60 protein-coding genes and 1 tRNA gene (2 of these 61 cut by a window edge) are annotated in these 54,333 nt (G+C 67.6%); 37 read left to right on the top strand and 24 right to left on the bottom strand.

All coding sequences use genetic code 11. The annotated features are described in order from the left end of the window. The 4 genes from rho to hemE form a co-directional block, all read right to left on the bottom strand. Positions 1-878 carry the 5' portion of a transcription termination factor Rho gene (gene rho, locus GTH33_RS04620; protein ID WP_163957295.1) on the bottom strand. It extends 379 nt beyond the left edge of the window, so the window shows 878 of its 1,257 coding nt (coding positions 1-878); it begins with the start codon at positions 876-878; its stop codon lies off the left edge, out of view. Positions 879-1,069: 191 nt separating this feature from the next. Next, a complete protein-coding gene (locus tag GTH33_RS17995; RefSeq protein ID WP_212592680.1) occupies positions 1,070-1,291 on the bottom strand; it encodes a hypothetical protein in 222 nt (73 codons plus the stop codon). A gap of 11 nt (positions 1,292-1,302) precedes the next feature. Continuing rightward, positions 1,303-1,749: a CopD family protein gene (locus GTH33_RS04615; RefSeq protein ID WP_163957294.1), complete on the bottom strand. Its 447-nt coding sequence runs from the start codon at positions 1,747-1,749 to the stop codon at positions 1,303-1,305. Further along, positions 1,746-2,717, bottom strand: coding sequence for a uroporphyrinogen decarboxylase (hemE, locus tag GTH33_RS04610; RefSeq protein WP_243848372.1), 972 nt, complete (start codon positions 2,715-2,717; stop codon positions 1,746-1,748). Before hemE ends, GTH33_RS04615 begins: the two co-directional genes overlap by 4 nt. A gap of 365 nt (positions 2,718-3,082) precedes the next feature. Here hemE and GTH33_RS04605 point away from each other — a divergent pair, with 365 nt between their 5' ends. From GTH33_RS04605 to GTH33_RS04555, 11 genes are all read left to right on the top strand, one after another. Then, positions 3,083-3,901, top strand: a complete 819-nt coding sequence (locus GTH33_RS04605) for a pyruvate, water dikinase regulatory protein (RefSeq protein ID WP_163957292.1) — start codon at positions 3,083-3,085, stop codon at positions 3,899-3,901. Between the two features lie 162 nt (positions 3,902-4,063). Then, a complete protein-coding gene (locus GTH33_RS04600) occupies positions 4,064-4,657 on the top strand; it encodes a Maf family protein (protein WP_163957291.1) in 594 nt (197 codons plus the stop codon). Continuing rightward, positions 4,654-5,490, top strand: coding sequence for a shikimate dehydrogenase (gene aroE, locus GTH33_RS04595; protein WP_163957290.1), 837 nt, complete (start codon positions 4,654-4,656; stop codon positions 5,488-5,490). Before GTH33_RS04600 ends, aroE begins: the two co-directional genes overlap by 4 nt. Beyond that, complete coding sequence (coaE, locus tag GTH33_RS04590; RefSeq protein WP_163957289.1) at positions 5,487-6,080, top strand: dephospho-CoA kinase; 594 nt, start codon at positions 5,487-5,489, stop codon at positions 6,078-6,080. Before aroE ends, coaE begins: the two co-directional genes overlap by 4 nt. Positions 6,081-6,087: 7 nt before the next feature. Further along, positions 6,088-6,780 carry a DNA polymerase III subunit epsilon gene (gene dnaQ / locus GTH33_RS04585; protein WP_163957288.1) on the top strand — a complete coding sequence of 231 codons (693 nt, stop codon included), beginning with the start codon at positions 6,088-6,090 and terminating at the stop codon, positions 6,778-6,780. A gap of 50 nt (positions 6,781-6,830) precedes the next feature. Beyond that, positions 6,831-7,439 carry a ribosome hibernation-promoting factor, HPF/YfiA family gene (gene hpf / locus GTH33_RS04580; protein ID WP_163957287.1) on the top strand — a complete coding sequence of 203 codons (609 nt, stop codon included), beginning with the start codon at positions 6,831-6,833 and terminating at the stop codon, positions 7,437-7,439. Positions 7,440-7,505: 66 nt separating this feature from the next. Next, positions 7,506-7,970, top strand: coding sequence for a PTS sugar transporter subunit IIA (locus GTH33_RS04575; protein ID WP_163957286.1), 465 nt, complete (start codon positions 7,506-7,508; stop codon positions 7,968-7,970). Next, a complete protein-coding gene (locus GTH33_RS04570) occupies positions 7,960-8,442 on the top strand; it encodes a PaaI family thioesterase (protein WP_163957285.1) in 483 nt (160 codons plus the stop codon). Before GTH33_RS04575 ends, GTH33_RS04570 begins: the two co-directional genes overlap by 11 nt. Positions 8,443-8,473: 31 nt before the next feature. After that, complete coding sequence (locus GTH33_RS04565) at positions 8,474-8,776, top strand: DUF1491 family protein (RefSeq protein WP_243848352.1); 303 nt, start codon at positions 8,474-8,476, stop codon at positions 8,774-8,776. Positions 8,777-8,929: 153 nt separating this feature from the next. Next, entirely contained in the window at positions 8,930-9,601 is a 672-nt protein-coding gene (locus tag GTH33_RS04560; RefSeq protein ID WP_163957283.1) for a cell wall hydrolase, read from the top strand. Between the two features lie 62 nt (positions 9,602-9,663). Then, positions 9,664-10,155 carry an MmcB family DNA repair protein gene (locus GTH33_RS04555; protein ID WP_163957282.1) on the top strand — a complete coding sequence of 164 codons (492 nt, stop codon included), beginning with the start codon at positions 9,664-9,666 and terminating at the stop codon, positions 10,153-10,155. A 13-nt stretch (positions 10,156-10,168) separates the two neighbouring features. Here the strand turns inward: GTH33_RS04555 and ribA are convergent, their stop codons facing one another. From ribA to GTH33_RS04535, 4 genes are all read right to left on the bottom strand, one after another. Beyond that, positions 10,169-11,230, bottom strand: coding sequence for a GTP cyclohydrolase II (ribA, locus tag GTH33_RS04550; RefSeq protein WP_163957281.1), 1,062 nt, complete (start codon positions 11,228-11,230; stop codon positions 10,169-10,171). Beyond that, positions 11,227-12,018 carry an exodeoxyribonuclease III gene (locus GTH33_RS04545; protein WP_208404106.1) on the bottom strand — a complete coding sequence of 264 codons (792 nt, stop codon included), beginning with the start codon at positions 12,016-12,018 and terminating at the stop codon, positions 11,227-11,229. The genes ribA and GTH33_RS04545 overlap by 4 nt, the downstream gene beginning before the upstream one ends. Before the next feature lie 450 nt (positions 12,019-12,468). Next, a complete protein-coding gene (locus tag GTH33_RS04540) occupies positions 12,469-13,086 on the bottom strand; it encodes a LolA family protein (protein WP_163957279.1) in 618 nt (205 codons plus the stop codon). A 117-nt stretch (positions 13,087-13,203) separates the two neighbouring features. Beyond that, positions 13,204-15,525: an FtsK/SpoIIIE family DNA translocase gene (locus GTH33_RS04535; RefSeq protein ID WP_163957278.1), complete on the bottom strand. Its 2,322-nt coding sequence runs from the start codon at positions 15,523-15,525 to the stop codon at positions 13,204-13,206. Between the two features lie 136 nt (positions 15,526-15,661). Here GTH33_RS04535 and GTH33_RS04530 point away from each other — a divergent pair, with 136 nt between their 5' ends. Further along, positions 15,662-16,876, top strand: coding sequence for a UbiH/UbiF/VisC/COQ6 family ubiquinone biosynthesis hydroxylase (locus tag GTH33_RS04530; protein ID WP_163957277.1), 1,215 nt, complete (start codon positions 15,662-15,664; stop codon positions 16,874-16,876). Beyond that, complete coding sequence (locus tag GTH33_RS04525; RefSeq protein WP_243848351.1) at positions 16,873-17,397, top strand: MAPEG family protein; 525 nt, start codon at positions 16,873-16,875, stop codon at positions 17,395-17,397. Before GTH33_RS04530 ends, GTH33_RS04525 begins: the two co-directional genes overlap by 4 nt. A gap of 18 nt (positions 17,398-17,415) precedes the next feature. Here GTH33_RS04525 and GTH33_RS04520 read toward each other — a convergent pair whose 3' ends face one another. From GTH33_RS04520 to GTH33_RS04505, 4 genes are all read right to left on the bottom strand, one after another. Continuing rightward, complete coding sequence (locus tag GTH33_RS04520; RefSeq protein ID WP_163957276.1) at positions 17,416-17,589, bottom strand: Trm112 family protein; 174 nt, start codon at positions 17,587-17,589, stop codon at positions 17,416-17,418. Then, on the bottom strand, positions 17,586-18,221 hold the full coding sequence (locus GTH33_RS04515) for an LON peptidase substrate-binding domain-containing protein (protein WP_163959593.1): 636 nt from the start codon (positions 18,219-18,221) through the stop codon (positions 17,586-17,588). Before GTH33_RS04515 ends, GTH33_RS04520 begins: the two co-directional genes overlap by 4 nt. Before the next feature lie 2 nt (positions 18,222-18,223). Continuing rightward, positions 18,224-19,117: a tetratricopeptide repeat protein gene (locus GTH33_RS04510; protein WP_163959592.1), complete on the bottom strand. Its 894-nt coding sequence runs from the start codon at positions 19,115-19,117 to the stop codon at positions 18,224-18,226. Positions 19,118-19,343: 226 nt separating this feature from the next. After that, positions 19,344-20,435 (bottom strand): flagellin N-terminal helical domain-containing protein, encoded by a 1,092-nt coding sequence (locus tag GTH33_RS04505; RefSeq protein ID WP_163959591.1) that lies wholly within the window; start codon positions 20,433-20,435, stop codon positions 19,344-19,346. 289 nt (positions 20,436-20,724) lie between these two features. On the opposite strand from GTH33_RS04505, the gene GTH33_RS04500 reads away from it, so the two are divergent. From GTH33_RS04500 to fliS, 18 genes are all read left to right on the top strand, one after another. After that, the gene (locus tag GTH33_RS04500) at positions 20,725-22,041 is read left to right on the top strand and encodes a sigma-54 interaction domain-containing protein (RefSeq protein WP_163957275.1); all 1,317 of its coding nucleotides are present in this window, start codon (positions 20,725-20,727) and stop codon (positions 22,039-22,041) included. Continuing rightward, positions 22,038-22,409, top strand: coding sequence for a flagellar hook-basal body complex protein FliE (gene fliE / locus GTH33_RS04495; RefSeq protein ID WP_163957274.1), 372 nt, complete (start codon positions 22,038-22,040; stop codon positions 22,407-22,409). The genes GTH33_RS04500 and fliE overlap by 4 nt, the downstream gene beginning before the upstream one ends. Before the next feature lie 3 nt (positions 22,410-22,412). Continuing rightward, a complete protein-coding gene (gene fliF / locus GTH33_RS04490) occupies positions 22,413-24,086 on the top strand; it encodes a flagellar basal-body MS-ring/collar protein FliF (RefSeq protein WP_163957273.1) in 1,674 nt (557 codons plus the stop codon). Positions 24,087-24,142: 56 nt separating this feature from the next. After that, positions 24,143-25,108: a flagellar motor switch protein FliG gene (gene fliG, locus GTH33_RS04485; RefSeq protein ID WP_208404132.1), complete on the top strand. Its 966-nt coding sequence runs from the start codon at positions 24,143-24,145 to the stop codon at positions 25,106-25,108. After that, positions 25,101-25,844 carry a FliH/SctL family protein gene (locus GTH33_RS04480; protein ID WP_163957272.1) on the top strand — a complete coding sequence of 248 codons (744 nt, stop codon included), beginning with the start codon at positions 25,101-25,103 and terminating at the stop codon, positions 25,842-25,844. Before fliG ends, GTH33_RS04480 begins: the two co-directional genes overlap by 8 nt. Beyond that, the gene (locus tag GTH33_RS04475; protein ID WP_163957271.1) at positions 25,844-27,172 is read left to right on the top strand and encodes a FliI/YscN family ATPase; all 1,329 of its coding nucleotides are present in this window, start codon (positions 25,844-25,846) and stop codon (positions 27,170-27,172) included. The genes GTH33_RS04480 and GTH33_RS04475 overlap by 1 nt, the downstream gene beginning before the upstream one ends. After that, positions 27,165-27,596 carry a hypothetical protein gene (locus GTH33_RS04470; RefSeq protein ID WP_163957270.1) on the top strand — a complete coding sequence of 144 codons (432 nt, stop codon included), beginning with the start codon at positions 27,165-27,167 and terminating at the stop codon, positions 27,594-27,596. Before GTH33_RS04475 ends, GTH33_RS04470 begins: the two co-directional genes overlap by 8 nt. Positions 27,597-27,634: 38 nt before the next feature. Beyond that, on the top strand, positions 27,635-30,976 hold the full coding sequence (locus GTH33_RS04465) for a flagellar hook-length control protein FliK (protein ID WP_163957269.1): 3,342 nt from the start codon (positions 27,635-27,637) through the stop codon (positions 30,974-30,976). A 23-nt stretch (positions 30,977-30,999) separates the two neighbouring features. After that, positions 31,000-31,617 (top strand): flagellar basal body-associated FliL family protein, encoded by a 618-nt coding sequence (locus GTH33_RS04460; protein WP_163957268.1) that lies wholly within the window; start codon positions 31,000-31,002, stop codon positions 31,615-31,617. 4 nt (positions 31,618-31,621) lie between these two features. Continuing rightward, on the top strand, positions 31,622-32,560 hold the full coding sequence (locus tag GTH33_RS04455) for a flagellar motor switch protein FliM (protein WP_163957267.1): 939 nt from the start codon (positions 31,622-31,624) through the stop codon (positions 32,558-32,560). Beyond that, entirely contained in the window at positions 32,557-32,856 is a 300-nt protein-coding gene (gene fliN, locus GTH33_RS04450) for a flagellar motor switch protein FliN (RefSeq protein ID WP_163957266.1), read from the top strand. The genes GTH33_RS04455 and fliN overlap by 4 nt, the downstream gene beginning before the upstream one ends. A 6-nt stretch (positions 32,857-32,862) precedes the next feature. Next, positions 32,863-33,120 (top strand): flagellar biosynthetic protein FliO, encoded by a 258-nt coding sequence (locus GTH33_RS04445; protein WP_163957265.1) that lies wholly within the window; start codon positions 32,863-32,865, stop codon positions 33,118-33,120. After that, positions 33,117-34,001, top strand: a complete 885-nt coding sequence (fliP, locus tag GTH33_RS04440) for a flagellar type III secretion system pore protein FliP (protein WP_163957264.1) — start codon at positions 33,117-33,119, stop codon at positions 33,999-34,001. Before GTH33_RS04445 ends, fliP begins: the two co-directional genes overlap by 4 nt. A gap of 10 nt (positions 34,002-34,011) precedes the next feature. Beyond that, positions 34,012-34,281 (top strand): flagellar biosynthesis protein FliQ, encoded by a 270-nt coding sequence (fliQ, locus tag GTH33_RS04435; RefSeq protein ID WP_037535176.1) that lies wholly within the window; start codon positions 34,012-34,014, stop codon positions 34,279-34,281. Between the two features lie 247 nt (positions 34,282-34,528). Beyond that, a complete protein-coding gene (gene fliR / locus GTH33_RS04430; RefSeq protein ID WP_163959589.1) occupies positions 34,529-35,299 on the top strand; it encodes a flagellar biosynthetic protein FliR in 771 nt (256 codons plus the stop codon). Beyond that, positions 35,299-36,438, top strand: coding sequence for a flagellar type III secretion system protein FlhB (flhB, locus tag GTH33_RS04425; protein ID WP_163957263.1), 1,140 nt, complete (start codon positions 35,299-35,301; stop codon positions 36,436-36,438). Before fliR ends, flhB begins: the two co-directional genes overlap by 1 nt. Before the next feature lie 48 nt (positions 36,439-36,486). Next, positions 36,487-37,986, top strand: a complete 1,500-nt coding sequence (gene fliD, locus GTH33_RS04420) for a flagellar filament capping protein FliD (protein ID WP_163957262.1) — start codon at positions 36,487-36,489, stop codon at positions 37,984-37,986. Next, positions 37,986-38,384 carry a flagellar export chaperone FliS gene (gene fliS / locus GTH33_RS04415; protein ID WP_163957261.1) on the top strand — a complete coding sequence of 133 codons (399 nt, stop codon included), beginning with the start codon at positions 37,986-37,988 and terminating at the stop codon, positions 38,382-38,384. The genes fliD and fliS overlap by 1 nt, the downstream gene beginning before the upstream one ends. Positions 38,385-38,411: 27 nt before the next feature. Here fliS and GTH33_RS04410 read toward each other — a convergent pair whose 3' ends face one another. The 5 genes from GTH33_RS04410 to argH are packed head-to-tail and all read right to left on the bottom strand — an operon-like array spanning position 38,412 to position 42,990. Beyond that, entirely contained in the window at positions 38,412-39,365 is a 954-nt protein-coding gene (locus GTH33_RS04410) for a zinc transporter ZntB (protein ID WP_163957260.1), read from the bottom strand. After that, positions 39,362-40,123 carry a precorrin-2 dehydrogenase/sirohydrochlorin ferrochelatase family protein gene (locus GTH33_RS04405; RefSeq protein WP_212592686.1) on the bottom strand — a complete coding sequence of 254 codons (762 nt, stop codon included), beginning with the start codon at positions 40,121-40,123 and terminating at the stop codon, positions 39,362-39,364. Before GTH33_RS04405 ends, GTH33_RS04410 begins: the two co-directional genes overlap by 4 nt. Further along, positions 40,120-41,382, bottom strand: a complete 1,263-nt coding sequence (gene lysA, locus GTH33_RS04400) for a diaminopimelate decarboxylase (protein WP_163957259.1) — start codon at positions 41,380-41,382, stop codon at positions 40,120-40,122. The genes GTH33_RS04405 and lysA overlap by 4 nt, the downstream gene beginning before the upstream one ends. 10 nt (positions 41,383-41,392) lie before the next feature. Further along, positions 41,393-41,626, bottom strand: coding sequence for a hypothetical protein (locus tag GTH33_RS04395; protein WP_163957258.1), 234 nt, complete (start codon positions 41,624-41,626; stop codon positions 41,393-41,395). Then, positions 41,623-42,990, bottom strand: a complete 1,368-nt coding sequence (argH, locus tag GTH33_RS04390; RefSeq protein WP_163959587.1) for an argininosuccinate lyase — start codon at positions 42,988-42,990, stop codon at positions 41,623-41,625. Before argH ends, GTH33_RS04395 begins: the two co-directional genes overlap by 4 nt. Before the next feature lie 16 nt (positions 42,991-43,006). On the opposite strand from argH, the gene GTH33_RS04385 reads away from it, so the two are divergent. After that, positions 43,007-43,603 (top strand): TlpA family protein disulfide reductase, encoded by a 597-nt coding sequence (locus GTH33_RS04385; RefSeq protein ID WP_163957257.1) that lies wholly within the window; start codon positions 43,007-43,009, stop codon positions 43,601-43,603. Positions 43,604-43,734: 131 nt separating this feature from the next. Here GTH33_RS04385 and GTH33_RS04380 read toward each other — a convergent pair whose 3' ends face one another. The 3 genes from GTH33_RS04380 to GTH33_RS04370 all read right to left on the bottom strand — a co-directional run bounded on the left by GTH33_RS04380 (position 43,735) and on the right by GTH33_RS04370 (position 45,229). Then, on the bottom strand, positions 43,735-44,292 hold the full coding sequence (locus GTH33_RS04380; protein ID WP_163957256.1) for a hydrolase: 558 nt from the start codon (positions 44,290-44,292) through the stop codon (positions 43,735-43,737). A 6-nt stretch (positions 44,293-44,298) separates the two neighbouring features. Continuing rightward, a complete protein-coding gene (locus GTH33_RS04375; RefSeq protein ID WP_249054996.1) occupies positions 44,299-45,138 on the bottom strand; it encodes a DUF429 domain-containing protein in 840 nt (279 codons plus the stop codon). Positions 45,139-45,155: 17 nt separating this feature from the next. After that, a tRNA-Gln gene (locus GTH33_RS04370) sits at positions 45,156-45,229 on the bottom strand. A 170-nt stretch (positions 45,230-45,399) separates the two neighbouring features. Here GTH33_RS04370 and GTH33_RS04365 point away from each other — a divergent pair. Together GTH33_RS04365 and GTH33_RS04360 are read left to right on the top strand one after the other, a co-directional pair. Beyond that, positions 45,400-46,422 (top strand): Ppx/GppA phosphatase family protein, encoded by a 1,023-nt coding sequence (locus tag GTH33_RS04365; protein WP_163957255.1) that lies wholly within the window; start codon positions 45,400-45,402, stop codon positions 46,420-46,422. Between the two features lie 13 nt (positions 46,423-46,435). Then, on the top strand, positions 46,436-47,107 hold the full coding sequence (locus GTH33_RS04360) for an RlmE family RNA methyltransferase (RefSeq protein WP_163957254.1): 672 nt from the start codon (positions 46,436-46,438) through the stop codon (positions 47,105-47,107). Between the two features lie 568 nt (positions 47,108-47,675). Here GTH33_RS04360 and rpoZ read toward each other — a convergent pair. Continuing rightward, the gene (gene rpoZ, locus GTH33_RS04355) at positions 47,676-48,020 is read right to left on the bottom strand and encodes a DNA-directed RNA polymerase subunit omega (protein WP_163957253.1); all 345 of its coding nucleotides are present in this window, start codon (positions 48,018-48,020) and stop codon (positions 47,676-47,678) included. Positions 48,021-48,154: 134 nt separating this feature from the next. On the opposite strand from rpoZ, the gene GTH33_RS04350 reads away from it, so the two are divergent. Beyond that, the gene (locus GTH33_RS04350; protein WP_163957252.1) at positions 48,155-49,327 is read left to right on the top strand and encodes a phospholipase D-like domain-containing protein; all 1,173 of its coding nucleotides are present in this window, start codon (positions 48,155-48,157) and stop codon (positions 49,325-49,327) included. 57 nt (positions 49,328-49,384) lie between these two features. On the opposite strand, the gene GTH33_RS04345 is transcribed toward GTH33_RS04350, so the two are convergent. After that, positions 49,385-49,870, bottom strand: coding sequence for a MarR family transcriptional regulator (locus GTH33_RS04345; protein WP_163957251.1), 486 nt, complete (start codon positions 49,868-49,870; stop codon positions 49,385-49,387). Positions 49,871-49,959: 89 nt separating this feature from the next. Then, positions 49,960-50,571 carry a class I SAM-dependent methyltransferase gene (locus GTH33_RS04340; RefSeq protein ID WP_163957250.1) on the bottom strand — a complete coding sequence of 204 codons (612 nt, stop codon included), beginning with the start codon at positions 50,569-50,571 and terminating at the stop codon, positions 49,960-49,962. Positions 50,572-50,751: 180 nt separating this feature from the next. Here GTH33_RS04340 and GTH33_RS04335 point away from each other — a divergent pair, with 180 nt between their 5' ends. Continuing rightward, positions 50,752-51,075, top strand: coding sequence for an antibiotic biosynthesis monooxygenase family protein (locus GTH33_RS04335; RefSeq protein WP_163957249.1), 324 nt, complete (start codon positions 50,752-50,754; stop codon positions 51,073-51,075). Further along, positions 51,072-52,361 (top strand): MFS transporter, encoded by a 1,290-nt coding sequence (locus GTH33_RS04330; protein ID WP_163957248.1) that lies wholly within the window; start codon positions 51,072-51,074, stop codon positions 52,359-52,361. Before GTH33_RS04335 ends, GTH33_RS04330 begins: the two co-directional genes overlap by 4 nt. A gap of 4 nt (positions 52,362-52,365) precedes the next feature. Here the strand turns inward: GTH33_RS04330 and GTH33_RS04325 are convergent, their stop codons facing one another. Next, positions 52,366-54,333 carry the 3' portion of a CDC48 family AAA ATPase gene (locus tag GTH33_RS04325; protein ID WP_163957247.1) on the bottom strand. It continues 324 nt past the right edge of the window, so 1,968 of the gene's 2,292 nt are visible here — the last part of the coding sequence; its start codon lies off the right edge, out of view — the gene reads right to left on this strand; its stop codon occupies positions 52,366-52,368.

Genomic DNA, 54,333 nt, shown 5'->3' with positions numbered 1-54,333 from the left:
GCGTTCGCGTCGACACCGCCGGTCAGCACCTTGCCCGACGACGGCACGACGGTGTTGTAGGCGCGGCCGAGGCGCGTGATGCTGTCAAGCAGGATCACGACGTCCTTCTTGTGCTCGACGAGGCGCTTGGCCTTTTCGATCACCATCTCGGCGACCTGGACGTGGCGCTGCGCTGGCTCGTCGAAGGTCGAGGAGACGACCTCGCCCTTCACCGAACGCTGCATGTCGGTGACTTCCTCGGGCCGCTCGTCGATGAGCAGCACGATCAGGAACACCTCGGGATGATTGTCCGAAATCGCACGGGCGATGTTCTGGAGCATCACCGTCTTGCCGACGCGGGGCGGCGCGACGATCAGCGTGCGCTGGCCCTTGCCCTGGGGGCTGACGATGTCGATCACCCGCGCCGACTTGTCCTTCTGCGTCGGATCGGCGGGATCGAGCGTCAGCTTCGATTCCGGATACAGCGGCGTGAGGTTGTCGAAATTGACGCGGTGGCGGACGGCATCGGGATCGTCGAAATTGACGCTGGTGAGTTTCACGAGCGCGAAATAGCGCTCGCCGTCCTTGGGTGCGCGGATCTCGCCTTCGACGGTGTCACCGGTGCGCAGCCCGTGCTTGCGGACCTGATTGGGCGAAATGTAGATATCGTCCGGTCCGGCCAGATAATTGGCTTCCGGGCTGCGCAGGAAGCCGAAGCCGTCCTGCAGGACCTCGATCGTGCCGAGGCCCATGATCTGGTCGCCGTTTTCGGCCTGCACCTTCAGGATCGCGAACAGCAGATCCTGCTTGCGCAGCGTCGAGGCACCCTCGACCCCCAGCTCTTCGGCCATGCTGACCAGCTCGGCGGGGGTCTTTTTCTTCAAGTCTTTAAGATGCATGGAAAAATCCGGATGCGTAGTCGGGGAGAGCCCAGGTCGGCGAAGGAACCGCAGCGACAATGGCCAGGAGGAGAAACGCGGAGCCACCGGACGGCCGCTCTACGCGTGTTCAGGACGTAAGTAGGGGAAGCCGGTTCGTCAAGTGTGCTTGGTGACGGTGCATCCCTTTCACCGACCGGGATCGATGCCGGTCAGGTGCCGTCAACCGCCGGCAACTGGGTATAAAGCCGTTGTCGGAGCGGATGCGCGTCGTCACCGAGCGGTTGCGTCAAACACTGCAGTTCGTAATCAAAGTTGTAGTACAACTCCGTCCAACAGATCACCCCCTGGGCTTTGGCCTCGCCGCGCTCGCCGACACCATGCGGTCCGCGGGGAATGCCGGTCGACCGGACCACACGCACCGGCGGACTCACGTCCGCCGAGGTCAGAATGGTTTGACGAACACCAGCACCACGATCACCGTCGCCATTAATGCCGGCACCTCGTTGATCATTCGCAGTCGACGCGCGTCCAGTCGCATCACGCCCCGGGCCAGTCGCCTGGCATAACCCACTGCCCAGCCATGATACCCCGACAGCAGCAGCACGAACAGCAGTTTGGCGTGCAGCCAGCCCTCACCCCAATGCTGCCCCACCGTCGCCAGCGTCAGCCCCAATACCCATACCGCGATCATCGCTGGGGTCAGGATGATCGACCGGATCTTGGCCTCCCGCTCGATCCAGATCGCCGCTTCGTCGCCCCGGCCGGCAACCAGCGCCTCCTGATGATAGACCAGATACCGCGGCAGCATGAACAGGCCCGCCATCCAGAAGATCACGAAGATCACGTGCGCCGCGACGATCCACAGATACGCCCCTGCCAGAACCATCATCGGCTTTCTCCCCGCACGCGCGCGACCAGGTGTTCGACATGCGCGATCGGCGTGAACTGGCCGATGCCATGCCCCAGGTTGAAGACGTGCGGGCGATCCGCGAATGCGGCCAGGACCCGGTCGATGCCCTCGTCCAGCGCCGCGCCGCCGGCGAACAGCGCCAGGGGATCGAGATTGCCCTGCACCGGCAAGCCCGCCGGCAGCACCGCATGTGCCCAGACGGGGTCGACCGTCTCGTCCAGTCCGATCGCATCGACACCGGTTTCGCGGGCATAGGCGGGCAGCTTGCCCCCTGCCCCCTTCGGAAAGCCGATGATGATGGCATCGGGGCAGCGCGCGCGCAGACCGGCGACGATCGCGGCATTCGGTGCGATGACCCAACGTTCGAACTGCGCCGGCGACAGCGATCCGGCCCAGCTGTCGAACAGCTGCACCGCCTCCACCCCCGCTTCGATCTGCCGCGCGAGATAGTCGATCGTCATCGCGACGATCGCATCGATGATCGCCTGGAACGCGCCCTCGTCCGCATAGGCGAAGCCGCGCGTTTCGTGCTGGTCCTTCGATCCCTGCCCGGCGACCATGTAGGTCGCCACCGTCCACGGCGATCCCGCAAAGCCCAGGAATGCCGTCTGTGGCGGCAGCGCGGCCGCCACCCGTTCGCAGGTACCATACACCGGTTCTAGGCGCTCAGGGACCCGTTGCAGCGCGTCCAGGGCGGCATCGACCAGCGGTGGTGACAGGCGTGGTCCTTCGCCCGGTCCGAACGTCAGCTGCTGGCCCAGCGCCCATGGCACCATGAGGATGTCGGAGAACAGGATAGCCCCGTCGAAGCCGAACCGCCGGATCGGCTGGATGGTCACTTCCGCCGCGGCATTGGGATCGGTGGCGAGCGCCAGGAAGCCGCCCTTCTCCGCCCGCAGCGCGCGATACTCGGGCAGGTATCGCCCCGCCTGACGCATGAGCCACATCGGCGGCACCGACGGTTTTGCACCACGCAAGGTCGCCAGCAGCGGCTTGTTCACAGGATCGGACAGAACCTTCTTCCTATAAAAGAATCTTGAAAGAGGATGATGAAGTGGTTGGCACGTGGATAACGGGATAACCGATTTCATGCCCTAACCACCCACAGGTTGACCGGCAAGGATCGGCGGTTCCGCGGGGATTCGGACCGTGCCGTCCCCACCATCCACAGGCTGTGGATAAATCCATGCCCTGTGTGCGCAATTGTGGACAGAATGCGGGTTGTCCACGTAGCGACGGTCGCTTGGCGAGGGTGCCGACTTGCCCTATCCGTTATGCCCATGTTGTCCACAGGTCTGCCCCGGAGTGCGCGATGATGCGGCTCCACCTTCATCTACTGTCGGACTCGACCGGCGAAACGCTGGAGAACATCGCCAAGGCGGCGCTTGCCCAATATGACGACGTCGAAACGGTGCGCCACTTCTGGCCGATGGTCCGTACCGAGGCGCATCTGGAGCGCATCCTGCAGGAGATCGCGCAGAACCCCGGTCTGGTGATTTTCACGCTGGTCAATGTCGCGACCCGCCGGATTCTCGAACAGCGTTGCCTCGCGCTGGGCCTGCCGGCGGTCGCGCCGCTCGACCCGGTCAACGATGCGCTGTCGGGATTGCTCGGCCAGCAGGCAAAGGCGCGGCCCGGTCGGCAGCACGCGCTCGACGCCGCCTATTTCGCACGCGTCGATGCGATCCAGTGGACGATCGCACATGACGACGGCATCGCGTCCGAGGATTGGGAAGAGGCCGAGATCGTCCTCGCCGGCGTTTCGCGTTCATCAAAGACGCCGACCTCCATCTACCTCGCCAATCGCGGCTGGAAGACGGCGAACATTCCGATCGTCGTGGAAAGCCCGCCGCCGCCTATTCTGTTCGGGCTGAAGAATCCGCTTGTCGTCGGCCTCACCACCAGTGCCGACCGGCTGATCCAGATCCGTCGCAACCGGTTGCTGTCGCTCAACCAGATGCCCGACACCGCCTATGTCGAGGAGGAGGCGGTGACGCGCGAGATCGCTTATGCGCGCCGCATGTTCGCCGATAACGGCTGGCCGGTGATCGACGTCACCCGCCGCTCGATCGAGGAAACCGCCGCGGCGATCATCGCGCTGGCGAACCAGCGCAAGGCCGGGGTGATCTAGGGTGTATCGACATTCAGCCTTATACTCCCCGGGGAAGCAAGCCGGTCCAAATGCCGTCGCGCTGTTGAATGTCGATCCGACCTGGAACGCCATGTCGGCGTCATCGCGGCGTTCGCCGGAATGATAATTTGACCGACACGCATTGAACGAGATCCCGAGTCCATGACCCCCCTCCTCCTCGCCTCGCAGAGTGCATCCCGCCGCGCGATGTTGACCGCCGCCGGCGTGGCGTTCGATGCCACAGCGGCGGGCGTCGACGAAGATGCCGCCAAGGCGAGCCTCTCCGGCAGCAAACCGCGCGACCTTGCCGATGCGCTCGCTGAACTGAAGGCGGTGAAGGTCGGCCTGCGTCACCCCGATCGCCTCGTCCTGGGCAGCGACAGCGTCGTCGCACTCGCCGATGGTACCTTGCTCGACAAGCCGGACAGCCGCGAACAGGCCGCCGACCATCTCGCCCGCATGTCCGGCACGCGCCACGAATTGTGGAGCGCTGCGGTGATCGTCGAGGCGGGCCGGCCGGTCTGGCGGCATGTCGAGGCGGCCAAGATGCACGTCCGTCCGCTCTCCCCCGCCTTCATCGACTGGTATCTGGACCGGGAGTGGCCGGCGATCAGCGGCTGCGTCGGCTGCTACCGGATCGAGGGGCCCGGTGCGCAACTGTTCACCCGCATCGAGGGGAGCCAATTCACCGTGCTGGGCCTGCCCCTGCTCAACGTCCTCGACTATCTGAGAATCCGTGGAGTTATTCCAACGTGACCCCTTACACACCCGCCGGAACCGGCCGGCCTTACGCCGAAGTGATCGGCGATCCGATCGCCCAATCCAAATCGCCGATCATCCACAGGTTCTGGCTCGACCAGCTCGGCCTCGATGCTGACTATCGCAAGACGCTGGTGACGCCCGACGATCTGCCCGCCTTTTTCGCGGCGCGACGCGACGATCCGGATTGGCGCGGCTGCAACATCACCATGCCGCACAAGCTTGCCGCGCTCGACCATGTCGATGACCGCGGCGACGTGCGTCACGGTATCGGCGCGATCAACACCGTCTTTCGTGCCGAGGATGATGTGGCGGTCGGGACCAATACCGATGCGGGCGGGTTCTACGCGCCGCTTGCCGGCTTCGACTTCACCGGCCAGCCGGTCACCGTCATCGGCGCAGGCGGCGCGGGGCGGGCGATCCTGTTTGCCCTGTCGCGGATGAACGTCGGCCCGGTGACGATCATGAACCGCAATACGCTGAAGGCCGGCGTGTTGTTGTCGGCGTTCGGTTTGAAGGGTCAGGCCCTGCCGCTGCAACCCGCCGCGCCGCCATCGGCGCTGCTGGTCAACGCCAGCACGCTTGGCATGGCCGGGCAGCCACCGCTCGACCTCGATCTCGGCGCGCTGGACGAGGAAGCCGTCGTCTACGATATCGTCTATTCGCCGCTCGAAACGCCGCTGCTCGCTGCCGCGCGCGCGCGCGGGCTGGAGACCGTCGACGGTCTGGAGATGCTGATCGGCCAGGCTGCGCTCGCCTTCGCCTTGTTCTTCGGGTCCGAGCCGCCACGCGACCGGGACGACATATTGCGCGACCTGCTGCTCGCATGATCCGGCTGGGGCTGACCGGCTCGATCGGCATGGGCAAATCGACGGTCGCCGCGATGTTCGCGGACGAAGGCGTGCCGGTGTTCGATGCCGATGCCACCGTGCACCGCTTGCAGGGGCCAGGCGGCCATGTGGTCGCTTCGATCGAAGCGGCCTTTCCGGGCACCTGCGGCGCAGGGGGCGTCGACCGCCCTGCCCTCGCCGCCGCGGTGCTCGGCGATGATGCGGCGATGAAGCGGCTGGAGGGCATCGTCCACCCCGCCGTGGCGGAAGAGCGCGCCGCATTCGTCCGCCGCCATGCCGATGCTCCGCTGGTCGTGTTCGACGTGCCCTTGTTGTTCGAAACCGGCGGCGATCGCGCCGTCGACCGCGTCGTGGTCGTTTCCGCCGCGGCGGAGGTGCAGCGCGCCCGTACGCTTGCCCGGCCTGGCATGACCCCGGCCAGATACGATGCGATCCTGGCGCGGCAATTGCCCGATGCCGATAAGCGCGCGCGGGCCGACTTCGTCATCCTTACGGACGTCTCGCTCGACCGGACCCGCGAAACCGTCCGCCACGTCATCGCTTGCATGGCGCCCGCCACGGGCGGATAGAGGTGGCATGCGCGAAATCGTCTTCGATACCGAAACCACCGGCCTGAGCTTCGCCGGTGGCGACCGCCTCGTCGAGATCGGCTGCGTCGAGATGGTCAATCGCGTCGAGACCGGGCGCACCTTTCACGCTTATTATCACCCCGAACGTAACATGCCGGCCGAAGCGCAGGCGGTGCACGGCATTTCCGAAGCCTTTTTGAGCGACAAACCCAAATTCGCGCAGGCTGTAGACGAGTTGCTCTCCTTCATCGGCGATGCACCGCTGGTCGCGCACAATGCCGGTTTCGATTTTTCCTTCCTCAACGGCGAACTGACGCGGTGCGGGCGCCAGATCGTGCACGTCAACCGCATGGTCGATACGCTGCAGATCGCGCGCAGCCGCCATCCCGGCGCCAAGCATACGCTCGATGCGCTATGTTCGCGGTTTGGCGTGGACCGGTCGCATCGCGTGCTGCACGGTGCCCTGCTCGACGCGCAGCTGCTGGCGCAGGTCTATGTCGAATTGCTCGGCGGGCGTCAGATCGGGCTCGGTCTGGTTAGCGATGCGCCGGTGCTAGACACTGCGCAGATCGTCGTTCGCCGGCCGGTGACGGTGCGCCCGCCGCGCACGTTCCGTCCATCCGACGCGGAACTTGCAGCGCACGCAGCATTTGTTTCCAAGTTGCAGGATCCGATCTGGGGGGTCGCGGCGTTCGAATAACGCCAACCGGGAGAAGGCCAACAGGCCAGCCCATATCAATGGAGAAGACAATGGATATCCGGATCTCTGGTCATCAGGTCGCGACCGGCGACGCGCTCAAGGATCATGTGAGCGACCGGCTTCAGGGTATCGCCACGAAGTATTTCGCCCGCGCCATTTCGGCCGAGGTGACGTTCGGCAAGGGGCCGCACGACGTCGGTTTCAAGTGCGACATCGTCGTCCACGTCATGAAGGGGCTGGTGCTGAAAGGCAGCCACCAGGCGCAGGAGGCGCACCTCGCCTTCGACGGCGCGGCCGGCAAGATCGAAACGCAATTGCGCCGCTACATGCGTCGCCTGAAGGATCGTCACGCCGGCGAAGCGGCGGCGATGCAGGAGGACATGGGGTATGACAACGCGGGCTATACGCTGTTCCAGGATTCGGCGACCGAGGAGGATGTCGGCGACGCGCCGCTCATCATCGCCGAAACGCGCGTCGACATTCCCGATGCCAGCGTGTCCGACGCGGTGATGATGCTCGATCTACGCAACACCGCGGCCTTGTTGTTCCGCAACGCGGGTACCGGCGCATACAACATGGTCTATCGCCGCGGCGATGGCACCATCGGCTGGGTCGAACCCCAGCGCCAGGCTCAGGCCCAGCAGCCCGCCGCCAACTGATCTATCTCGACCCCGCCGGACGCTGTACAGGCCCCGGCGGGGTCCCTGTTTGTATTCGAGTTAGCCATGAACGACTTCAGCGATCTGCTGCGCCCGGATTCGGTCTACAAGGACGTGGCGGTCGCCCATAAGAAGGCGCTGTTCGCGCAGCTTGCCAATGCGACCGATGCGCTCGGTTTCGACGGACGGCTGACTGCCGAGCGGCTGGCGGCACGCGAGAAGATCGGGTCAACCGGCTTCGGCGGCGGCGTCGCGATCCCGCATGCCAAACTGCCCGAGATCGACGGCGTCACCGGTGTGTTCATGCGCCTTGCCCAGCCGATCGAATTCGACGCGGTCGACGATCTGCCGGTCGATCTCGTCTTCATGCTGGTGTCGCCGGTCGATGCCGGGGCAGAACATCTGAAAGCCCTCGCCAGGGTGTCGCGGCGGCTGCGCGACCGGACGTTCCTCGCCAAGCTGCGTGGTGCCGGGTCCCCCGACGCGCTCTATGCGCTGTTCACCGCCGACGCGGCGCGCGATGCCGCCTGATCCCGCATCGCCGTCCGATCCCGCCGACGCCGGGGCGTCGGCACATTACCGCAGCCTCGAATCGCTCTATGCGGCGGCACCGATCAACCGATTGTTCGAATCCCGGCTCGAAATCGTCGCAGCGGGCGTTGCGCGTATCCATTTCCGCCTGGACGAACGACATTACCATGCGGCCGGCGCCGTCCACGGCACCAGCTACTTCAAGATGCTGGACGATGCCGCTTTCTATGCGGCCAACAGTCTCGTCACCGATCGATTCCTGCTGACCACGGCATTCAACCTGCTGCTCACCAAGCCGATGAGGGCAGGGCCGGTGGTGGCGGAGGGCCGGTGGATCAGCGGCAAGCGCCGGGTCTATGTTGCGGATGCGCGGCTGATCGATGCCGATGGAGAAGAGGCGGCGCGGGGTACCGGTACGTTCATGCGATCGCAGATTCCGCTGTCCGGCCTACCGGGCTATCGATCGGCATGACCGCACGGTGACTGCTCGACTTCCGACGCACATGCTCGTCGGCGCGCTTCTGCGCCGCGTCAACGATGCCGGCGGGATCGCCATGGTGCGCGCCAAGGGCGATGCGCAGGGCGGCGCGATCCTGTTGCTGATCGAGGATCGTTCAGGTCCTGTACGGGTTCTGGAACGCACGTTGGGTTTGGACGGGGCGGCGTCGCTGACCGTGTCGACGCCCGCTGATGACGCCGAATCCTACTGGCGCAGGCGACGCGCGCGCGACCCGGATTTGTGGGTCGTGGAACTGGACATCCCGGAAGCCGAACGGTTCGCCGCTGAAACGATCCTGTCGAATTGACTCGTGACGCCGGTGTGACGATGGCCACATCCATAGTGAAAGCGCGTTGTGCCGCGCCTGGGTGCGATCCGGGTCGGTGACGCAGTCGGGGGGATGCCCGGACGATCGGCTTGCCGATCGGGTCCGTGGTCCAACCGCATATCGAATACGTTAATGACGATTATGCAGCGCGCCGCGGCCATCGCGGTGATGACTTTTTCTCTGGCGGGCCTCATCAGCCACAGTTCGCCAGTCCGGGCGTCGGACCTCAATCGCAGTGCGATTCCGGCTCCCGTTTCGACCGTACAGATCAATAACCCGGCGACCCCGGCTTCGGTTCCAGCCCCCGCCGCGAGCGTGACGCCGCAGCCCGCGACCCAGCCGCTCCAGATGGTGCAGTCGATCCCGCTCGACGATGAGTCGCAGGACGACGAATATAACAGCCTCGCAGAAGCCGTTGCAGCGCAGGACAGCGCGCAGGTGGATACGACGCAGCGCTGCCTTGCCGGCGCGATCTATTTCGAATCCAAGGGCGAACCGCTCGCTGGCCAGCTGGCCGTCGCCAACGTCATCATCAACCGTTCCAAGTCGGGCCGTTTCCCCGCCGACGTCTGTTCGGTCGTCAAGCAGCGCGGCCAGTTCAGTTTCGTGCGCGGCGGCGAAATCCCGTCGATCGACGAAGGTCGCGCATCGTGGCGCACGGCGCTGGCCGTCGCCAAGATCGCGCTGGAAGCAGCCTGGGACAGTCCGGCACCCCGCGCGCTGTTCTTCAACACCGCCGATCGTCGTCCCGGCGGCAATTTGACCAAGATCGCCATGATCGGCAATCACGTCTTCTATCGCTGATCGCGTCATCCGGCTGACGCGGGGCTCTTGCCCCGTTCGCTGAATGTTCCTAAGCGGGGGTCATGCTTGACATGGCCCCCGCTTCGTGTGTGGACGGCGGCGATCCCGCAATCTGCGCCGCCGACGTCGCCCGCGGCGTGACGCGGATGCTGCTGCGCCACGACCTTACCACCATTCCCGAAGTTCCCCTGGAAGGTGGCCGCCGTGCCGACCTGATGGCGATCGATGTCCGCGGGCAGCTCGTCATCGTCGAGATCAAGGTGTCGCGCGCCGACCTGATGGGCGATGGCAAATGGCCCGACTACCTTGGCCATTGTGATCGTTACTTCTGGGCGGTGCCGGCCGGTTTCGACCTGTCTCCGCTGGATGGCCATGCCTTCCTGCCGGAGCGTACGGGCGTGATCGTCGCCGATCGCTACGACGCAGCGATCGTGCGCCAGGCCCATACCGTGCCGTTGCCGGCGCACGTGCGCAAACGCTGCACGCTCGCCTTCGCCCGGCGTGCCGCAAGGCGGCTGACGTTCCTTACCGATCCGGAAGCGGTGGCAACGTAGTCAGGCGATCCGCCTAAAGCTGGTGGCCGGTCCGGTCTCGCTTCGTCGCCAGATATCGTGCGTTATGCGGATTGGCCGGCAAAGCGTGCGCGACGCGCTCCACCACCCGCATGCCGGCCGCTTCGAGTCCGGCGACCTTGGCCGGGTTGTTGGTCAGCAACCGCACCTCACGCTGCCCCAACAGGTCGAGCATCCGCGCCGCGACGCCGAAATCCCGCGCATCGACCGCGAAACCGAGCCGGGTATTGGCATCGACGGTATCGAACCCCTGGTCCTGCAACGCATAGGCACGCAGCTTGTTGACCAGCCCGATGCCGCGGCCTTCCTGACGCAGGTACAACAGGATACCCCAGCCATTCGTTCGGATCGCCTGGATCGCCGCGCGCAACTGGGGACCGCAATCGCATTTCAGGCTGCCGAGCACGTCGCCGGTCAGACATTCGCTGTGCAACCGGACCAGCGGCGACGCGCCATTGGGCTGGCCGATCAGCAGCGCGATATGTTCGTCGCTGGAATCAGGAGCGCGGAAGGCGACGATCTCGGCATCTTCCGCACCGTCGACGGGCAGGCGCGCGCGCGTTGCGAGGTGAAGCGCGCGGGCGTCCTGATGCCGATCGATGCTGGCCGGCGCGATCACCACTTCCGGATCGATGCCGTCGATGAAGAAGGCGGGGAGCAGGCCGGCGATGCGCGCCAGCCGGATGGCGGCGAGGCTGGCGACGGGGCGGGTGACCGCATCGGTTCGAAACGGCCCCTTGAGCGGCGTCGCGAGATCGAACTGCGGATCGGCAAGCGCCACCGCGGTGCTGAAATCGAGCCATGGTGCGGGCTCGATCACCACCGGCGTGTCGGGATCGGCAGCGGCGATCTGGTTGGTGAGCTTCAGCGTTGCCGCCCGGCCGCTGGAGATCAGCAGCGGGCTGGCGCCGGCGTCGGCGAACGCCGCCAGCGCGCGCGGATCGGCGGTTTCGACCGCGAGAAGGGGCAGGGGGGCTTCACCAGGCGCATGGATCGCGATCGGCCAGCCGCGTCGCAACGCGTCGATCGCCCGCGCGACGTCGCGTGCCGCGTTCAAAAGGCGAACTCGGTCATGATCGGCACATGGTCCGACGGTTTCAGCCAGTTGCGGCAATGTTCGAACACCGTGTGGCCGGTCGCGGCGGCGGCCGCTTCGCGCGTCGCCCACATGTGATCGAGCCGGCGTCCGCGATCGTTCTTCGTCCAGTCGGGGGAACGATAGCTCCACCAGGTGTGAAGCCGGGCAGGGGCGGGGTGGAAGTGGCGACCGAGGTCGACCCAATCGTTCGACGCCTTCAAACGGTCCAGCGCCGAGACCTCGATCGGGGTGTGGCTGACGACCTTCAGCAGCGCCTTGTGACTCCAGACGTCGCTGGGCAGGGGGGCGATGTTGAAATCGCCGGTCAGGATCGTCGGCACCGCCAGATCCTGCGACCAGGCGATCATCCGTTCGACGAAATCGAGCTTCTGGCCGAACTTCGGATTGATCTCGCGATCCGGCACGTCGCCGCCGGCGGGAACGTAGACGTTCTCGAGCCGCATGCCATTGGGCAGGCGGACGCCGACATGGCGCGCCTCGCGATTGGCCTGCCAGTCGAACCTGTCGTCCGCGACGATCGGCACGCGGCTGAGAATCGCGACGCCGTGATGCATGCGCTGGCCGTGGATGACGATATGGTCATAGCCGAGCGCGCGAAACGTCTCGAACGGAAAGTCGGCGTCGACGACCTTGGTTTCCTGCAGACACAGGATGTCCGGTTCGACCTCGCGCAGGAACTGCTCGACGATGGCGATCCGGAAGCGGACCGAATTGATGTTCCACGAGACGATCTTCACAGGCGGCATCTAGGTCGGGCGTGGGGGCGGGCAAGGTCGGGGAGCGAGCGGCCGGTCGCCGGTCTTGCCCGCGACATGAACAACATGGGCACCTGGACGGAAACAATATCCTCCCATCGTTTCCGTTTTACAGCGACAAGCGAGAGCCGAACGCGACGAGGTGGGGTAACAGGTCGATCCCCTGTAGGACAGCGCGCGGCCGTTGGCCTTACGGATCAGGGTGTTATCGCGAGGGTCGTCCAACCCCCGGATGGAATTGGCCACGAATGCCCCCGATCCACCCACATATGGAAAGGCCCCCGCTCCGGGGGCATGGAGCGAGGGCCGACCTAGCGTTCGTCACGCAGGCGGGAAGTGGTGATGATCGTCCGGGCAACAGGGGGAAAAATCCCGAACGCTCCACATCCGCTGCATCCTTCTAGGGATGCGAACCTGTCGCGCGGATGAATGGCAGGTCGATCAGCGGATGTTTGGCCGCCGCGGGTCGTTCCATTTGAACGTTCCGTCGCTCACCGGCACGCCGAACCGCTGATTCGCCAGGCGAATCGTCGTGCGGTTGTTCTGGCTGTCGAGCGCCACCCAGCCTTGCAGCGCCAATCCTGCCGGCGCGGCCCCATCGCGAGCGAAGATCAGCGTGATCTTGCCATATTCGGGGTGCTTGGGGTCGTTCGCCTCCACCGATACGACACGGTCGTTGCCGGTCTGCACCAGTCGCGCATAGCGCGTGATGTCACGGCTGGGATCGAGGAGCACGCCGAGCGGCGAGTTCTTGATCGGCCAGCGCTGCACCTGTCGCACCGAATAATCGATGAAGGTCAGCGCGCCGCCCTCCGCCACGATCAGGATCGGCACGCCCTTTTCGTACTGGAAGCGCAGTTTGCCCGGCTTCTTCAGCGTGAAGGTACCGGTCAGCACCTTGCCGTTGCGGTCGGTCTGGGTGAAATCCGCGGTCATCGTCTCGACCGACTGGAGGTGACGCTGCACCGCGGCGAGATCGCCGGTCGCCTGCGCGGGCAGGACGGCCGGCGCGGCCAGGGCGAACGGTGCGGCGGCGAGGGCGAAGGCGTGTCGGATCATGGGGGTCCTGTGTATTTTGCGCATTGAATGCCTGCTGAACCGGGAGCGTTCCCATCTCCCTCCCTCTCCCGGCGGGAGAGGGAAATGCCGGGAGCGCAGGGTCGGAGCGGTGACGCGTTAGATCGCATGCCCCTCGGTATCGCGCAGCACCTCGCGGCGGCCGACGTGATCGGGACGACTGACGATGCCGTCCTTCTCCATTTTCTCGATCAGCCGCGCGGCCGAATTGTAGCCGATGCGCAGCTGGCGCTGCAGCCAGCTGGTCGAGGCCTTCTGCGATTCGCACACCAGCTGTATCGCGCTGCGATATTGCTGGTCCTCGGCCGAATCCTCGCCCTCCGGAGCGCCTTCCAGCGTGAAGCCGTCCTCCGGCTCTTCGGTGACCGAGCTGATATAGTCGGGCTGGCCCTGCGCACGCCAGTGATCGGCGATGCCGCGCACCTCGTCGTCGCTGACGAACGGGCCGTGGACGCGGACGATGCCCTTGCCGCCGGGCATGTAGAGCATGTCGCCCTTACCGAGCAGCTGTTCGGCGCCCTGTTCGCCCAGGATGGTGCGCGAATCGATCTTGCTGGTGACGTGGAAGCTGATCCGGGTCGGCAGGTTCGCCTTGATGACGCCGGTGATGACGTCCACCGACGGTCGCTGCGTCGCCATGATGAGGTGGATGCCCGCCGCGCGCGCCTTTTGTGCCAGGCGCTGGATCAGGAATTCCACTTCCTTGCCGGCGGTCATCATCAGGTCGGCAAGCTCGTCGACGATGACGACGATCTGCGGCAGCGGTTCGTAGTCGAGCTGCTCTTCCTCATACACCGGCTGGCCGGTTTCGGGATGATAGCCGGTCTGCACGCGTCGGCCGAGGCGCTGGCCCTTTGCTTTGGCGGCGCGCACCTTGTCGTTGAAGCCCGCCAGGCTGCGGACGCCAACCGACGACATCTGGCGGTAGCGATCCTCCATCGTCTCTACCGCCCATTTCAGCGCGCGTACCGCCTTGGCAGGATCGGTGACGACGGGCGAGAGCAGATGGGGAATGTCGTCGTACATGCTCAGTTCGAGCATCTTGGGATCGATCATGATCATCCGGCACTGGTCCGGCGTCAGCCGGTACAGCAGCGACAGGATCATGCAGTTCAGCCCGACCGACTTGCCCGACCCCGTCGTACCCGCGACCAGCAGATGCGGCATCGGCGCGAGGTCGGCGATGACGGGGTCGCCGGCGATGTTCTTGCCGAGGATGATCGGCAGCTGCGCCGCCTGATCCTCGAACGTCTGGCTGCCGACCAGTTCGTGCAACGACACGGATTCGCGCTTCGCATTCGGCAGTTCGATGCCGATGACGTTGCGGCCCGGGATCACCGCGACACGTGCCGACACCGCGCTCATGTTCCGCGCGATATCGTCGGCGAGCGCGATGACGCGGCTCGCCTTGATCCCCGGTGCGGGCTCCAGCTCGTACATCGTCACGACCGGGCCGGGGCGCACCTCGTTGATGACGCCGTGCACCTTGAAATCGTCGAGTACGTTTTCGAGCAGCCGCGCGTTCCGCTCCAGCGCCGCCTTGTCGATCGTGCCCTTGGGCACCGGTGGGGCCGGGGTCAGCAGGTCGATCGACGGCAGGGTGAAGGTGTGGCCGAGATCCAAATTCTGCTGGCGGGGTTTCGGCCTGGCGGCGGATGGGGCGAGGTTGCGGTCGGCGATGACCGGTGCGGGTCGTGGATCGGGTTCGGCCACCGCCCGCGGCTCGATGACCTTGCGGGCGAGTTGCAGCGGTTCCTCGTCCTCCTCGTCGTCGATGTCGTCATAGGCATCGGCGATGGCGTCGCCCGAACCGGCTGCGCGCAGACGCCGCAGGCGGAACCGGCGTTCGCCGAGGTCGATTTCCAGGCTCTTCGCCCAGACGATGATCCCGGTGACGCCGACGATCAGGCCGATACCGCGCGCAGCCCAGCGTTCGGCGCCGGGCTGGCCGATGAAGCTCAGCGCCCAGGCGACCAGATGCGCGACCGACAGGCCGACGACGCCGCCCCAACCGGCGGGAAGGGCGAGCACCGACGAATCGGAGACGAACGCCAGTGCCGCGGCCATCGCCGCGACGCCGATCGCCGCGTTGCGCAGCATCGCCAGCCAGCGCCCCGGTGGCTGATCGCGCCACAGCCGCACCGCGACAATCGGCGCGATCGGCAGCAACAGCGCGACCGCCGGGCCGAACAGCGTCAGCGCCAGATCGGCGAACCACGCGCCGGGCGGTCCGGCCAGGTTCTGGACAGGCCCGCCGGACGCGGTGTTCAGCGCCGCGTCGCTGGCGCGATAGCTCGCCAGCGCCAGCACCATCAGCGCCGTGAACAGGAACAGGGCGATCGCGGCGATCAACGCCCCCCCGCGCACCGCCCCCGCCTTCACCGTCTCACGCAACAAGCCTGGCTGCGCACGGCTCGCCATTGCCCGATCCCTTCAATGTCGCGAAAATTGCCGCGGAATCATCGGGCCGCGCGTGCGTTACGTCAAGGCGGCTGCGGCAGGACGTGACGGCCGGGCGTGATTGGCACCCACGCATTGCACCTGTAGGGAAGACGATATGGACACAGACGTCATCATCCTGGGCGGTGGCCTGGTCGGCGCCACCCTGGCGCTCGCGCTCGATGCGCACGGGGTCACCAGCACCGTGATCGATCCGGCCGATCCGGCGGTGATGCTGGCGCCGGGATTCGACGGGCGCGCCTCGGCGATCGCCAGCGCCACGGGCCGCATGCTCGATGCGATCGGCATCGGGGCGAAGCTGGCGGGGCAGGGGTGTGCGATCCGCCATATCCGGGTCAGCGACGGCCTTGCCCCGGGCAAGCTCGATTTCCGTCCCGACGAGGGCGATGGCGCGCTCGGGACGATGTACGAGAACAAGCTGCTGCGCCGCGCACTGTTCGAAACGGCCAGTGCGGCGCGCCACGTCGACCTGCGCATGCAGACGCGCGCGACGGACGTGGTGCGCGGTCCCGCCGGCGTCGTGGCGACGCTGGACGACGGCACCACCGTACGGGCGCCGCTGCTGATCGCGGCGGAGGGGCGCAATTCGCCCACGCGGGAGGCGGCGGGGATCACCGTGGCCCGATGGCGATATGACCATGCCGCGATCGTCGGGGCCTTCCACCACGAACACAGTCACGAGGATATCGCCTTCGAGATCTTCTATCCGTCGGGACCGTTCGCATTGTTGCCGCTGCCCGACGATGCGATCGGCCACCGCTCGGCGATCGTCTGGTCGGTCAAGGGTGCGGACGGGCCGGCGATGATGAAGCTCGGCGATCGTGCGTTCCTGGCCGAAGCGACCAAGCGGATGGGCGGCTTCCTGGGCGAACTCGGCGCACCCAGCCCGCGGGCGAGCTATCCGCTGGGGTTCCACCATGCCGCGCGGATCACGGCCGAGCGGCTGGTGCTGGTCGGTGACGCCGCGCACGGCATCCACCCGATCGCTGGGCAGGGGCTCAACCTCGGCCTGCGCGATGCGGCGACGCTGGCGGAGGTGCTGGTCGATGGCAAGCGGCTGGGGCTCGACCTGGGCGATCCGGCGCTGCTCGAACGCTATCAGCGCTGGCGCGGACTGGACACGTTCATGGTCGCCGCGGCCACCGACACGCTGACCCGCCTGTTCGGCATTCCCGGCAAGACCGCAAGCGCGGTACGGCGATTCGGCATCGGCGCGGTCGACAGGCTGCCGCCGCTCAAGGACCGCTTCATGGCCGAGGCGCGGGGCGAGAGCGGCACCCTGCCCAAGCTGTTGCAGGGATTGATGGTGTGAGCGAGCCGGTGGCGCACCAACCGCCGGGCAGGGCGCGGGACGGCGTCGCGCGCGGCATCGGCATCGGCCTGGGGCTGACGATCGCCGCGGTCGTCATCGGTTACAGCCGCGGTGCCGCGGCAACGCTGGAAAGCCGCGCCGGCACGCTGGGTATCGCCGCGCTGATCCTGGGCCTGTGGCTGGCGGCGGGAATCGGAGACGTGGCGCGGCGGCGGTTTCGATCGGATGCCGCGATCGACGGCGGTAACCGGGTCGATCCCGGCGTCGACGTCGCGAATGCGATCCTGCGCAACACGGCGGAACAGGTGCTGCTCGCCGGCATCGCCTATACGTCGCTGACCCTGCTCAGCGATCACGCGCGCGTACCGGTGGCATTGTTCGCGGCCTGCTTCTCGGCCGGGCGGCTGTTGTTCTGGACCGGCTATCGCGACGGTGCGGAGGCGCGCGCGCTGGGCTTTGCGCTGACCTTCTATCCCAGCGTCGCGGCGCTGCTGATGGCGGCGGTGGCGCTGATCGTCTGAATCGCCGGCGCCGGCGGATCAGGCGTCCATCAGTCGCCGCGCCTCTTCGGGCAGCATCACCGGTACGCCGGCGCGGATCGGATAGGCGAGGCCAGCGGCCTCCGACACCAGCTCCTGCGCGGCCTCGTCATAGCGTAGCGGTTGCCGGGTCACCGGGCAGACCAGTCGGGCAAGCAGCCAGGGGTCGATCACTGCAGCGTCACCTTGTCCTCGCCATCGTGGCGACCGAAGAACTGCATCAACTGGATGATAAGCTCTGCCCGGGTCTCGATATCGGGCGCCTCCAGCAGCGCCTGTTTCGCCGCGGTGTCGAATGGGGCGATCTGGGCGATGCCGTTGACCAGGCTTTCATCGTCCAGCCGACCGACGGCTTCCCAGTCGACCGCATAACCCTGGGCATCGGCGAAGCGGCGCGATTCGAGTTCCAGCGACGAACGCCGCCCGAGCGACAGCGCGTCGTCGGCATCGATCGGCAGCAATTCGGCCTCCACCTGGCGAAACTGCGTCGTCACATCCAGTTCGCGCAGCACGCGGAACAGCGCGACGCCCTCCAGCACCAGATTGTAGCGGCCATCGTCCAGCGCCTCGACCTCGGCGATCCGGCCGACGCAGCCGATCTCGTACAGATCCGATGCGTCACCGCCGCCGGTCGATCCCGTCGCGCCCATGGTCATCGGCTGGATCATGCCGATCCGCCGATCGCGCGCCATCGCATCGCTCACCATCGCGCGGTATCGCGGTTCGAAGATGTGCAGCGGCAGGTGCATGCCGGGGAACAGCAGCGCCCCCGGCAGCGGAAAGATCGACAGGCGGACGGGCGGCATGCTCATCCGAACAGGATCGCGGACAGGCGGCGGCGCTGTGCCGATACCCAGGGATCCTCCAGCCCGACGACTTCGAACAGCTTGAGCAACTGCTGCCGTGCCGCATCCTCGTTCCAGCCGCGATCGGCGGCGATGATGTGGAGCAGATTGTCCGCGGCGCCGTCGCGATCGCCCGCCGCCATCTGGGCGTTCGCCAAGGCGAAGCGGCGGTCGTGATCGTCGGGATTGCCGGCGACCTCGGCGGACAGGCCGGCGAAGTCCTCGACCGGCTGCGCGCTTTGCGCCAGCGCCAGCGCCGCTTTCGCCCTGTCGATACCGGCATCCTTGATGTCGGCGGGCAGGGCGTCGATCGCCGCCTGCGCATCGTCGGTCAGTCCGGCGGCGACCAGCGCACGGATCCGACCCGACAGGATCGCGGGATTGTCCGGCGCCATGTCGAACAACTGGTCGAAGATCGACAGCGCGCGTTCGGTATCGCCGCTGGCGAGCACATCTTCGCCCATCGCGATCAGCGGCTCGATCTCGGCGGCCGCTTCCGCACCCGGTGCCTCGATCGGCAATTGTTTCAGCAACTGGTCCAGGATCACGCGCAGCTGCGATTCGGTGCGCGCGCTGGTGAGGTCGGCGACCAGCTGGCCCTGGAACATCGCATAGACTGTCGGGATCGACTTGATCTGGAATTGGGCGGCGATGAACTGGTTCTTGTCGGTATCGATCTTGGCCAGCACCACACCCTTGTCGGCATAGGCGTCGGCGATCTTGTCCAGGGTCGGTCCCAGCGCCTTGCACGGCCCGCACCATTCCGCCCAGAAATCGATGATGACGAGGGACGTCATCGATGGTTCGACGACGTCGCGACGGAAATCCTCGACCGCCTGCTTTTCGGCTGGCGACATTCCTAGCGTGGCCAAGTCATGCTCCTTCGTATTCGGTTGCCGCCCATGTGGGGCAGCAGGACGCCGACGCCAAGGTTTTTGCGATTGCGGCCGCGGCCGGCATGACCCGAAACGCCGAAAACCCCGGCGGCGCTGGGCCACCGGGGTTTTGGCTTCGCTCGTCCTTGGGGGGAGAGCTCGGTCGGCGCCAACGCCCTTGGGGGCAGCGCCAGCGCCGATGACTGGATTACTGGAGGAGCTTCAGGACACCCTGCTGGCTCTGGTTCGCCTGGGCGAGCATCGCCGTCGACGCCTGGCTGAGGATCTGCGCCTTCGCGAGCGCCGTCGTCTCGGTCGAGAAGTCGGCGTCTTCGATGCGGCTCTTCGCATCCGACAGGTTGGTCGAGTTGGTGGTCAGGTTGTTGACGACCGACTGCAGGCGGTTCTGCGCGGCACCGAGGTTCGCACGAACCGTGCTGACCGTCTTCTGGAAGGTATCGACATTGCCGAGCGTAGCGGATGCCTTTGCAGCGGTGCCGACGTCGAACTGGGTGGCAATACCACTGAGCGTCTTCGTCGCGGTCGTGCCGGTCGATGCGTCCGCTTCGAAATAGTTGTCGCCGGTCTGCAGCGTCTTAACCGTCCCGATGTCGGCTTCGGTCACGGTCGCGCCGCCGAGCTTTGCGCCCTTGGCGTAGTCGTCCTTCGAAACGGTGCGCGTGTCGTTGACGTTGGTGCCCGCGGCTCCACCGCTCGCGACCACCGTCGTCAGCTTGCCTTTGGCGGTCGTATAGTTGCTGCCGACCGTCGACAGGTTGCCGATATTGATGTCGACCGTCAGGCCCGAGTCGGCGCCCGTCTGGATCGTCGTCTTGGTGCCATTGCCGGCAGTGCCAGCTGCCTTGGTCGAATCGCCTAACGTCGTGTCGAAAAGCGGAACGCCATTGAACTTGGTGTTGGCCAGCGTGTCGCTGATCTGCGACGTGAGCTGCGAAACTTCGGCCTGCAGGTTGGCCCGGTCATCCGTGCCGTAGGTGCCCGACGCCGACTGGACGCTCAGTTCGCGGATGCGCTGCAGCATGTTGCTGACCTCGCCCAGTGCGCCTTCGGCGGTCTGCGCCAGGCTGATGCCGTCGTTGGCGTTGCGGATCGCCTGGTTCATGCCGCGGACCTGCGCGTTCATGTTGGTCGAGATTGCGAGGCCGGCGGCGTCGTCCTTGGCCGAGTTGATGCGCTTGCCCGTCGACAGACGCTCCATCGAGGTCTGCAGGGCCATGTTGGCCGAGGTCGAGGCATTCGTCGCACGCAGCGAAGCGATGTTGGTGCCGATAACGGTCATGTGAGTTCTCCAATTAGCTGCGGCCTTCCCCGCCGCCCCCAGAGCGGAGGGCCGAGCCGCCAGATGGGATAACGGCCCGGCCCGCGGCGGCTTAAGCGAAAAAGTTGCACGCCGATCCGCCGGCAGATCGGGTCCGACCCAACGCGTGCCGGGGCCTCGTACGGGGGCGTCGTGCGCGCGCGTGATGCAGGCGGGCCGGCGCCCGGAAATATTTTGCCGGCCGGCAACCGTTTTAACGACGCGTTTACCCTTCTTGCCGCATTGGGAGCATGTCCTTGGGGGATACCAAATGCGTTCGATCTTTCCTTCCGCTGCCGTGTCGCAGCGCAAATACGCGCTCGTGTCGGGGCTTCGCGCCCAGGGCTTCGGCGTCGGGTCCTTCGAATCGGGCCAGCCAGGCCCCGGCGACCTGTTCCTCGTCGCCGAGGGCGAGGCGCCGCCGGCGCCGGCGCGTACCGTCATCATCGGTGACGAAGGACGCCATGTCGTCCCCTCGCGCGACGGCAATCCGGCGCGAATCGCCTTTGGCCACGAAGATGCGGCGGTCGGCAACGGCTTTGCCCGCGCGCTGGTCGCGGGTCCGGACATGCCCACCGCGGCCGATCCCGAAAGCCTCGCGCTGCTGGCGCTCGCCGAGCGAGTCGCGCAGGCCGACATCACCGTCCTGATCAACGGACCGACCGGCACCGGCAAGGAGGTGCTGGCGCGCGCGATCCACAACAACTCGCCGCGCCGCAACGGCCCGTTCATCGCGATCAACTGCGCCGCGCTGCCCGAGACGATGCTGGAAGCGCTGCTGTTCGGCCATCAGAAGGGCGCGTTCACGGGCGCATCCTCCGGCGGCGAAGGCTTTTTCCGCGCCGCGGACGGCGGCACGATCCTGCTCGACGAGATCGCCGAGATGCCGCTTCAGCTGCAGGCCAAGCTGCTCCGCGTCCTTCAGGAGCGCGAGGTGGTGCCGATCGGGGCGTCCGTGCCGCAGTCGATCGACGTCCGCGTCGTGGCCTGTGCCAACCGCGATCTGCAAGGCGAAGTCGCCGCCGGCCGGTTCCGCGCCGATCTGTACTACCGCCTGTCGGTCTTTCCACTCTCGACCAAGCCGCTGGCCGAGCGTCCGCAGGATATCCCCGCGCTCGCCGCGACGATGATCCTGCGTCACGCCGGCGCGCGCACCGTGGTGCCGTGGCCGACGGCCGAGGCTGTCGAGCAGCTGATTCGCCACGACTGGCCGGGCAACGTCCGAGAGCTGGAAAACGTGATCCAGCGTGCGCTGCTGTTCGCCGGCGGCGACACGATCGAGGCGAGCCACATCGTGTTCGACCGCCCGGTCAGCTTCACCTTCCACCGCGAACCCGCGCCGGTGACGCAGCTGTTCCCGCAAGCGCTGGCACCCGCGCTGCCGGTAGAGCCGGCGACGCTGGGCAACGTCGTGCAGATGAGCGAATTCCAGGCGATCCGCGAGATGCTGGCCGCATGCGGCGGCAGCCGGATCGAAACCGCCCGCCGCCTCGGCATCTCCGAACGGACGCTGCGCTACCGGCTCGCCAAGGCGCGCGAACAGGGTGACGACCTCGCCCGGCCGCTTAGCATGGCCGGTGCCGCATGAGCGGCGTCGGTGGTGTAGGCGGAGTCGGGGGCGGCGCGATGAGCGTCGACCGGGTGATGCAGCTGCGTTCGCAGATCCTCGAACGCAATCAGGCGCTCAGCCGCGCGAGCGCGACTGAGACGAGCGCACCGGCGGGAGCGACGAAGCCGACCAGCTTCGCCGATACGCTTCAGGATGCGCTGAAGGACGTCAACGCCGGCCAGAACAAGGCATCGGCGCTGTCCGAAAGCTACGAACGCGGTGAGACGGTCGACATCGCCAAGGTCATGCTGGCGCGCCAGCAAGCCTCGGTCGGGTTCGAGGCGACGCTGCAGGTCCGCAACAAATTGCTGTCCGCCTACAAGGACATCATGAGCATGCCGGTGTAATCGATGAGCACTGCACTCGCCACCACCTCGCCCTCGGGCCTGCCCGAGAAGTTCGCCAATCCGCTGTTGCAGATCAAGGGCGTGCTCGCCCAGCCGGCCGTGCGCCGCAGCCTGCCGATGGCGATGCTCGTCGCGCTCATCGGCGCGGCGGCGCTCGCCTGGATGACCCTGTCGACGCCGACGCAGAAGACGCTGTTCACCGGCCTGACCGACGCCGACAAACAGGCGGTAACGTCCGCGCTGACGCAGGCGAACATCACCAGCCATATCGACGACGGCACCGGTGCGCTGACCGTCGACGAGGATCAGTTCAGCAAGGCGCGGATGCTGCTGGCGGGCCAGGGCCTGCCCAAGCAGGCACCCGGCGGCTATGCGATCCTCGACCAGCTGCCGATGGGCGTCAGCCGTGCGGTGGAGGGCGAACGCCTGCGCCAGGCGCGGGAGACCGAACTCGCCCGCTCGATCGAGGATATCGACGCCGTCGCCGAGGCGCGCGTGCATCTGGCCACGCCCGAGGCGTCGGTGTTCGTGCGCGACAACGCTTCGCCCTCCGCCTCCGTGGTCGTCAAGCTGCAGGGCGGTCGCGCGCTCAGCCAGAGCCAGGTGCAGTCGATCATAAACCTGGTCGCCAGCTCGGTGCCGGGGATGAAGCCCGAGAGCGTCACCATCGTCGACCAGATGGGCGCGCTGTTGTCGAAGCCCGGTGCCGGCGGCGCCGATGCCGATGGCGACGCGCGGCTGGAGATGCAGCGCAAGACTGAGGACAAGGTGCGCCAGCAGCTGGTGCAGCTGCTGACCCCGCTGGTCGGCGCCGGCAATTTCACCGCCGAGGTGCAGGCCGACATCAACCTCGACGAGACGCAAGCGACGCGCGAGAGCTACGAAAAGCAGGGCGCACTGCGTGCCGAGACCGGCAACTGGACCGGCAACCAGGCGAATGCGCCGACGACGCCCGGCGGCATCCCCGGCGCGCTCAGCAACACGCCGCCACCTGCCAGCCAGTTGCAGGCGCCGCAGGCCGCCAACGGTGCCTCCGGTGCGCCGGCGACCGATCCGGCTCCCGTGGCCGGCGGCGCCGCGCCCAACCCCAACAAGCAGAGCGACAGCTTCCAGCGCGCCTACGACCTCGGCAAGGAGGTGTCGGTGACGCGCCAGACACCGGGATCGGTCAAGCGCCTGTCGGTCGCCGTGCTGCTGCGCGATCCGGAAAAGACGCGCCGTACCGCGATGGAGATCGGCCAGATCACCGACCTGGTGAAGAGTGCGGTCGGTTTCGACCAGACGCGTCAGGACCAGGTGACCGTGATCAGCCGCAAGTTCGCCGACGCTGCCGACGCCGCCACCGGCCCGGCCTGGTACGACAATGCCTGGCTGCCGGTGCTGGCCCGCAATGCCACCGCGATCGTCATCGCGCTGCTGGTGTTGTTGCTCGGCGTCCGGCCGCTCGCCAAGGGACTGATGAAGAAGCGCGAGGAGGCGACGCCCGCGCTGGCCGGTCCGGCCGCTGCCGACACCGCCGCGGACGGCATCACCGTGCATGAATCGGTCAGCCTCGATCGCCTCGAGGCGTCGCAGACGGTCGACGACCGGATCGGCGCGGTCCGCGGCTTCACCCGCGACAATCCCGCCCGGGCGGCGCTCGCCATCCGTGACATGATCAAGGCCGACGCCAAGTGAACGCGGTGACCGCCATTCCGCGCACCTATACCGGTGTCGAACGCGCCGCGGTGCTGATGATGCTGGTCGGCGAGGAAGAGGCCGCGGCCATCCTCCAGAAGCTCGATCCCGAAGAGGTGCGCCAGCTCGGCTCGGCGATGTTCGCGGTCGCCGACGTCTCCGAACAGGAGATGGAGGACGTGCTCGACGATTTCGTCGGCAAGGCGCGCGAGCGCACCGGCATCACCTTCGAACCGCGTCCGCGGATCGAGGCGGTGATGAATCGTGCGCTCGGGCCCGAGAAAGCGGAAAGCGTGCTGGCACGGATCACCCCTGCCGAAGCCAATTGCGAGCTGGAACTGCTCGACTGGCTCGATGCCAGCGAGATCGCGCAGATGATCGAGAAGGAGCATCCGCAGATCGCCGCAGTGATGATCGCCAACCTCGACCCCGCGGTCGGTGGCCAGGTGCTCGAACTGCTGCCCGATGCGGTGCAGCCCGACATCCTCCACCGCATCGCGCGACTGGGGCCGATCAATCCTGACGCGGTCGAGACGCTGAAGGCGGTGCTCGCCAATCGTCGCGGCAGTGGTGGCGGGCGTTCGGGCGGCAACGGCCCGACGCTGGGCGGCACGCGTGAGGCGGCGAAGATCCTGCAGGGCGCCCGCAAGGCGACCGAGCAGCGGGTGATGCCGAAACTATTCAAGATCGACAAGGACGTGGCGAAGGCGATCGAAGAGGCGATGTTCGTCTTCGACAACCTGCTCGACCTGGACGACAAGAATCTCGGTACGCTCATCCGCAACGTCGACGGCGACATCCTGGCGCGCGCCTTGAAGGGCGTCGACGAGACTGCGCGCGGCCGCTTCCTCGGCTGCATGTCGGCGCGCGCTGCCGATGGCATCCGCGACGAGATGGAGGCGCGCGGGCCGATGAAACTCGCCGAGGTGCTGGAGGCGCAGAAGGCGATGATCGGTATCGCCCGCAATCTCGCCAAGGACGGCACCATCGTGATGGGCGCGGGCGACGACGATTATGTCTGATTTCGTCGCAGGGTTCGCCGCCCGCCACGACACCGCCGCGCATCTGCTGCAGGCCGCGTTCGCACCGCCGCAGGGCTTCACCCCGCGCGAGATGTGGGCGACGCTGGAACGCGCGATGGGCGGCGACCGGGACGATACACGCCCTGCCGGACCGAAGCATTTCAGTCCCGCCGACCCGGGCGGTGAAAAGCCGACGCAGGGCTGGGATCCGCTGGACACGCAGGTCGAACCGACCGGCTTTATCGATCCGGTCGAAACCGCGCATGCCGCCGGCTATGCCGAGGGGCTGGCTGCCGCCGCGGCGGCGGCGCGGGAAAGCGGCGACCGCGACCGTGCGCTGCTGGTCGAATTGACCGCGGCGCTTGCCAATGGTCATCAGCTCGATCGCGACCGCATCGCCGGCCAGCTGCGCCAGACGGTGCTGCTGCTGGTCAACAAGCTGGTCGGCGAATGCGGCGTCACCGCCGACGTGCTGAACGGCCGGATCGAGGCCGCGGCCGAAATGCTGGCGGATGCCAGCGAATCGGCATTGCTGCGCCTGCATCCGGACGACCTGCCGCTGGTCGACGGCTCGCTGCCCAAGTCCATCTTCGCCGCCGGCGATCCTGCGCTAGCGCGCGGTAGCTTCGTCCTCGAAAGCGCGTCGACGCTGATCGAGGACGGTCCGGAATTGTGGCTCGGTCAGCTCGCCGAGGCGATCGACCGGGTGCCCGTGCCGGCGCTGGAGCCACGCTGATGCTCAACCGATTCACCGCCGACTATCTCGAGACGCTCGGCGTGGCCGATTTCCGCCCGACGCCGAAGGTTTCCGGTCGCCTCGCCTCCTACGACGGATTGCTGATGGAGGCGATCGGCCTGTCGCTGCCCGTCGGCACGGTGTGCGAGATCGGCGGCCACGGCGACGCCAAGGTCGAGGCGGAGGTGATCGGCTTTCGCAACGGTCGCACGCTGCTGATGAACCTGGGTGGCCCCGCCGCGCTGCTGCCGCGCGCGCCGGTCCGCCCCGTCGGCCCCCCGGGTGAGGCGGAAGTGGGCGACGCCCTGCTCGGCCGCGTCGTTGATGGTGCGGGCAGGCCGATCGACGGGCTGGGCCCGATCCGCGGTGCGCAGAAATGGCCGCTCGCCGGCAAGCTGCAATCGCCGCTGGATCGCGGCCGCGTGCTGCAGCCGATGGATGTCGGCGTGCGCGCGATCAACGGCCTGCTGACGATCGGCCAGGGCCAGCGCGTCGGTATCATGGCCGGATCGGGCGTCGGCAAGTCGGTGCTGCTCGGCATGATGGTCCGCGCGGCGCAGGCCGACGTGATCGTCATCGGCCTGATCGGCGAACGCAGCCGCGAAGTCGCCGATTTCCTGGAAACCAAGGTCGCCGGAGAAGCGCGCAAGCGTGCCGTCGTCGTCGCCGTGCCCGCCAATCACAGCCCCGTGCTGCGCATCCGCGGTGCGCTGCGCGCGACCGCCATCGCCGAAGCCTTTCGCAACGAAGGCAAGAAGGTGCTGCTCATCATGGACAGCCTGACCCGGGTCGCGCACGCCGGTCGCGAGATCGGCCTCGCGCTCGGTGAGCCGGCGTCGGCGCGCGGGTATCCGCCGTCCGCGATCGCGATGCTGCCCAATATGATCGAGCGTGCCGGCACCGACGTGCGCACCGGCGGATCGATCACCGCCATCTATACCGTGCTCGCCGATGGCGACGACGGCAACGATCCCGTCGTCGATTCGGCGCGGTCGATCCTCGACGGGCATATCGTGCTCAACCGGCATCTCGCCGAACGCGGCGTCTATCCGGCGATCGACATCGGCCCTTCGGTCAGCCGCGTGATGACCGACATCGCGCATCCCGACCACGTCCATGCCGCGCGTATCCTGCGCCGCCATCTCGCGACGTATGAGGAAAATCGCGATCTCGTGCTGATGGGGGCATACCGCCCCGGTGCCGATCCGGCGATCGACGCGGCGATCGCCGCGCATCCCGCGGTGATGGAATATATCAAGCAGAGCAGCGACGAGAGCGTCTCGCTCGGCGATGCCATCGCCGAATTGACCGGCGTCTTCGGTGCCTGACGCCAGGAAGCTCGCGCGCATCCACCGCGTGCGCACGTTGCAACTGGGGCTGACCCGCGCCGAAGAGGTGCGGGCGCACGAGAAGTTCGCCAGCGAGACGAACCTCGCCAATCGCATCCAGGCGCTCGCCGATGCCGTATCGCCCACCCGCGACAGCATCGCCACCGCTGCATCGCTCGGTGCGCAGGCGCATTTCCGCGAACGCCTGCACCAGTCGTCGGCTGCGGCGCAAATGCGCGTCCAGTCGGCCGAGATGTTCGTCAGCCGTGCCACCGAAGCCACCCGCTCGGCGAAGCGCGACCAGAGCGCGATCGAGAAACTGCTCGACCGCGCACGCCGTGCCGCACTCGTCAAGGAAATGCGCGCGCTGGAGGATACGCCGCCCGTATCCCCACTGAAGGCAAAACGGCACGATCCTTGCTGATCGGTACGGGACACCTTCGTTCCTGACGAGACCGCCCGATGATCAACGCCACCTTCGCCATTGCCCCGACCGCACCCGGCCAGCCGGCCAAGGGCGCGTCGCCGGTCGGCGGAGAGCTGTTCGCGCTGTCGATGATAGCGGTCGGGGCCAGTGACGGCATCGTGCCGAACGGTGCTGCCGATACGTCCGTCCGGCAAGCCCTTGCCGTCCCCGGCATTGCGTTGCCGACGCCCGCTGGTACCGATGCTGTCGATCCGGCGCTCGCCTGGTTGCCGGCGGTCGACATACCCGTTCCCGCTCCGCTCGACATCCCCCCCGCGCTGGCGAATGTCGCCAGCGATCCGGCAGCGGCATCGTCCCTCGCACAGTCCGTGCAGCGATCCCAACCGCTGTTGCGCAGCGGCGCCGCGATCGCCGCGTTGACGGCTCCGACGCTAGCCTCGGTCGCTTCGCAGGCGACCCGGCCGGAACGGACCAGCGCTGCCGCACCGGTTCCTGCGCCGATGGTCGTTACGAAGACGTGGCCGGATGCACCGGTGCTGCCAAACGACGCCGTGCAGCTGGACAATGTTATCGGGAGTGGGTCGGGCCGTGTGGCCGCTACTGGTGGGCATCGCTCGACGTCAGCGGCGCTGACGGGAGAGGGGCAGCCGGCGGTCAACGTCCATGCGCAACCTGTCGAGTCGGAGCCGCAAAGCGGCGCTGCGCCACTGGGTCGGGCCGCGTCAGGCGTAGCAGCGCCAGTGGTGCAGCGCGTACCACGCGACATGGCGCCCATGTCGATGGTTCAGGCGCCGTCGATATCGACGATCGTCGCCGCACCCCGGGCCATGTCGGATTCGAGTGCGGATCAGCATGTGCTGGCGCGCCGGGGCGATGTGGCCGCACCCGATCGAGCCGGTCCGGCGGATACCCCGCCAGCCGCAACGCGGGCACAGCGGGGCATGGCCATCGAGGCGTCGTCGACATCGACGATCGCCGCGGCACCCCGGGCTGTGACGGGCCCATTGGCGGATCAGGATACGTCGAAGCTGCCGAGTGATACGGCGGCACCCGATGTAACCGTGCCGGGTAATGCCCCGCCGGTTGCGTCCCGCGCGCAGCGGAATACGGTCCCCTCACCGATGGTCGATGTGCGGGCGGAGACAGGCGATGTCGCCAATCTGCAACCACCAGCGATCATCCCGCACCGTGACGCAAAGGCGTTGGGGTCGCCTCCCACATCACTGACGATCGAGAGCCCAATCGCGGGTGATGACGTGCAAACGGTACCCGAAACCGTGATCCAGCCGGGGATCGTGGTGGCCGGTGACCGGTCTGCGATCGCTGGCGCACCGGTACAGCCGATGATCGTTGCGCAGCCGGACGAAGCCGCTGCCCGCGATGCCAAGCTTACGATCGTGTCCGAGCGGCCCGTAGCGGCGACGTCCCGCCCGCGCCCGTCTCCGGCAACGCCGCAACCGACGGCGGGCGAAGCCTTGCCTCCGCGTGAAGGCGTCGTACCCCCGTCGCAGCCCGCGGCGAATCCACCGGTAGCGGCCATCACGCAGGGTGATGTCACGCCGGCATCCCAAGGCCCTGTTACCGCGATGCCGATCGCGCATGATGATGGGCCGACCGACGCGGCGCCGGCACGCAAGGCCGCTACCGCAGCGGCTCCTCGCCCGCATGCCGACGGTCTGCCGACGGCGGATGCGGCGCGATCAGGGTCCGCGACGGCGCTGACGGCCGATGACGGCACGGATGACGACGCGGATAGCGCACAGCCCTCGCCGCCCGTCCCACCAGCTGCCTTTGCCGCCATCCTGCCGCCGGTGCCGCAACCGATCGCTGTACCCATCGATCGCGATGTCGCGTCGCCCCCGCAATCCCGCCCGGCGGCGAGCGACGGCAGGTCGGTCGCTACGGTGGATCGAACCGCTGTGCCGGATCGGCTGGCGCCCGATGGAAACGCAGTGCGAACCCCGGTCGGGTCCGTTCCTGCGAGTGTCCGGGACGATGTCGCTGCGACAACGACGCGGGGCGAGACAAAGGACAGACGGCATGCTGCGAAGGCCGCCGGTGATAAGACGCCAGCGGAGCCTGCCGCTACCGATGCAACCGCCGGTCGGGCGCAGACTCGGGATGGCGACGCCGATCGATCGGAGCCGCCGTCGACCGATCCGGGCGCGATTGCGGCCGCGCGGCAGGGTGTTCCGCCAAACGCACAGGCATCCACGCCGGTCGGCGCGAGCAGCATCACGCCGGGTGTCGTACCATCGCGCCCCTCGAAGCGGGCAGCGCCGGCGATGCAGGCGGTCGACGGCGCACCGGCAGCGCCGCGGCAGAACGAAGGCATCGCCCCGGTAACGCCGCGGATCGAAACGCCGGTGTCGGCGCCGCGGCCCGCGGTCACCGCCGATGCCCCAGCGCGCTCGAATGCGTCCGTCGGGTCATCCTCCGCCGCTCCGGACACGCGCATGCCGTCTGCGCCCGGCACCGTCGCGCGCATCGCAGACGCCGATCCTGCCGGTACGCCGATCGTTGCCGTTGCGGCACCGGTCGGGGTCGCGGGCACGACGCTATCGCCCGACCCCGTGGCGCCGGGCCTGCCGGTGACGCCAGCCGAACCGCGCCCGACGTTCATGCGCGAGGTTGCGGGCAACGCGCGACAGACCGTCGCGCTGGCGCCGCAATCGCGCGAACCGTCGCAACCGATCGCGGGCATCACCGCCCCTGCGGCGCAGGTGTTCGGCGCTGCGATGCACGCCGCGGGCGTCATTGACGAGCGCAAGCGCATCGAGCCGTCCGACCCGTCGATCGCCGCTGCGGTCGCGGCATCGCCCGTCCGCGAGGTCGCTGCGACCGCCGACGCCGGCCAGCCGACGCTCGACATGCGGCAGGACGGCTGGCCGACGCACATGGTTGACCATATCGAGGCGCTGCGCGATGCGGCGAACGCCAACGACACGCGCATCCGGCTCGTCCCCGATGCGCTCGGCGCGATCGATATCGCCGTGAAGACGGTGGGCGATGCAATCCACGTCCGCTTCGCGGCCGAAGATGCGACGACCCGCGCGATGATCGAGGACGCGCAGCCGCGGCTGGCGGAGATCGCGCAGGAGCGGGGGTTGAAGATCGGCCAGACGATCGTCGAACCGGCGGCGGCGCAAAGCCAATCCGGTGCCGGCCAGTCCAACGCCGGCGCATCGCACCAGCAGCCCGCCAGCCAGCCGCCGGCCGGCAACGGCCAGCAACAGCCCTCCGCACAGGCGCAGGCCGGGCAGCAACAGCCCCGTCAGCAGCAACAGCAACAGGCCGCCGCCCCGCGCCAGCCTGCCGCCCCGCCGCGTGCGCCTTCCCATGACACGGATGCGGCCGGCAACGGCCGCATCGCCTGACCCATCCCCGAGGATCGACCGACATGAGCGACAAACCCGAAGACGCCGCACCCAAGAAGAAGGGCGGCAAGATGAAACTCCTGATCATGGTGCTCGCGCTGGTGGTGCTGGTGGGCGGCGGCGTCGGTGCCGGCGTCTATGCATCCAGCGCCGGCCTGATCGGCGGCGGGCATGCCGCCGCCGCCGACCATGGCCCCAAGCTGGTCCCCAAGTCCGAACAGAAGCGTCCCGCCGCCGGCGGTGAGGGCGAGGGCGGTCATGGCGGCGGCGAATCGTCCGGCAGCGGCGGCGCGCACGTGCCCTCGGGCGGGGACGGCGACAAATATGCGTCCAACTATTTCACGATGGACCCGCAATTCACCTCGAACCTCCAGGATTCGGTCCATGTGATCCAGGTCGGCATCGCCGTGTCGACGCCATACGACGACACGGTCATCGAAAATCTGAAGACCAACGACATCGCGGTCCGCTCGGCGGTGCTGATGACCCTCGGCGACACGCCCGAGGAGCAGGTGTTCACCTCCGCCGGCAAACAGCAGCTCCAGGGGCGGCTGGTGAAGGCGATCAACGCGACTTTGCAGCAAAAAGAGGGATTCGGCGGCGTTAGTAACGTCTACTTTACCAATTTCGTTGTTCAGTGAGGTCATGGTTAACGCCGAGGCAACCTCTGATCGACGGGCGCGGGATCGCGTACCGGCTGCGCATGCGGCGGGGCTGGGCGCGACGAAGCTCAATCCGTTCGGCGATCTGCACACGTTGCAGCATCTGTCCGCACGCCTCGCACGCTCGCTGCGCGGCGTGTTCGAGCCGCTGCTCCGTCGCGAGGTGCGCGCGTGGGCGGAACCCCTCGTCGTGCAACGCTTCGGCGATTATCGTTCGGAAAAGGGCGACCTGCTGACCGCATGGTTGCCGATGACGATGTCGCCCCAGGGTGCCAGCGCCCTGTGCGTGCTCGACGGCGTGTTCGTGCTCCAGCTGCTCGACCTGTTCTTCGGCGGCAACGGCACGACGCCGCTGCTGATGCCGACCGAATTCTCGCCCGCCGCCGATGCGATGGTGGGCAAGATCGGCCAGACGATCGCCGCGCCGCTGCGGACCGCGTGGGAACCGCTCGCCCGGATCGATTTTGCGCCGGGCCACGTCGAATCGAACGCCGCGATGCTGTCGACCGACGCCGACGATGCGATGATCGTCACCCGTTTCGGCATCGCCGCCGGCGACGACAAGCCGGTCTTCATGGACCTGATCTATCCGGTCACCGCGCTGAAGCCGCACGCACCGACGCTGACCGGCAAGGTGCTCGACAAGGCGGAGGCGGACCCCGCGTGGCGCACGTCGCTGACCCGCGCCGCGATGAACGTCCGCTTCCCGATCCGCTCGGTGCTCGCCGAGCCGGTGGTGCCGCTGGCGCTGCTGATGAACCTCAAGGAAGGCGATGTCATCCCGATCAGCTTCGATGCGCAGGTGCCAGTGATGGTCGGCAACGACTGTCTGGGGCGCGGCACCGTCGGCACCTCGAACGGCCACGCCGCCGTCCGCCTCACCTCCATTGCCCGATTCGACGACGAAGGACCTGACGCATGAACGACATGACCGGCGGCTTCCCGCTAGATGCCGGAGTGGCCGCCAATTTCCGGTTGCTGCAGGACGTCGACGTCAAGCTGACCGTCGAGATCGGCTCGACCTCGCTGACGCTGCGCGAACTGCTCGCGCTCGGCGAATCGAGCGTCATCGAACTGGACCGCCAGGCCAACGAACTGCTCGACGTCTTCGTCAACGGCACGCTGATCGGCCGTGGCGAGGTGGTGACGGTCGGCGACCGCTTCGGCGTGCGCATGACCGAACTCGTCGCTCCCGACAAATCCGCCGCGCGGAACTGATCGACCATGCTCTGGTCCTATATCCTCAAGCTCGTGATCCTGCTGCCGCTGGTGTGCGGCCTGATGATCGGCTGCCTGTATGCGTGGCGGAAGCTCGAAACGCGGATGCCCGGCGGCAAACCGACCAACCGCCTGATCGCGGTCAAGGAAACGATGATGATCTCGCCCGGCCTGCGCCTCGCGGTGCTCGATTTCGAGGGCAAGCGGCTGCTCGTCTCGGTCGGTCGCGGCGGCGTCAACCTGATCGACAAGGTGGACCAGTGACCGTCACGGTGACCCGGCGCGGCGCAGGTCCGGCGCTGTTCAGGCCTTCGGCGTCGACGCCGCGCGCGTCGGGCGGGCACAAATGGGTGTGGGGCGTCCTCGCGCTGCTGCTGGCGCTGCTGATCGCCATGCCCGCTTTCGCCCAGGCTGCACCCGCCGCCGCGCCCGCACCCGGCGTCGGCGACGCCGTCGACCGGGCGCTCGGCCAGCTGAGCGCGGGGGCGGCATCGGGCGGCGGTGCCCAGTCGGCACCGCTGTCGCTGTCGCTGCAAGTGCTCATCATCATGGGCCTGCTGACGATCCTGCCGGGCATCCTGCTGATGATGACCAGCTTCACCCGCATCGTCATCGTCCTCGCCGTGCTGCGCCAGGCGCTGGGCCTGCAACAGACGCCGCCCAACCAGGTCCTGATCGGCCTCGCCCTCTTCCTCTCGCTGTTCATCATGGCGCCGACGATCAGCCAGATGAACACCCAGGCGATCCAGCCCTATGCCGCCGGCCAGCTCGCCGGCACGCAGATGATCGAGCGGGCCGGTGCGCCGCTCCACGCCTTCATGGTCAAGCAGACGCGGATCAAGGACGTGACGATGTTCGCCGAAATGGCGAAGTCCGGCCCCTATGCCTCGTCCAGCGACATTCCGTTCGCGGTCCTGCTCCCCGCCTTCGTCACCTCGGAACTCAAGACCGCCTTCCAGATCGGTTTCCTGATGTTCCTGCCCTTCATCGTCATCGACCTCGTCGTCGCGACGGTGCTGATGGCGCTCGGCATGGCGATGCTGTCGCCGACCATCATCTCCCTGCCGTTCAAGCTGCTGCTGTTCGTGTTGGTCGACGGCTGGGCGCTGACCATGGGCAGCCTCGCCAACAGTTTCGCGACCTGAGGACAGTCGAATGGACGCCGATTACTTCCTCACCGTCGCCAACCAGACGATGTGGGTGCTGGCCCTCGCCAGCGCGCCGATCCTCATCCCCGCGTTGCTCGCCGGCCTGATCCTGGGCATGATCCAGGCGGCGACGTCGATCAACGAGCAGACCCTGAGCTTCGTGCCCAAGTTGCTGGTCGTCGCATTCTCGATCATGATCTTCGGGAGCCTGATCCTCGGGCTGCTGACCGATTTCACCGTCGGCATGTTCGAACGCATTCCGGATCTGGTAAAATAGTGACCACGCTGTTCCCGACCCACCCGTCACCCCGGACGTGTTCCGGGGTCCACTCCGCGGCGAGGCATAGGGCTGGAGCCTCCAGCCCTAAGCCTGCAGACAGGTGGACCCCGGAACACGTCCGGGGTGACGAAGCGTGTGGGCCACGCGCCGCGGCAAAGCCGCGTCGATCGGGTTCGGCTTTGCCGACCCGTCGGCCGGGCTTGCCTGCGTGGCGCGCGGCGCGCGCTCTCTCGCAGGCTGCGCCGTGCTAGGCTTCGGCCTCGCCATCGAACCGCAGCTGTGGGCGCTGATCTTCGTCATGGTGCGGATCGGTGCGGCGTTCATCGTCGCGCCCGTCTTCGGCGCCGTATCGATCCCGCTGCCCGTGCGCGTCGGCCTGTCGGGGGCGATCGGCATCTTCGTGCTCAAGGTCCATCCGATCGTCCCGCCGACGCAGATATTCGCGGTCGCGACGATCCTCGCCATCGTCGCAGAGGCGCTGGTCGGCGCCGCGATCGGCTTCATCCTGCAGATCGCGTTCGCCGCGCCGATGATCGCGTCCGAAATCATCGGCGGGTCGATGGGCATCGGTTTCGCCTCGTCGATCGATCCGCAGAACGGCCGTTCGTCGCCGGCGCTCGGCCAGTTCTTCACGATCATGCTCACCCTGCTGTTCCTGTCGGTCGACGGCCACCTCGTCCTCGTCGAATTGCTGGTGAAATCCTATGAGACGATGCCGCCCGGCACCTGGATCGCCCCCGACCGGTTGAAACAGATCGCCTTCTTCGGTGGCTACGCCTTTCTTGCCGGGTTGCTGCTGGCATTGCCGGTCGGCTTCCTGCTGCTCTGCCTCAACCTCATCGTCGGCATGGTCAGCCGCGCCGCGCCCGCGCTCAACCTGTTCTCGGTCGGCCTGCCCGCCAGCCTGGCCGTCGGCGTGATCGCGCTTGCGGTCGCGTTTCCGGCGATGGGCGACTATATGCTGGTCATCGTCCGCGAAGGGCTCGCGGCGACGCAGGGCCTGGTGAACAGCTGATGTCGGAGGGTGGCGACAAGACGGAAGCCCCGACACCCAAGCGCAAGCAAAAGGCGGCGGAGGATGGCAACATCCTCAAGTCCAAGGACTTTGCAACGGCGCTGGTGGTGATGGCGGGGGTGGCCTGGCTGATCTTCGCCGGCCCGTCGCTGATCGCGGCGTGCAAGGCGGTGATGGCCGCAAGCTTTCAGTTCGATCGCGCCGACGTCGAGGATTTCTCGCCCTGGCGTCCGCTGCAGCAGGCCGGCACAAAGCTGCTGCCCTCGCTCATCACGCTGTTCGCGGTCAGCGTCATCGCCACCATCGTCAGCTCGGCGGGCCTCGGTTCGCTAACCTGGAACAACAAGCTGATCGCCTTCAAGGGCAATCGGATCAATCCCGCCTCCGGTTTGAAGCGGATCATCGGTCCACAGGGGTGGATCGAACTCGGCAAGTCGTTGCTGAAAGTCGTCCTTCTCGCCGTCATTGGCGGCTACATGCTGTGGAAATCGAGCCGAACCACGCTCGGCCTCAGCTCCTCCAGCCTCGGCGATGCGGTGGCGGCGCTCGGTGGCACCTTCACCGGGATCATGATCGCGATGGCCGGCGGCCTGCTCGCCATCGCCCTGTTCGATGTGCCGATCCAGATCGTCCAGCTCCTGTCCAAGCTGCGCATGACCAAGCAGGAGGTGCGCGACGAGCACAAGGAAACCGAAGGTTCGCCGGAAGCGAAGGGCCATCAGCGCGCGATGCAGCGGGCGATGGCGACCGGCGGCGTGCGCAAGGCGGTGGCGGAGGCGCATGTCGTGCTCACCAACCCGACGCATTTCGCGGTCGCGCTGCGCTACGATCGCGGCAGGGACCAGGTGCCGGTGGTGGTCGCCAAGGGGCGTGGCGCGACGGCGCTGGCGATCCGCGAGGTCGCCGGCGAAAGCCGCGTGCCGATCCTCGAATATCCGATGCTCGCCCGCGCGGTCTATTACACCAGCCGCGAAGGGCAGGAGGTTCGCGACGACCTGTACGTGGCGATCGCCACCGTGCTGGCCTTCGTCTTCAACCTCAACGCGGCGGCGGGCGGTGTCATGCAGCCTCCCATCGATGTGCCGGAAAGCGCCCGGTTCGACGAACACGGCATCAAGATCGAACGGAAAATTCCTTAATTTCGCCGGGCTGCGGCCGTTAACACTGATGAAGCGGAGTTCTCGACGATGGCCACGATCACTACGACGACGAGCACGCCGACACCGACGCCGACGCCGTCGGCCACGTCGACGGCGAACGTCACCAAGAATGCCGCGCAGAGCATCCTCACCTCGCTCAACACCGGCTCGGGGGTCGACACGGCATCCCTGGTCAGCTCGCTGGTCCAGGCGCAATTTGCCGCCAAGACCGCTGCCCTGGCAGCGAAGAACACCAAGCTGACCGCGCAGATTTCCGCGGCCGGCACGCTGAAGAACACCATCACCAATTTTTCCACCGCGCTCGGTTCGCTGACCGCCGGCGGCACGCTGCAATCGCAGCCGGTGAGTTCGAACGGCAGCGTGCTGTCGGCGAGTGCCATCAGCGGAACGAAGATGGGCAACCTCAGCTCGTCGGTCACCGTGACCGCGCTGGCATCGGCGCAGGGTGCCCGATCGGCCGCGGTCGACAGCCGGACGACGCCGATCGGCACGGGCAAGCTGACGCTGACACTCGGCACCGCCACCTACAATACCGCCGGCACCGCCATGACCGCCTTCACGGCCGGCAGCACCGCTGCGGTTTCGATCGATGTCACCAACGGCAGCATCGACGGGATCGCCACCGCGATCAATGCCGCCAAGACCGGCGTCACCGCCAGCGTCATCACCGATCAGGACGGCAAGGCGGTGCTGTCGCTGAAGGGCACGACGGGATCGGCGCAGGCCTTCACGCTGAAGGCCGATACGGCGGGCAGCCCGCTCGAACAGTTCAACGTCGGCGTCGGCAAGGGGACGCTGACCGGCACCGCCGCCAATGCGAAGCTGACGGTCGACGGTGTCGACGTGCAGCGCTCCAGCAACACGATCAGCGACCTGATACCCGGCGTCAAGCTGCAGCTGAATGCGGTGTCGGGCAGTGCGGTGTCGCTGACCAGCAGCCGCCCGACCACCGCGTTGTCGCAGGCGGTTTCGGATTTCGTCGAGACCTACAATCAGGTCTATGCCAGCGCCAAGGACATGACCAACGCGATCACCGGCGACCTCAAGGAGGATGCTGCGGCCAAGACCCTGCTCCGGTCCTTGCAGGGGCTGACGACCAAGACGATGGCGTCGGCCAGTGCTGTGGGCGCGCCGACGACATTGGCGCAGATCGGCATCGCGACCAACCGCGACGGCACGCTGTCGGTCAACACGGATACGTTGAACAAGGTGCTCGCCGCCTATCCGGACGAGGTGGAGGCGATGTTCGCGACCACGTCGAGCAACGCGCTGGGCCTCAACAGCTCGCTCAGTGGTATCTCGATCGCGGCTTCGAGCAGCCTGTCGGGCCTCGGCGCCTCGACCGCGCGCTATACGAAGGCGCAGACCGATCTGACGAGCGAACAGGACAAGATCTCGGCGCAGTCCGATTCGATGAACACGCGCCTGACGCAACAATTCTCCAGCATGAACAGCAAGGTGTCCGCCTACAAGGCGAGCCAGACCTTCCTCGAACGACAGCTCAAGGCGTGGGAACAGAATAGCTGATGGCCTACGCAACGCTCCTTTCCGGCGATCCCTACGCCACCTACCGCCAGATCGACGTCGTCGGCCGGACCGCCGAAGCGCAGGGGCCAGGCCTCGTGCAGCTGCTGTACGAGGAATTGGTGTCCGCTCTGCGCGCCGCTGCCTGGGCCGTCGAACACAACCAGCTCCGCACCAAAAGCGATCGCATCACGCGGGCGACGGCGATCCTGTTCGCGTTGGAATCGGGCCTCGATTTCGAACGTGGCGGCGAGGTGTCGAACACGCTTGCACGGCTGTATGGCGGCATCCGCCGCTCGATCGTCGATGCATCGATCGGCACCGATCCCCGCCCGTTCCGTGAAGCGGCGGGCAGCCTCAGCGAGATCGCCGAGGCATGGCGGACGGCGCGCGCCGCCTGATCCGTTCCCGCCCCCGGGTGGTGCAGGCTATTTCTGGAACCAGTGGCGCTGCACGAAATAGCCGACCACCAGCACCGCGATGCCGATGCACAGCGCCATGATCGCATCGAATGCCCATGGCTCCTGTGCGTAGGGCAGGTGGGCGACGTTCATCCCGTACAGCCCGGTGATGAAGGTCAGCGGCAGGAAGACCATCGCGACGATCGAGATCACCAGCGACCGGCTGTCGATCTGCTCGCTGCGCAGGTCGGTCAGCGCCTCATGCATCAGCGAGGCGCGCTCGCGAATCGATTCCAGCTCCTCCGCCATGCGCGCGGCGCGGTCGGCGGCGGCGGCGAGGTGGCGGCGATCGTCCTCCGCCAGCCATGCGCCGGGCAGCGTCGCCAGCTTTTCCAGTGCCGCCCGCTGCGGCGCCAGAAAGCGGCGATAGCCGATCGCCGCCACCCGTACCCGCGTCACCGTGCGCCGCAGGTCGAAGACGCGATTGGCATCCAGCCGTTCCTCGCAATCGTCCAGTTCGTCGCCGAGGTCGGCGACATGCGGATCGAGGTCGCTGGTGATCGCGGTCGCCACCGCCGCGATGAAGTCGCCGGGATCGACGATCGCGCCTTTCTCCATCTGCGTCTCGACATCGGCTACGCCGATCAATGGCCGCCGCGTCACCGAATAGACGCGGCCCTTGATCGCCCAGATCCGCACCGAGGCGAGCGGATCACCCGACGACATCTCTTCGGACGAGCGACCGCGCAGGTTGAGCAGCGCCCCGTCGGCAAACGCCTCGCAGCGCGGCCGCGTCTCCGATGCGGTCAGCGCGTCCACGACGTAATCGTCCAGCTTCGCCGTATCGCGCAGCCACACCTGCGCATGCTCTTCGTTGGTGTTGAGGTGCACCCACACGAAATCGGCGGTGCAGGACAACGCCTCCGTGACCGCCACGCGATCGACCTTGCCGCCGCTGACCCGATAGCCGAAGCCGCTCATGCCATCTCCAGTTCGACCGTCAGCCCGTCCTGCGCCGCCAACCCGTCCCGCCACGGCTGCCGCAGTGCATCGGCGCGGGCGCGATCGAGGATCGCCGCCGGAACGCCGGGGTGGTGCAGCACGCGATCGGCATTGGCCAGGCTGCGCGCCTGCCGCAACGTCAGGTCGTCGGGGTCGGTGGAGGTCAGCAGGATGCGGACATGCCCCGCCTCCCGGCGCTGGTCGGCGGCAAGCCAGCCATCGACATCCGCATCGTCGCTCAGGGGATCGAGCGGCGCGCCGGTCGCCATCGCCGCCCCCAGCGCCCGCCGCCGTTCGCCGCCATCGGGATAGCGCCGCCGCAAGGCGGGCCGTGCCGCGTGCAGCCGTTCGGCCAGCATGCCGAGGCCCGCGGGCAACACCGCCTCCAGCCGCTGGCGCAGCGCCGCCGCCAGTCCCGCCGATACCCCGCCGGTGCCGATCGCGACCAGCACCGGCGCACGGTCGATGATCGCGGGCGTGGTGAAGTCGCAATGCTCCGGCCGGTCGACCGCATTGACCAATATCCCGCGCGCCTTCAGCCGCGCAACCGCCGCCAGTGCCGCATCCTCGGCCTCGATCGCGACGATGGCGATGGCGGCCTCCGCCTCCTCGCCGACGACGCGCGCGCCAGCGCGCTCCAGCAACCGGCGCTTGGCATCCGCCGCATCGCCGTCGCCGAGCAGGATTACGGTGCGGCCCGCCAGCCGCACGAACAGCGGCAGGCTGTGCAGCGTCACCGGTTCAACCACTCCGGCACCCGTTCGGCGGCCAGGATCGTCTCCGGCACGATGCGGTCGGCGACGACCGCGAACCGGTCGCCGTCGACCAGCACTTCGGGCACCAATGCGCGGCTGTTGTAGGTCGACGCCATCGTCGCGCCATAGGCGCCCGCGGTGCGGAACACGGCCAGGTCGCCGCTCGCCACCGCGGCGATCTCGCGGCCCATCGCGAAGGTGTCGCCGCTCTCGCACACCGGGCCGGCGATGTTGGCGGTCATCCGCGCATCCGTCTGCGTCACCGCGTCGAAATCATGCCATGCGTCGTACAGGGCGGGGCGGGCAAGGTCGTTCATCGCTGCATCGACGATGACGTATGGATTGACGACGCCGGGCTTCACCCAGATCACCTCGGTCAGCAACACACCGGCATTGCCGGCGATGACGCGGCCGGGTTCGAACATCAGTTCGACATCCCAGCCCTGCGTCGCCCGCGCCACCATCGCGCCGTAGTCCGCCGGGCTCGGCAGCACGTCGCCCTGCTTGTACGGCACGCCGAGGCCACCGCCCAGGTCGACGCGGCTGATCGTATGACCCTGCGCGCGCAGGTCGGCGACCAGCTGCCCGATGCGCCGATACGCTTCCTCCAGCCGCGACAGGTCGGCCAGCTGGCTGCCGATGTGACAGGCGACGCCGCGCAGGTTCAACCCGTCGATCGGCGCGAGCCGGTCGAACATCGCGGGCGCCTGGTCGATCGGCACGCCGAACTTGTTCTCGGCACGCCCCGTCGAGATCTTGGCATGCGTGCCGGCGTCGACGTCGGGGTTCACCCGCAGCGTCGCGGGCGCCACCTTGCCCCTGGCATGCGCGATCTGCGCGAGGACGACGCCCTCTTCCTCCAGCTCCAGGTTGAACTGGCCGATGCCCTCGTCGATGCCGCGGGCGAGTTCGCCGCGCGTCTTGCCGACACCCGAAAAGACGATGTCCGCCGCCGGGATGCCCGCCGCCAGCGCCCGCGCCATCTCGCCGCCCGACACGACGTCGGCGCCGTAGCCCTCGTCCGCCAGCACGCGCAGCACCGCGACGTTGGGATTGGCCTTGATCGCATAGGCCAGATGTACGCGGCCGACGTCTTTCAGCCCGTCGCGGAACACCTGCGCATGCCGGCGAAAGGTCGCGGTCGAATAGACGTAGACGGGCGTTCCCACCTCCGCGGCGATGCGGGTCAGCGGCACGTCCTCGCAATGGAGAATGCCGTCGCGGTAATCGAAATGGTTCATGGCATCTGTATCAATTGGGCGGCAGGTCGAATTCGTCGCTGCGGCGCTGCTCGGAACTCTTGAGAAGCTCGTCGCTACGCTGCGGACGCTGCTGCGTGGTCGGGGTCAGCAATTGCTCGGGCGTCGGCGTCGCCTTCGCACCGTAAGGCGCTGGCGGCAGCGAGGCGCCCTCGGCCGGCTGCAATTCCTTGGCGGCGCCGCAGCCGGCGAGCGCCAGTGCAACGACGGGAATCAGGCGTTTCATCGCAGGGTCTCCCGTGCCGCGGCGATCGCGGCGCGTACGTTGGCGGGCGCGGTGCCGCCGAAGCTGGTGCGGCTGGCGACCGAGGCGTCGACCGACAGCACGTCGTACAGGCTCTCGTTCACCCGCGGATCGATCGCCTGGAATTCGGCATAGGCCAGCTGGTCGAGCCGCACGCCCAGTTCCTCGGCCCGCTTCACCGCGCGTCCCGTCACATGGTGCGCCTCGCGGAACGGCAGTCCCGCCTCGCGCACCAGCCAGTCGGCAAAATCGGTCGCGGTGGCAAAGCCGCTCTCGGCGAGGCCGCGCATCCGGTCGGTGCGGAACGTCGCGCTCTGGACCATTCCGGTCATCGCCGCGATGCTCAGCCCCAACAGGTCGTGCGCCTCGAACACCGGCGGCTTGTCGTCCTGCATATCCTTCGAATAGGCGAGTGGCAGGCCCTTCATCGTCACCATCAATGCGGTCTGGCAGCCCAGGATCCGCCCGGCATGGCCCCGCACCAGTTCGGCGGCGTCGGGGTTGCGCTTCTGCGGCATGATCGAACTGCCGGTCGACCATTGGTCGGACAGCGCGACGAAGCCGAAAGGCTGCGACGCCCACAGCACGAATTCCTCCGCCAGCCGCGACAGGTGCAGCGACGTCTGCGTCGCGCAGGTCAGGTAATCGATCGCAAAATCGCGGTCGCTGACCGCATCGAGGCTGTTGCGCGTCGGCCCGTCGAAGCCGAGCGCCCGCGCCGTCATTGCCCGGTCCAACGGAAAGCTCGTTCCCGCCAGCGCCGCCGATCCGAGCGGACACAGGTTCATGCGGGCCCGCGCATCGCGGAATCGCGAGACATCCCGCGCCACCATCTCGACATAGGCCATCAGGTGATGACCCAGCGTCACCGGCTGCGCCGATTGCAGATGGGTGAAGCCCGGCATCACCGCATCGGCATGCTCCTCCGCCCGCGCCAGCAGCGCATCGGTCAGTTCCGCCAGCGCGGCGAGCACCTGATCGATCGCGTCGCGCACCCACAACCGGAAATCGGTCGCGACCTGGTCGTTGCGGCTGCGCGCGGTGTGCAGCCGCCCGGCCACCGGACCGATCGCTTCGGCCAGCTTCGCCTCGGTCTGCATGTGGATATCTTCGAGGGCCAGGTCCTCGGCGACACCGTTCGCCGCATAGTCCGCCGCGACGCGGTCCAGCCCCGCATCGATCGTCGTCGCATCCGCCGCCGACACGATGCCCTGCTGCGCCAGCATCGCGACATGCGCTTTCGATCCGGCGATATCCTGACGCCACATCCGCTTGTCGAACGGGATGGAGGCGTTAATCTCGCGCATCACTGCTGCCGGGCCCTCGGCAAACCTGCCGCCCCACATCGAATTGGAACCGCTCATGTCCTCAGGCCTGTCCTCGCGCGTTGCGATCGTCTGTCTCCTGGCGTTCGCCGCCGCTGGTTGCGATAGGCAAAGCGCCGACGCCGGGCAAGCGAACGTCGCGCAGGCAAATGTCGCGACGGCATCGCCCGACGAAGCGACCGGTTCCGCCTCCGCCGCACAGGTCGGCATCGATCGCAGTCGCAAGGGCGAGGCCGCGCCGGCCACGACCTTCAAGGATGCTGCCGGCAAGCCGACGACGCTCGCCGCCTTCCGCGGCAAACCGGTGCTGGTGAACCTGTGGGCGACATGGTGCGGACCCTGCGTCGCCGAACTGCCGACGCTGGAGGCGCTGGCAAAGGCCGGCACGATCCGGGTCGCCGCGATCAGCCAGGATACCGGTGCCGCGGCGAAGGTGCCGGGATTCCTGAAGGAGCATGGCGCGTCGTCGCTGGTGCCGTATCTCGACGACAAGATGGCGCTGTCGCTCGGCTGGAATGCGAATCTGCCGACGACGATCCTGTTCGATTCGGCCGGTAAGGAAGTGTGGCGCTGGAACGGCGGCAACGACTGGAACGGCGCGGCCGCGGCAAAGCTGATCGCAGAGGCCAGCTGACCGCGCTCACCCTCGCCCTGCCCCGGCTACGCCGTCTCTTTCTTCTCCCGGCGGGAGAGGGAGGGATGCGCAACGCCGGAAGGGTGAGGACGACGGGTAATGCGTTGATGACGATTTGGTCCGATGACCACTCAATCGAGCCTCACATCCGCCACCGTCACCACCCGCGCGATCTGCGGCAGGATGTGGCGGATCGCAAAATCGTGCAACTCCGCCGATCGCGACGTGCAGGCGTCCTCGACGATGGCGACGTCGTACGACAATTCCCATGCCGCCCGTGCGGTCGATTCGACGCCGAAATTGGTCGCGATGCCGGCGATCACGACCGTTTCGATGCCACGCCGCCGCAGCTGGAGGTCGAGGTCGGTGCCGGTGAACGCACCCCAATGGTGTTTGAGCACGACGATATCGCCATCCTGTCGCAGCCCCTCGACCAGCACGCTGAATTCCGGCGGCGTTCCCCCGGCGGGCAGGCTCGGCCGGTCGACCTGTTGGCTCGGCATGGTGTCAGGGGTGAAGCCGACATGGACCAGCACCACCGGCGCGCCGGCGGCGCGAAACCGCTCTGCCAGCGTCTTGCCGGCCGCCACCACCGCATCGGCGCCGTGCGGCCCCTTGTCGCCGGCGACGATCCCCTGTTGCAGGTCGATCAGGACGAGGGCGGTGGAGCGGGGATCATAGCTGGCCATGCCGGCTCAACCGGTTACGATCGGCTCCGTTCCGTCATCGCGCGGCACCCATATCGCCGACCGGTCGTCGCCATGGGGGTCGGCGCGCCCGGACAAGGCGGCGATGCCGATCCAGGCGCAGACGATCGCATCCAGCATGTCTTCATGCGCCTTGCGCGCCGCACTGGTCGCCGGCTCGACCAGCGGCGGCAGGTGCTCCGCCACGCCCCCCAATTGCGTGCCGAGCAAGGTGGCGATCCGTCGCCATTGGTCGGCGAGCAGCGCGCGGCGCACCGCGATCGGCTCGCCCGGCCAGTATTTCGCGCTGTTTCCCGCCTTGTACGGCAGGCGACGCGAGGCCTTGGCCAGCACGACCAGCGCCGGATGCGGATAGACCTCGATCAGCCCGCCACCGCGCGCATCGCGGGTCTGCAGCGGATAGCCGGCGGCGGCGAATCCTGCGCGAAGGTCGTCGCTGAGCGGTCCCGGCCGCGCGACGCTCGGCGAATGGGTCGAACACTGCCGCGCACCGAATGCCCGCGCGATCGCATTGTCCGACGGCCGTCGCCCGGTGATCGGGTCCAGCGACATCGGCATGTCGATCGCGACCAGCGCCACCGGCGCGCCCGCGATCCGCTCGCTCGCCGCCAGCATCGCCGCCGCATCCGGCGCGGAGCCGGTCGGCACGCGGTCGTGGCGACGATCCGATGGCGGGCTGAGGAAATGCGCGTAGGACGGTGCCACCGCCCGCAATGTCCAGCCCCGCTCGGTCCGGACGGCCAGCGCCACGCCGCTCGGCCTGCCGATGGTCCACGCGGCATCGATGCCGAGGACGACATCGGAACGCTGACGGTGGGGGATGTTCAACCTAAACGGCTGGAAAATGGATGCCCGACAAGGACTCGAACCTTGATTGACGGAGTCAGAGTCCGCTCTCTTACCATTAGAGGATCGGGCAACGCAGGGCGCGCATTTAGGCAGGGCGGGCGTAGCTGTCAACACAAACGCGGCCTCGGCTTGTCGCATGCCACCGGTCGCGCTACCTAGGGGGCAAGCACCGATCGGGTATCGTCCCGTGAGGCAGATATATAGAGAGTCACCACGGCTATGGGGGATGGATCCGCCCGAATGCCGTACCGGCAGGACGTTCCTGCCCGTCCGGCGCCAGGCCGGCCGCAACGCGGCCGCTGGTCCGACATGCAGGCGTTTGCCGCGTTGGATCTTGGCACCAACAATTGTCGCTTGCTCATCGCACGGCCGCAGGGCGACGGATTTGCGGTCATCGACGCCTTTTCGCGCATCGTCCGGCTGGGCGAGGGGCTGGCCGCCACCGGTCGGCTGAGCGATGCGGCGATCGAGCGGACGATCGCGGCGCTGCGCGTATGTTCCGACAAGCTGAAGCGCCGCAACGTCACGCTGGCGCGATCGGTCGCGACCGAAGCGTGCCGCCGCGCCGCCAACGGGCCGGACTTCATCGCGCGGGCGCTGGCGGAAACCGGCATCCACCTCGATATCATCTCGGCGGAGGAAGAGGCGCGGCTGGCGGTGCTCGGCTGCCATGCGCTGATCGAACCGGGCGACGATCCCGCGCTCATCTTCGACATCGGCGGCGGATCGACCGAACTGGTGCTGATCGACACGACGCGCGGCGCGATGCCGCGGGTGCTCGACTGGCATTCCGCGCCGTGGGGGGTGGTGTCGCTGACCGAACATGCCGGCGGCGGCGAAGGCGAGGCGGGGCGGCTGGCCGCCTATGAACGGATGCGGCGGATCGTCGCGGACAGCTTCGCCGATTTCGCCGCACGCCTGCCGCGGGGGATCGCGCGCCCGCGGCTGCTCGGTACCAGCGGTACGGTGACGACGCTCGGCAGCGTCCATCTGGGTCTCAGCCACTATGACCGTGCGCAGGTCGACGGCCTGATCGTGCCGTCGGCGGCGATGCGCCGGATCAGCGAGGACCTGTCGCGCAAGTCGGTGCGCGAACGCGCCCAACTCGCCTGCATCGGCAGCGAGCGCGCCGATCTGGTCGTCGCCGGCTGCGCGATCCTCGAAACCATACTCGACCTGTGGCCCGCCGAGCGGCTGGGCATCGCCGATCGCGGCATTCGCGAAGGCATCCTGCGACGCTTGATGGGAAGCCCGCGACCGTGATGAGGAACGAGCGATGAGCCGCGACGGTGGTGGCCTGCGCACGCGGGTGAAGACGGCGCGGGGGCGCACGGCGCAGTCGACGCGTTGGCTGGAACGCCAGCTCAACGACCCGTACGTCAAGCGCGCCAAGGCGGAGGGCTATCGCAGCCGCGCGGCCTACAAGCTGATCGAGCTGGACGAACGGTTCGGTATCATCCGCGGATCGAAACGCGTCGTCGACCTCGGCATCGCGCCGGGCGGGTGGAGCCAGGTGATCCGGCGCCAGGCGCCCAAGGCGACCGTGGTCGGTATCGACCTGCTGCCGGTCGACCCGATCGACGGCGTCACGATCTTCCAGATGGATTTCATGGACGATGCCGCACCCGACCGGTTGATGGAGGCTTTGGGCGGCGCGCCCGATCTGGTGCTGTCGGACATGGCGGCGAACACGGTGGGCCATCCCCAGACCGACGCGCTGCGCACGATGGCCCTGGTGGAAACGGCCTTGGCATTCGCGGTCGACGTGCTGGAAAAGGGCGGATCGTTCGTCGCCAAGGTCTTCGCCGGCGGTGCCGACTCGCAGCTGATCGCCGAGATGAAGCGCAACTTCAAGACGGTGAAGCACGCCAAGCCGCCGTCGAGCCGCAAGGGGTCGGTAGAATGGTTCGTCGTGGCGCAGGGGTTCAAGGGCAGGTCAGCGGAGTAGCGCAGCTAGTCCGCGTCGCGGACCTGCCCCGGCCAACGGACCACAGGTCCGACTGACGACGCGGCTTCGCCGCGGCGTGCCCCGCGATCTGACGCTCCCCATGCTTCGCCGCGGCGTGCCCCCGCGATCTGACGCTCCCCATGCTTCGCCGCGGCGTGCCCCGCGATCTGACGCTTTCCATGCTTCGCCGCGGCGAACTCCGCGATCTGACGCTTCCCATGCGTCATCCAGGCGAACGCCGGTATCCGTCCATCCGATGGGGTTAACGGTTCGCGTAACGCCGGCGGCGGGCCTCCACGGGTCCAGGCGAACGCCGGGATGACGATGGGGTGTCGTTCGACCCGGAACATGGCTCGTCATCCCCCTAAGGCGGGAATCCATGAACCCTTTCGCAGTCATCTGAAGCGTGAGGATGGCGACCCTGATCCCTGCCTTCGCGGGCATGGCAGGAGAGGCTTGCCCCAAACGCAAACGACGCGGCCAAAGCCGCGTCGTCAGTCGGGCCTGGCGCCCGCTGGCCGGCATTCGGCCTGTGCCGGTCTAGCGTGGCTAAACCGGCGCCTCATGCTCACCCGTCGTAATCGGCGCCCAGGTTCTGGTTGCGCGGCGGCGCGGCGGCGGTCAGGCGCAGCGCCTCGGCCGATGCCGACAGCGAACCCACCGCATCGACCTCGTCCTCGTCCTCGATCTGGACGCGCTGCAGGCTGTTCACCACCGCCTCTTCGAGGTTGTCGGGACGCACCAGTTCGTCGGCGATCTCGCGCAGCGCGACGACCGGGTTCTTGTCGCGGTCGCGATCGAGCAGCAGTTCCGCGCCGCCGGAGATCTGACGCGCGCGCTGGGCGGCGAACAGGACCAGGTCGAAACGGTTGGGGATCTTGTCGACGCAATCCTCGACGGTAACGCGCGCCATGGACGCTTTCCTTCGCAAATACCGATGCAGTGAAGCGGTCGACCTACGCAACGGCCGCGTGCAAGTCAAGGAAATCGGCCCCGCGCGCCCTCGCACCTTGTGCCGCGACGCCCCAGCGGCCACAGCATGCGGCGATGGACGCGCCCGCCCCACAACCCACGTTCACGGTGGACGGCAACCGGCTGACGCTGCTGGACACCGGTCCCCGGCGGCTCGATGCGTTGCTGGAGCTGATCGCCGGCGCGACGACCGACCTGCGCATCCTCTATTATATCTATGCCGACGATGAGACCGGTCGCCGGGTCAATGCGGCGCTGATCGCCGCGGCGCAGCGGGGCGTCGCCACGGCTTTGGTCGTCGACGGATTCGGCAGCGAGACCGATGCCGATTTCTACGCGCCGTTGCTCGCGGCGGGGGTGTCGGTGTGCCGCTTTTCGCCGCGGCTGGGGCGGCGCTACCTGTTGCGCAATCACCAGAAACTCGCGCTGGCGGATGCCGGCAGCGAGCGGCAGCGGATCATCATCGGCGGCTTCAACGTCGAGGACGATTATTTCGGCACCCCCGCGCAGGAGGCGTGGCGCGATCTCGGCCTGCTGGTCGAAGGGCCGGCGGCGGGGCGTCTCGCCGGCTATTTCGACGCGCTGCACGACTGGGTGCGCAGCCCACGGGGCAAGGTGCGTCCGCTCAATCGCGCCCTGTCGCAATGGAGCGAGACCACGGGCCCGACGCGCTGGCTGATCGGCGGACCGACGCGGCGGCTGTCGCCTTGGGCGCGCGCGGTGCGCGACGACCTGCGCCGCGGCAAGCGTATCGACATCATCGCCGCCTATTTCACGCCGTCGCCGACGATCCTGCGCCGGCTGGACAAGGCCGGCCGGCGCAAGGCGAAGGTCCGCGTGGTCACCGCCGCCAAATCCGACAACAACGCGACCATCGCCGCGGCGCGCTTCACCTACGCCGGCCTGTTGCGCAAGGGCGTGCAACTGTTCGAATATCAGCCGACCAAGCTGCATACCAAATTGTACGTGATCGACGATGCGGTGCACGTCGGATCGGCCAATTTCGACATGCGCAGCCTGTTCATCAATCTCGAACTGATGCTGCGGATCGAGGATCGCGCCTTCGCCGACCATGTCCGCGGCTATATCGAGGGTGAGATCGCGCGGTCGCAGCCGATCACCAGGGCCTGGTACAAGGCGCATACCGGCGTGCTGCAACGCGTGCGGCAGTTCTGCGCCTATATCATGATCGCGGTCATCGATCCCGGCGTGTCGCGCGGATTGAACTTCGGTATCGACGAGGGGTGATCGCCGCCGCGATCGTCATGCGTCCCGATCGTTGCAGCCCGGCCGCCGCGGGTCGGACTATCGCCCGAGCGCGTCGACGTGGACCCGCGCGGCATCGGGAATAAGCGCTTCCAGTACCGACCAATAGCCGGCGACCGCCTCCTGCCCCGCGTGGGAATAGGCGTTGGCCATCTTGTCCCGCTGTTCTTCGTAGAGCGCCTTTTCCAGCGCACTGCCGGTGTCGGTGAGCCGCAACAGGCGATGCCGGCGGTCGCGATCGCCGTGCCGCATCTGGACGAGGTCGCGGTCGACCAGATCCTTCATCACGCGGCCGAGCGACTGCTTGGTGACCCCCAGCAGCGTCAGCAGCTCGCCGACGGTGATGTCCGGTTTGCGACCGATGAAGTACATCGCGCGATGATGCGCCCGTCCCAGCCCCATTTCGGCCAGCTTCTCATCGGCGCTGCGGACGAATCGCGACTGGGCGAAGATCATCAATTCCATGCCCCGCCGGATCGCGGCATCGTGCAGGAACAAGGCAGACGATAGCTTTTGTGCGTCCATAACGGACGCGTTAGCTTAACCTCAGATAAATGAAAAGCGCTGTTTGCCTCGATGGCGACCTAAAATGTCGCATTACGGCACGTTGGCGATCAATCCTTCCACGCCCAGTACAATTGCGCGGGCGGCACGTTCCACCACTCCATGTCATGATCGATCGTGTCGAAGTGCGGCGTCAGGAAATTCTTCACCTTGGGCGAGAATTGATAGACCAGAAAGGCGCCGCCGGTGCGGATGACCCGATGCGTCGCTGCCGCGATCGTCGGGCCGACGCCGTCCGGCAGCGTCGAAAACGGCAGGCCCGACAGCACGTAATCGGCATGGTCGTGACCGTGTTCGCGCACGATCCGCTCGACGTCCGCCGCCGATCCCTCGACCGCGACGAAGCGCGAATCGGTGATGGTATGGTCGAGGTAGCGGATGAAATCGGCGTTGGTGTCGATCGCGATCAGCGTCGCATCGGGCGCCATCCGCTCCAGGATCGGGCGGCAGAAGGTGCCGACGCCGGGGCCGTATTCGACGAACAGCTTGCATGCGCCCCAATCGACCGGGCCCAGCATCTTGCGGATCAGCTTGTCGGACGACGGGATGATCGAACCCACCATCACCGGGTGCTTCAGGAACCCCTGAAAGAACATCGCGACCGGGCTCGGCACGCCGGCAGGACGGGTACGGCGCCGGGCGGCGGTGGTCGAACTGGGCATCGGAATCCTGTCGTCTCGCGTGGTCGTGCCGCGCGAACACGCGGATGACATCCCCGTGCCACGTTTCCCGAACGCGTTTCAAGACGTGCAGTTGCGTAAACCCGTGCGGTTTGCCGCAGCACGGGCGTGCTTGCCCTGCGGGGCGGGCGGCGTAGGAGGAGGTTGAGAGAGGGGATCGGCATGGAGCAGCGACGGATCGGCGAGGTGGCGGTGATCTTTTGTTCGACGCGCACCACTGCGGATGCGGCCGGCTACGACGCCGCGGCGCGCATTATGGACGCACTCGCGGCGGTCCAGCCCGGCTATCGCGGCATCGACAGCGCACGCGGCGCGGACGGCGCGGGGATCACGATCAGCTATTGGGCGAACGAGGCGGCGGCGATCGGCTGGCGCGATCATCCCGACCATGCCGCCATCCGCGAGCGGGGGCGGGCGGTCTGGTACGACGACTATCGCGTCACGATATGCACCGTCGCCCGCGCTTATGGCTGGACCCGGCCATGACGACGGCACGCGCACCGATCGATCGCCGTTTCGCGCTGATGTTCCTCGTCATGCTGACGATCGCCGCCGGCAACACCGCCTTGCAATCGATCCTGCCCGCGCTCGGGCGGTCGCTGGGCGTGGCGGATCGCGCGGTGGCGGCGGCGTTCTCGGTATCGGCACTCCTGTGGGTGCTCGCCGCGCCGTTCTGGGCGAACCGGTCCGACCGGCACGGCCGGCGCGCGATGATCCTGCTCGGCGTCGGCGGGTTCTCGGTGTCGCTCAGCCTGTGCGGGCTGTTCCTCGCCGCCGGTATCAACGGCTGGATCGGCGGCACCGCCGCCTTCGGCCTCTTCATCGCCGGGCGGCTGATCTACGGCACCTTCGGCTCCGCCGCGCCGCCGGCGGTACAGGCGCTGGTCGCCGGCGAAACCAGCCGCGAGGAACGCACGAAGGCGCTGACCCTGCTGGCGAGCGCCTTCGGCCTCGGCACGATCCTGGGGCCGGCGGTGGCGCCCTATCTGCTGCTCGGCCGCATCGGCGGGGTCGAGGTCGGGCTCGCCGGCCCGGCCTTCGTCTTCGCGCTGTTCGGCGTCGGCGTCTGGGTCACGGTGCGCACGATGCTGCCCGACGACCGGTCGGCACCGCATGCAGAACATGGCGCCTCCTCCGCCTATCCCTCGATCGGCGGTGCGCCGACCGGCGCCAGCGTCACTGCGGCGACCCAGCCGCACGTCGAACATGTCGGCTATCTCGACCGCCGCGTACGCGCCTGGATGATCGCCGGGCTGGTGATGGGGCATGCGCAGGCGATGACCAGCCAGGCGATCGGCTTCCTCGTCATCGACCGGCTGAACATCGCCCCGGCGCTGGCGCTGCAACCGACCGGCATCGTGCTGATGATGGGGGCGGGGGCGGCGTTGCTGGTGCAATGGGGCGTCATTCCGCTCCTCGGACTGTCGCCGCGCCGGCTGGTGCTCGCCGGGCTGGTGCTGGCCGCCGCGGGCGTCGCGATGACCGGGCTCGCCACCTCGCTCTACGGCATCGCCACCGCTTATGCGCTCGCCAACCTCGGCTTCGGCTTCACCCGTCCGGGATTCACCGCCGGCTCCAGCCTCGCCGTCGGGCCGGCGGCACAGGGATCGGTCGCCGGCAAGGTGACCAGCGTCAACGGCGCCAGCTTCGTGCTCGGCCCGTCGATCGGCGTCGGCCTGTACGAAATCGCGCGGCCGCTGCCGTATCTGACGGCGGCGGCCGCGCTGGTGCTGCTACTGGGCTATGCGTGGATGGCGCTGAAGGAACGATAGGCGTTCAGACGTCGGCCTTGCTGCCGCGGCTCTGCAACTGCCCCGGCGAAATGAACCCCAGCGGCTGGATCGCCGCCGCATCCTGCTTCAGCCGTGCGGCGATCTGTTCGTAGTCCTTCTCCATCTCCGGCGTCACGCTCGCCCGCGATTCGGTCAGAGCCTCCTCGAAATCGGCCATCGTCACCTCGGCCGATTGCAGCGAACGGCGCAGCGCCACCAGCCCCGCCCGACGGACGACATCCTCCAGGTCTGCACCGGTGAAGCGATCGGTCTGCCGCGCCACCTCGTCCAGGTCGACATCCGCCGCCAGCGGCATCTTCTGCGTCTGGATCGCAAGGATGCGTCGCCGCCCCTCGGTATTGGGCACGCCGACGTAGACCAGCTCGTCGAACCGCCCCGGCCGCAACAGCGCCGGGTCGATCAGGTTGGGCCGGTTGGTCGCGCCGATCACCACGACCGACTGCAATTCCTCCAGCCCGTCCATCTCGGCCAGGATGGTGTTGACCACCCGCTCGGTCACCTGCGGCTCGCCCGCGCCGGACCCGCGCGCCGGCACCAGCGAATCGAGTTCGTCGATGAAGATGACGCATGGCGCCACCTGACGCGCGCGCTGGAACAGGCGGGTGATCTGCTGCTCGCTCTCGCCATACCATTTGCTCAGCAGGTCGGACGATTTGGTCGCGATGAAGTTCGCCTCCGCCTCGCGCGCCACTGCTTTCGCCAACAAGGTCTTGCCGGTGCCGGGCGGGCCGTACAGCAGAAAGCCCTTGGCCGGCCGGATGCCGAGCCGCCGGAACGCATCCGGGTCCTTCAGCGGCAATTCGACGCCTTCCTTCAACCGGTTCTGCGCGGCATCGAGACCGCCGACATCGTCCCAGCGCACGCGCGGCGCTTCGACCATCACCTCGCGCATCGCGCTCGGCTGGACGCGCTTCAACGCCCCCAGGAAATCCTCGCGCGTCACCGACAATTCCTCGAGCACCTCGGGCGGGATCGTCCGCTCCTCCAGGTTGAGGCGCGGCATGATCCGCCGCACCGCCTCGATCGCCGCCTCGCGGGTCAGCGCGGCGAGGTCGGCGCCGACGAAGCCGTAGGTCGTGCGCGCCAGTTCGGCGAGGTCGACCTTGTCGCCCAGCGGCATGCCACGGGTGTGGATGCCCAGGATCTCGCGACGCCCGCGCTCGTCCGGGACGCCGACGACGATCTCGCGGTCGAACCGGCCCGGCCGGCGCAGCGCCTCGTCGATCGCCTCGGGCCGGTTGGTCGCCGCGATCACCACCAGATTGGCGCGCGATTCCAGGCCGTCCATCAGCGTCAGCAGCTGCGCGACGACGCGCTTCTCCGCCTCGCCCTGCACGTTGCCGCGCTTGGGCGCGATCGAATCGATCTCGTCGATGAACACGATCGACGGCGCCGACTTGGCCGCCTCCTCGAAGATCTCGCGCAGCCGCCCTTCGGATTCGCCATAGGCCGATCCCATGATCTCCGGCCCGTTGATGAGGAAGAACGATGCATCGCTTTCGTTCGCGACCGCGCGCGCAAGCCGCGTCTTGCCGGTGCCGGGCGGGCCATAGAGCAGCAGCCCCTTGGGCGGATCGACGCCCAGCCGCTGGAACAGTTCGGGATAGCGCAGCGGCAGCTCCACCATCTCGCGCAGCTGGTCGATCGTCTGCGCCATGCCGCCGATATCGTCATAGGTGACGTCGGCGCGCCGCTGCGTCGGCTCTTCATATTCCGGGCGCAGCTCGATCTCGGTATTCTCGTCGATATGCACGATGCCCTTGGGGCTCGCCGACACCACCGCCAGGCGGATCTCCTGCAAGGCATAGGCGGGTGCGTTCATGAACTGCTGGATGCCCGGCGGCATGTTGCCGACGCGCTGGTGCCCCGCCGTCGCGACCACGTCGCCCTGGCACAGCGGCCGCCCGAAAAAGGTGCGCTTCAACGCCTGCGGCTGGCCCTGCAGGCGCAG

The organism is Sphingomonas insulae (assembly GCF_010450875.1).
In the GTDB taxonomy this organism is placed as follows: Bacteria; Pseudomonadota; Alphaproteobacteria; order Sphingomonadales; family Sphingomonadaceae; genus Sphingomonas; species Sphingomonas insulae.
Note: the sequence above shows the minus strand (reverse complement) of the source record. Positions and strands in the feature narration are given on the sequence as shown.

What these genes read in the sequence shown, in the direction of transcription:
- GTH33_RS04615 (WP_163957294.1), bottom strand. Translation starts at nt 1,749, where the DNA reads ATGATGGTTCTGGCAGGGGCGTATCTGTGGATCGTCGCGGCGCACGTG.
- hemE (WP_243848372.1), bottom strand. Translation starts at nt 2,717, where the DNA reads ATGTGGCTCATGCGTCAGGCGGGGCGATACCTGCCCGAGTATCGCGCG.
- GTH33_RS04605 (WP_163957292.1), top strand. Translation starts at nt 3,083, where the DNA reads ATGATGCGGCTCCACCTTCATCTACTGTCGGACTCGACCGGCGAAACG.
- GTH33_RS04600 (WP_163957291.1), top strand. Translation starts at nt 4,064, where the DNA reads ATGACCCCCCTCCTCCTCGCCTCGCAGAGTGCATCCCGCCGCGCGATG.
- coaE (WP_163957289.1), top strand. Translation starts at nt 5,487, where the DNA reads ATGATCCGGCTGGGGCTGACCGGCTCGATCGGCATGGGCAAATCGACG.
- dnaQ (WP_163957288.1), top strand. Translation starts at nt 6,088, where the DNA reads ATGCGCGAAATCGTCTTCGATACCGAAACCACCGGCCTGAGCTTCGCC.
- hpf (WP_163957287.1), top strand. Translation starts at nt 6,831, where the DNA reads ATGGATATCCGGATCTCTGGTCATCAGGTCGCGACCGGCGACGCGCTC.
- GTH33_RS04575 (WP_163957286.1), top strand. Translation starts at nt 7,506, where the DNA reads ATGAACGACTTCAGCGATCTGCTGCGCCCGGATTCGGTCTACAAGGAC.
- GTH33_RS04570 (WP_163957285.1), top strand. Translation starts at nt 7,960, where the DNA reads ATGCCGCCTGATCCCGCATCGCCGTCCGATCCCGCCGACGCCGGGGCG.
- GTH33_RS04565 (WP_243848352.1), top strand. Translation starts at nt 8,474, where the DNA reads ATGCTCGTCGGCGCGCTTCTGCGCCGCGTCAACGATGCCGGCGGGATC.
- GTH33_RS04560 (WP_163957283.1), top strand. Translation starts at nt 8,930, where the DNA reads ATGACGATTATGCAGCGCGCCGCGGCCATCGCGGTGATGACTTTTTCT.
- GTH33_RS04555 (WP_163957282.1), top strand. Translation starts at nt 9,664, where the DNA reads ATGCTTGACATGGCCCCCGCTTCGTGTGTGGACGGCGGCGATCCCGCA.
- GTH33_RS04545 (WP_208404106.1), bottom strand. Translation starts at nt 12,018, where the DNA reads ATGCCGCCTGTGAAGATCGTCTCGTGGAACATCAATTCGGTCCGCTTC.
- GTH33_RS04540 (WP_163957279.1), bottom strand. Translation starts at nt 13,086, where the DNA reads ATGATCCGACACGCCTTCGCCCTCGCCGCCGCACCGTTCGCCCTGGCC.
- GTH33_RS04535 (WP_163957278.1), bottom strand. Translation starts at nt 15,525, where the DNA reads ATGGCGAGCCGTGCGCAGCCAGGCTTGTTGCGTGAGACGGTGAAGGCG.
- GTH33_RS04530 (WP_163957277.1), top strand. Translation starts at nt 15,662, where the DNA reads ATGGACACAGACGTCATCATCCTGGGCGGTGGCCTGGTCGGCGCCACC.
- GTH33_RS04515 (WP_163959593.1), bottom strand. Translation starts at nt 18,221, where the DNA reads ATGCCGCCCGTCCGCCTGTCGATCTTTCCGCTGCCGGGGGCGCTGCTG.
- GTH33_RS04510 (WP_163959592.1), bottom strand. Translation starts at nt 19,117, where the DNA reads ATGTCGCCAGCCGAAAAGCAGGCGGTCGAGGATTTCCGTCGCGACGTC.
- GTH33_RS04505 (WP_163959591.1), bottom strand. Translation starts at nt 20,435, where the DNA reads ATGACCGTTATCGGCACCAACATCGCTTCGCTGCGTGCGACGAATGCC.
- GTH33_RS04500 (WP_163957275.1), top strand. Translation starts at nt 20,725, where the DNA reads ATGCGTTCGATCTTTCCTTCCGCTGCCGTGTCGCAGCGCAAATACGCG.
- fliE (WP_163957274.1), top strand. Translation starts at nt 22,038, where the DNA reads ATGAGCGGCGTCGGTGGTGTAGGCGGAGTCGGGGGCGGCGCGATGAGC.
- fliF (WP_163957273.1), top strand. Translation starts at nt 22,413, where the DNA reads ATGAGCACTGCACTCGCCACCACCTCGCCCTCGGGCCTGCCCGAGAAG.
- fliG (WP_208404132.1), top strand. Translation starts at nt 24,143, where the DNA reads ATGATGCTGGTCGGCGAGGAAGAGGCCGCGGCCATCCTCCAGAAGCTC.
- GTH33_RS04480 (WP_163957272.1), top strand. Translation starts at nt 25,101, where the DNA reads ATGTCTGATTTCGTCGCAGGGTTCGCCGCCCGCCACGACACCGCCGCG.
- GTH33_RS04475 (WP_163957271.1), top strand. Translation starts at nt 25,844, where the DNA reads ATGCTCAACCGATTCACCGCCGACTATCTCGAGACGCTCGGCGTGGCC.
- GTH33_RS04465 (WP_163957269.1), top strand. Translation starts at nt 27,635, where the DNA reads ATGATCAACGCCACCTTCGCCATTGCCCCGACCGCACCCGGCCAGCCG.
- GTH33_RS04460 (WP_163957268.1), top strand. Translation starts at nt 31,000, where the DNA reads ATGAGCGACAAACCCGAAGACGCCGCACCCAAGAAGAAGGGCGGCAAG.
- GTH33_RS04455 (WP_163957267.1), top strand. Translation starts at nt 31,622, where the DNA reads ATGGTTAACGCCGAGGCAACCTCTGATCGACGGGCGCGGGATCGCGTA.
- fliN (WP_163957266.1), top strand. Translation starts at nt 32,557, where the DNA reads ATGAACGACATGACCGGCGGCTTCCCGCTAGATGCCGGAGTGGCCGCC.
- GTH33_RS04445 (WP_163957265.1), top strand. Translation starts at nt 32,863, where the DNA reads ATGCTCTGGTCCTATATCCTCAAGCTCGTGATCCTGCTGCCGCTGGTG.
- fliQ (WP_037535176.1), top strand. Translation starts at nt 34,012, where the DNA reads ATGGACGCCGATTACTTCCTCACCGTCGCCAACCAGACGATGTGGGTG.
- flhB (WP_163957263.1), top strand. Translation starts at nt 35,299, where the DNA reads ATGTCGGAGGGTGGCGACAAGACGGAAGCCCCGACACCCAAGCGCAAG.
- fliD (WP_163957262.1), top strand. Translation starts at nt 36,487, where the DNA reads ATGGCCACGATCACTACGACGACGAGCACGCCGACACCGACGCCGACG.
- fliS (WP_163957261.1), top strand. Translation starts at nt 37,986, where the DNA reads ATGGCCTACGCAACGCTCCTTTCCGGCGATCCCTACGCCACCTACCGC.
- GTH33_RS04410 (WP_163957260.1), bottom strand. Translation starts at nt 39,365, where the DNA reads ATGAGCGGCTTCGGCTATCGGGTCAGCGGCGGCAAGGTCGATCGCGTG.
- lysA (WP_163957259.1), bottom strand. Translation starts at nt 41,382, where the DNA reads ATGAACCATTTCGATTACCGCGACGGCATTCTCCATTGCGAGGACGTG.
- GTH33_RS04395 (WP_163957258.1), bottom strand. Translation starts at nt 41,626, where the DNA reads ATGAAACGCCTGATTCCCGTCGTTGCACTGGCGCTCGCCGGCTGCGGC.
- argH (WP_163959587.1), bottom strand. Translation starts at nt 42,990, where the DNA reads ATGTGGGGCGGCAGGTTTGCCGAGGGCCCGGCAGCAGTGATGCGCGAG.
- GTH33_RS04385 (WP_163957257.1), top strand. Translation starts at nt 43,007, where the DNA reads ATGTCCTCAGGCCTGTCCTCGCGCGTTGCGATCGTCTGTCTCCTGGCG.
- GTH33_RS04380 (WP_163957256.1), bottom strand. Translation starts at nt 44,292, where the DNA reads ATGGCCAGCTATGATCCCCGCTCCACCGCCCTCGTCCTGATCGACCTG.
- GTH33_RS04365 (WP_163957255.1), top strand. Translation starts at nt 45,400, where the DNA reads ATGCCGTACCGGCAGGACGTTCCTGCCCGTCCGGCGCCAGGCCGGCCG.
- GTH33_RS04360 (WP_163957254.1), top strand. Translation starts at nt 46,436, where the DNA reads ATGAGCCGCGACGGTGGTGGCCTGCGCACGCGGGTGAAGACGGCGCGG.
- rpoZ (WP_163957253.1), bottom strand. Translation starts at nt 48,020, where the DNA reads ATGGCGCGCGTTACCGTCGAGGATTGCGTCGACAAGATCCCCAACCGT.
- GTH33_RS04350 (WP_163957252.1), top strand. Translation starts at nt 48,155, where the DNA reads ATGGACGCGCCCGCCCCACAACCCACGTTCACGGTGGACGGCAACCGG.
- GTH33_RS04345 (WP_163957251.1), bottom strand. Translation starts at nt 49,870, where the DNA reads ATGGACGCACAAAAGCTATCGTCTGCCTTGTTCCTGCACGATGCCGCG.
- GTH33_RS04340 (WP_163957250.1), bottom strand. Translation starts at nt 50,571, where the DNA reads ATGCCCAGTTCGACCACCGCCGCCCGGCGCCGTACCCGTCCTGCCGGC.
- GTH33_RS04335 (WP_163957249.1), top strand. Translation starts at nt 50,752, where the DNA reads ATGGAGCAGCGACGGATCGGCGAGGTGGCGGTGATCTTTTGTTCGACG.
- GTH33_RS04330 (WP_163957248.1), top strand. Translation starts at nt 51,072, where the DNA reads ATGACGACGGCACGCGCACCGATCGATCGCCGTTTCGCGCTGATGTTC.